The sequence below is a fragment of the Glycomyces sp. TRM65418 genome (genome assembly GCF_019710475.1).
Lineage (GTDB): Bacteria > Actinomycetota > Actinomycetes > Mycobacteriales > Micromonosporaceae > Glycomyces.
Window position 1 is genome coordinate 623,137 of the sequence record NZ_JAJFAX010000001.1, and the last position, 55,864, is coordinate 679,000.

Annotated in this window: 54 protein-coding genes (2 of these 54 running past the window's edge); 17 read left to right on the plus strand and 37 right to left on the minus strand. The window is 71.3% G+C overall.

All coding sequences use genetic code 11. The features are described from left to right. A protein-coding gene (locus K3N28_RS02850) for a TetR/AcrR family transcriptional regulator (protein ID WP_228090958.1) crosses the window boundary here: on the plus strand, positions 1–221 show its final stretch. It extends 499 nt beyond the left edge of the window; 221 of the gene's 720 nt are visible here — the last part of the coding sequence; its start codon lies beyond the left edge, outside the window; its stop codon occupies positions 219–221. Positions 222–294: 73 nt separating this feature from the next. On the opposite strand, the gene K3N28_RS02855 is transcribed toward K3N28_RS02850, so the two are convergent. The 6 genes from K3N28_RS02855 to K3N28_RS02880 form a co-directional block, all read right to left on the minus strand. Next, entirely contained in the window at positions 295–705 is a 411-nt protein-coding gene (locus K3N28_RS02855) for an SCO5389 family protein (RefSeq protein WP_228090959.1), read from the minus strand. A 130-nt stretch (positions 706–835) separates the two neighbouring features. Further along, positions 836–1,804, minus strand: a complete 969-nt coding sequence (locus K3N28_RS02860) for an ATP-binding protein (protein ID WP_228090960.1) — start codon at positions 1,802–1,804, stop codon at positions 836–838. 163 nt (positions 1,805–1,967) lie between these two features. Further along, complete coding sequence (locus tag K3N28_RS02865; RefSeq protein ID WP_228090961.1) at positions 1,968–2,864, minus strand: amino acid ABC transporter permease; 897 nt, start codon at positions 2,862–2,864, stop codon at positions 1,968–1,970. A 13-nt stretch (positions 2,865–2,877) separates the two neighbouring features. Further along, entirely contained in the window at positions 2,878–3,534 is a 657-nt protein-coding gene (locus K3N28_RS02870) for an amino acid ABC transporter permease (protein ID WP_228090962.1), read from the minus strand. 74 nt (positions 3,535–3,608) lie between these two features. Continuing rightward, positions 3,609–4,553 (minus strand): glutamate ABC transporter substrate-binding protein, encoded by a 945-nt coding sequence (locus K3N28_RS02875; RefSeq protein ID WP_228090963.1) that lies wholly within the window; start codon positions 4,551–4,553, stop codon positions 3,609–3,611. 47 nt (positions 4,554–4,600) lie between these two features. Next, a complete protein-coding gene (locus K3N28_RS02880; protein WP_304608672.1) occupies positions 4,601–5,356 on the minus strand; it encodes an amino acid ABC transporter ATP-binding protein in 756 nt (251 codons plus the stop codon). Between the two features lie 249 nt (positions 5,357–5,605). On the opposite strand from K3N28_RS02880, the gene lipB reads away from it, so the two are divergent. Next, positions 5,606–6,277, plus strand: a complete 672-nt coding sequence (gene lipB, locus K3N28_RS02885) for a lipoyl(octanoyl) transferase LipB (protein WP_228090964.1) — start codon at positions 5,606–5,608, stop codon at positions 6,275–6,277. Between the two features lie 51 nt (positions 6,278–6,328). On the opposite strand, the gene K3N28_RS02890 is transcribed toward lipB, so the two are convergent. Next, positions 6,329–7,708, minus strand: coding sequence for an alpha/beta hydrolase (locus K3N28_RS02890; RefSeq protein ID WP_228090965.1), 1,380 nt, complete (start codon positions 7,706–7,708; stop codon positions 6,329–6,331). A 189-nt stretch (positions 7,709–7,897) separates the two neighbouring features. After that, the gene (locus tag K3N28_RS02895) at positions 7,898–8,689 is read right to left on the minus strand and encodes an ABC transporter ATP-binding protein (RefSeq protein ID WP_228090966.1); all 792 of its coding nucleotides are present in this window, start codon (positions 8,687–8,689) and stop codon (positions 7,898–7,900) included. A gap of 276 nt (positions 8,690–8,965) precedes the next feature. Between K3N28_RS02895 and K3N28_RS02900 the strand changes: the two genes are divergently transcribed. Both K3N28_RS02900 and K3N28_RS02905 read left to right on the plus strand, forming a co-directional pair. Then, complete coding sequence (locus K3N28_RS02900) at positions 8,966–10,018, plus strand: ABC transporter ATP-binding protein (RefSeq protein WP_228090967.1); 1,053 nt, start codon at positions 8,966–8,968, stop codon at positions 10,016–10,018. Next, the gene (locus tag K3N28_RS02905) at positions 10,015–11,034 is read left to right on the plus strand and encodes an ABC transporter permease subunit (protein ID WP_228090968.1); all 1,020 of its coding nucleotides are present in this window, start codon (positions 10,015–10,017) and stop codon (positions 11,032–11,034) included. Before K3N28_RS02900 ends, K3N28_RS02905 begins: the two co-directional genes overlap by 4 nt. 99 nt (positions 11,035–11,133) lie before the next feature. Here the strand turns inward: K3N28_RS02905 and K3N28_RS02910 are convergent, their stop codons facing one another. Beyond that, positions 11,134–12,303, minus strand: a complete 1,170-nt coding sequence (locus K3N28_RS02910) for an ROK family transcriptional regulator (protein ID WP_228090969.1) — start codon at positions 12,301–12,303, stop codon at positions 11,134–11,136. Positions 12,304–12,802: 499 nt separating this feature from the next. Continuing rightward, a complete protein-coding gene (locus tag K3N28_RS02915) occupies positions 12,803–17,692 on the minus strand; it encodes an NAD-glutamate dehydrogenase (RefSeq protein WP_228090970.1) in 4,890 nt (1,629 codons plus the stop codon). A gap of 187 nt (positions 17,693–17,879) precedes the next feature. Between K3N28_RS02915 and K3N28_RS02920 the strand changes: the two genes are divergently transcribed. The 6 genes from K3N28_RS02920 to K3N28_RS02945 are packed head-to-tail and all read left to right on the plus strand — an operon-like array spanning position 17,880 to position 22,131. Beyond that, positions 17,880–18,485: a DUF4178 domain-containing protein gene (locus K3N28_RS02920; RefSeq protein WP_228090971.1), complete on the plus strand. Its 606-nt coding sequence runs from the start codon at positions 17,880–17,882 to the stop codon at positions 18,483–18,485. 53 nt (positions 18,486–18,538) lie between these two features. Next, a complete protein-coding gene (locus K3N28_RS02925) occupies positions 18,539–19,072 on the plus strand; it encodes a DUF2617 family protein (RefSeq protein WP_228090972.1) in 534 nt (177 codons plus the stop codon). Positions 19,073–19,129: 57 nt separating this feature from the next. Beyond that, entirely contained in the window at positions 19,130–19,594 is a 465-nt protein-coding gene (locus K3N28_RS02930; RefSeq protein ID WP_228090973.1) for a DUF4247 domain-containing protein, read from the plus strand. A gap of 36 nt (positions 19,595–19,630) precedes the next feature. Then, a complete protein-coding gene (locus K3N28_RS02935) occupies positions 19,631–20,086 on the plus strand; it encodes a DUF350 domain-containing protein (RefSeq protein ID WP_228090974.1) in 456 nt (151 codons plus the stop codon). Continuing rightward, on the plus strand, positions 20,083–21,663 hold the full coding sequence (locus K3N28_RS02940) for a polyamine aminopropyltransferase (protein ID WP_228090975.1): 1,581 nt from the start codon (positions 20,083–20,085) through the stop codon (positions 21,661–21,663). The genes K3N28_RS02935 and K3N28_RS02940 overlap by 4 nt, the downstream gene beginning before the upstream one ends. Before the next feature lie 51 nt (positions 21,664–21,714). Further along, positions 21,715–22,131 (plus strand): hypothetical protein, encoded by a 417-nt coding sequence (locus tag K3N28_RS02945; protein ID WP_228090976.1) that lies wholly within the window; start codon positions 21,715–21,717, stop codon positions 22,129–22,131. A gap of 141 nt (positions 22,132–22,272) precedes the next feature. Here the strand turns inward: K3N28_RS02945 and K3N28_RS02950 are convergent, their stop codons facing one another. Further along, positions 22,273–22,923 carry a hypothetical protein gene (locus K3N28_RS02950; RefSeq protein ID WP_228090977.1) on the minus strand — a complete coding sequence of 217 codons (651 nt, stop codon included), beginning with the start codon at positions 22,921–22,923 and terminating at the stop codon, positions 22,273–22,275. A gap of 369 nt (positions 22,924–23,292) precedes the next feature. Here K3N28_RS02950 and K3N28_RS02955 point away from each other — a divergent pair, with 369 nt between their 5' ends. Then, entirely contained in the window at positions 23,293–24,138 is an 846-nt protein-coding gene (locus K3N28_RS02955) for an SDR family oxidoreductase (protein ID WP_228090978.1), read from the plus strand. A 156-nt stretch (positions 24,139–24,294) separates the two neighbouring features. On the opposite strand, the gene K3N28_RS02960 is transcribed toward K3N28_RS02955, so the two are convergent. The 6 genes from K3N28_RS02960 to K3N28_RS02985 all read right to left on the minus strand — a co-directional run bounded on the left by K3N28_RS02960 (position 24,295) and on the right by K3N28_RS02985 (position 30,193). Next, complete coding sequence (locus K3N28_RS02960) at positions 24,295–25,482, minus strand: RtcB family protein (protein WP_228090979.1); 1,188 nt, start codon at positions 25,480–25,482, stop codon at positions 24,295–24,297. A gap of 155 nt (positions 25,483–25,637) precedes the next feature. Beyond that, positions 25,638–26,552 (minus strand): arginase family protein, encoded by a 915-nt coding sequence (locus K3N28_RS02965; RefSeq protein WP_228090980.1) that lies wholly within the window; start codon positions 26,550–26,552, stop codon positions 25,638–25,640. A 150-nt stretch (positions 26,553–26,702) separates the two neighbouring features. Further along, on the minus strand, positions 26,703–27,599 hold the full coding sequence (locus K3N28_RS02970; RefSeq protein WP_228090981.1) for a co-chaperone YbbN: 897 nt from the start codon (positions 27,597–27,599) through the stop codon (positions 26,703–26,705). Positions 27,600–27,671: 72 nt separating this feature from the next. Beyond that, on the minus strand, positions 27,672–28,136 hold the full coding sequence (gene rnhA / locus K3N28_RS02975) for a ribonuclease HI (RefSeq protein WP_228090982.1): 465 nt from the start codon (positions 28,134–28,136) through the stop codon (positions 27,672–27,674). A gap of 10 nt (positions 28,137–28,146) precedes the next feature. After that, the gene (locus K3N28_RS02980; protein WP_228090983.1) at positions 28,147–28,731 is read right to left on the minus strand and encodes a TMEM165/GDT1 family protein; all 585 of its coding nucleotides are present in this window, start codon (positions 28,729–28,731) and stop codon (positions 28,147–28,149) included. Between the two features lie 223 nt (positions 28,732–28,954). After that, positions 28,955–30,193, minus strand: coding sequence for an MFS transporter (locus K3N28_RS02985; protein WP_228090984.1), 1,239 nt, complete (start codon positions 30,191–30,193; stop codon positions 28,955–28,957). A gap of 123 nt (positions 30,194–30,316) precedes the next feature. Here K3N28_RS02985 and K3N28_RS02990 point away from each other — a divergent pair, with 123 nt between their 5' ends. Continuing rightward, on the plus strand, positions 30,317–31,483 hold the full coding sequence (locus K3N28_RS02990) for an ROK family protein (protein WP_228090985.1): 1,167 nt from the start codon (positions 30,317–30,319) through the stop codon (positions 31,481–31,483). Positions 31,484–31,762: 279 nt separating this feature from the next. Here the strand turns inward: K3N28_RS02990 and araA are convergent, their stop codons facing one another. From araA to araB, 3 genes are read right to left on the minus strand one after another with little or no spacing between them, the layout of a single operon-like run. After that, positions 31,763–33,259 (minus strand): L-arabinose isomerase, encoded by a 1,497-nt coding sequence (gene araA / locus K3N28_RS02995; RefSeq protein WP_228090986.1) that lies wholly within the window; start codon positions 33,257–33,259, stop codon positions 31,763–31,765. A 3-nt stretch (positions 33,260–33,262) separates the two neighbouring features. Next, positions 33,263–33,952, minus strand: coding sequence for an L-ribulose-5-phosphate 4-epimerase (locus tag K3N28_RS03000; protein ID WP_228090987.1), 690 nt, complete (start codon positions 33,950–33,952; stop codon positions 33,263–33,265). 49 nt (positions 33,953–34,001) lie between these two features. Next, on the minus strand, positions 34,002–35,666 hold the full coding sequence (gene araB / locus K3N28_RS03005) for a ribulokinase (protein WP_228090988.1): 1,665 nt from the start codon (positions 35,664–35,666) through the stop codon (positions 34,002–34,004). Between the two features lie 360 nt (positions 35,667–36,026). Between araB and K3N28_RS03010 the strand changes: the two genes are divergently transcribed. After that, entirely contained in the window at positions 36,027–36,872 is an 846-nt protein-coding gene (locus tag K3N28_RS03010) for an SDR family oxidoreductase (RefSeq protein WP_228090989.1), read from the plus strand. A gap of 295 nt (positions 36,873–37,167) precedes the next feature. Here the strand turns inward: K3N28_RS03010 and K3N28_RS03015 are convergent, their stop codons facing one another. Genes K3N28_RS03015 through K3N28_RS03025 form a run of 3 tightly spaced genes read right to left on the minus strand, consistent with a single transcriptional unit; the run spans position 37,168 to position 38,659 of the window. After that, entirely contained in the window at positions 37,168–37,764 is a 597-nt protein-coding gene (locus K3N28_RS03015) for a hypothetical protein (RefSeq protein WP_228090990.1), read from the minus strand. Beyond that, a complete protein-coding gene (locus K3N28_RS03020) occupies positions 37,761–38,303 on the minus strand; it encodes a phage holin family protein (RefSeq protein ID WP_228090991.1) in 543 nt (180 codons plus the stop codon). Before K3N28_RS03020 ends, K3N28_RS03015 begins: the two co-directional genes overlap by 4 nt. 23 nt (positions 38,304–38,326) lie before the next feature. After that, positions 38,327–38,659: a plasmid stabilization protein gene (locus tag K3N28_RS03025; protein ID WP_228090992.1), complete on the minus strand. Its 333-nt coding sequence runs from the start codon at positions 38,657–38,659 to the stop codon at positions 38,327–38,329. 150 nt (positions 38,660–38,809) lie between these two features. Between K3N28_RS03025 and K3N28_RS03030 the strand changes: the two genes are divergently transcribed. After that, on the plus strand, positions 38,810–40,228 hold the full coding sequence (locus K3N28_RS03030; RefSeq protein ID WP_228090993.1) for a cytochrome P450: 1,419 nt from the start codon (positions 38,810–38,812) through the stop codon (positions 40,226–40,228). 144 nt (positions 40,229–40,372) lie between these two features. On the opposite strand, the gene K3N28_RS03035 is transcribed toward K3N28_RS03030, so the two are convergent. Next, positions 40,373–40,900, minus strand: a complete 528-nt coding sequence (locus K3N28_RS03035) for a DUF4383 domain-containing protein (protein ID WP_228090994.1) — start codon at positions 40,898–40,900, stop codon at positions 40,373–40,375. A gap of 209 nt (positions 40,901–41,109) precedes the next feature. Here K3N28_RS03035 and K3N28_RS03040 point away from each other — a divergent pair, with 209 nt between their 5' ends. Both K3N28_RS03040 and K3N28_RS03045 read left to right on the plus strand, forming a co-directional pair. Further along, on the plus strand, positions 41,110–42,951 hold the full coding sequence (locus tag K3N28_RS03040; protein WP_228090995.1) for a transketolase: 1,842 nt from the start codon (positions 41,110–41,112) through the stop codon (positions 42,949–42,951). Between the two features lie 96 nt (positions 42,952–43,047). Continuing rightward, a complete protein-coding gene (locus K3N28_RS03045) occupies positions 43,048–43,464 on the plus strand; it encodes a CBS domain-containing protein (protein ID WP_228090996.1) in 417 nt (138 codons plus the stop codon). A gap of 129 nt (positions 43,465–43,593) precedes the next feature. On the opposite strand, the gene K3N28_RS03050 is transcribed toward K3N28_RS03045, so the two are convergent. Further along, a complete protein-coding gene (locus K3N28_RS03050) occupies positions 43,594–44,274 on the minus strand; it encodes a uracil-DNA glycosylase family protein (protein WP_228090997.1) in 681 nt (226 codons plus the stop codon). A 107-nt stretch (positions 44,275–44,381) separates the two neighbouring features. On the opposite strand from K3N28_RS03050, the gene K3N28_RS03055 reads away from it, so the two are divergent. Then, positions 44,382–44,948, plus strand: coding sequence for a hemerythrin domain-containing protein (locus tag K3N28_RS03055; RefSeq protein WP_228090998.1), 567 nt, complete (start codon positions 44,382–44,384; stop codon positions 44,946–44,948). A gap of 140 nt (positions 44,949–45,088) precedes the next feature. Here the strand turns inward: K3N28_RS03055 and K3N28_RS03060 are convergent, their stop codons facing one another. The 12 genes from K3N28_RS03060 to K3N28_RS03115 all read right to left on the minus strand — a co-directional run. Next, entirely contained in the window at positions 45,089–45,886 is a 798-nt protein-coding gene (locus K3N28_RS03060; RefSeq protein WP_228090999.1) for a SigB/SigF/SigG family RNA polymerase sigma factor, read from the minus strand. A 273-nt stretch (positions 45,887–46,159) separates the two neighbouring features. Continuing rightward, positions 46,160–47,908, minus strand: coding sequence for a methylmalonyl-CoA mutase (locus tag K3N28_RS03065; protein WP_228091000.1), 1,749 nt, complete (start codon positions 47,906–47,908; stop codon positions 46,160–46,162). 284 nt (positions 47,909–48,192) lie between these two features. Further along, positions 48,193–48,588: a Rid family hydrolase gene (locus K3N28_RS03070; RefSeq protein ID WP_228091001.1), complete on the minus strand. Its 396-nt coding sequence runs from the start codon at positions 48,586–48,588 to the stop codon at positions 48,193–48,195. Between the two features lie 16 nt (positions 48,589–48,604). Next, positions 48,605–49,333 (minus strand): bifunctional 1-(5-phosphoribosyl)-5-((5-phosphoribosylamino)methylideneamino)imidazole-4-carboxamide isomerase/phosphoribosylanthranilate isomerase PriA, encoded by a 729-nt coding sequence (gene priA, locus K3N28_RS03075; protein ID WP_228091002.1) that lies wholly within the window; start codon positions 49,331–49,333, stop codon positions 48,605–48,607. Continuing rightward, positions 49,330–49,986 (minus strand): imidazole glycerol phosphate synthase subunit HisH, encoded by a 657-nt coding sequence (hisH, locus tag K3N28_RS03080; protein ID WP_228091003.1) that lies wholly within the window; start codon positions 49,984–49,986, stop codon positions 49,330–49,332. The genes priA and hisH overlap by 4 nt, the downstream gene beginning before the upstream one ends. Before the next feature lie 9 nt (positions 49,987–49,995). Beyond that, positions 49,996–50,154, minus strand: coding sequence for a hypothetical protein (locus K3N28_RS03085; RefSeq protein WP_228091004.1), 159 nt, complete (start codon positions 50,152–50,154; stop codon positions 49,996–49,998). Further along, on the minus strand, positions 50,151–50,759 hold the full coding sequence (gene hisB / locus K3N28_RS03090; RefSeq protein WP_228091005.1) for an imidazoleglycerol-phosphate dehydratase HisB: 609 nt from the start codon (positions 50,757–50,759) through the stop codon (positions 50,151–50,153). Before hisB ends, K3N28_RS03085 begins: the two co-directional genes overlap by 4 nt. Beyond that, positions 50,756–51,910: a histidinol-phosphate transaminase gene (locus K3N28_RS03095; protein WP_228091006.1), complete on the minus strand. Its 1,155-nt coding sequence runs from the start codon at positions 51,908–51,910 to the stop codon at positions 50,756–50,758. Before K3N28_RS03095 ends, hisB begins: the two co-directional genes overlap by 4 nt. Next, positions 51,907–53,217: a histidinol dehydrogenase gene (gene hisD / locus K3N28_RS03100; RefSeq protein ID WP_228091007.1), complete on the minus strand. Its 1,311-nt coding sequence runs from the start codon at positions 53,215–53,217 to the stop codon at positions 51,907–51,909. The genes K3N28_RS03095 and hisD overlap by 4 nt, the downstream gene beginning before the upstream one ends. A gap of 45 nt (positions 53,218–53,262) precedes the next feature. Next, positions 53,263–54,042: a DUF2567 domain-containing protein gene (locus tag K3N28_RS03105; protein ID WP_228091008.1), complete on the minus strand. Its 780-nt coding sequence runs from the start codon at positions 54,040–54,042 to the stop codon at positions 53,263–53,265. Between the two features lie 73 nt (positions 54,043–54,115). Next, positions 54,116–55,213: a chromosome partitioning ATPase gene (locus tag K3N28_RS03110; RefSeq protein ID WP_228091009.1), complete on the minus strand. Its 1,098-nt coding sequence runs from the start codon at positions 55,211–55,213 to the stop codon at positions 54,116–54,118. Between the two features lie 274 nt (positions 55,214–55,487). Continuing rightward, positions 55,488–55,864 carry the 3' portion of an RluA family pseudouridine synthase gene (locus K3N28_RS03115; protein WP_228091010.1) on the minus strand. It continues 574 nt past the right edge of the window, so 377 of the gene's 951 nt are visible here — the last part of the coding sequence; its start codon lies off the right edge, out of view; its stop codon occupies positions 55,488–55,490.

Sequence of the window (55,864 nt, forward strand, 5' to 3'; positions counted from 1 at the left end):
ACATCCTGCCCGAGATGCTGTGGCTGCACCAGATGGTGGTGGTCCTCTACTGGGTCTACGACGCCTCGCCCGGTCAGGAGAAGTCGCGCGAACTGGCTCGGCGCACCGCGCCGCTGGCCGCCCGCGTCGTGGCGCTCTCGCGTTTGAAGATCTTGCGGCCCTTGGTGAAGCAGGGCGAAGAGCTGGTCAGGGACTTCCTCATCACCCGCAAGCCCGAGTAGGGCGGAAGCCGGTCGGGCCGACGGGACGTGACGGTCCCGCCGGCCCGACCGGCTGGTGCTTCCCGGGGGGCGGTCAGCAGTCGCGCAGTTCCGGCGACTGGTTGAGCAGCTGCCCGCGCGGGGAGATGAACTTGCGGTAGGTGTCCGAGTCGACCTCCGACAGCGGGAACGCCGCGATCCGGTGGCAGTTCTGGAACGCGAGCTTCACGCCGTAGTGGCGTTCGAGCGCGCCGCGCATCGAGTCCGACGCGAGGACCCGCAGCAGCTGCCCGCGGGCCTGCTCGTCCGGCGGCGGCGTGGTGTTGTCGGCGAACTGCGTCGAGCCGCTCGACGAGACGACCCCGTTCTTCAGGTCGTTCACGACCTTCGCGATGAGCTCCCACGCGTAGGGCAGCGACTGCTTCACGCAGTCGACGAAGTCGGCGTCGCCGACCTCTCCCGCCTCGGCCTTGTGGAGCAGGTCCGCAGAGACGTCAAGGGACATGCGTTCTCCTCTCGATTCGAATCGGTTCATTGTGCTCGGTTGCGGTGACCCTCCGCTGTCGGGAAATCGACGCAGAGGAGTCTCGGTTGCGCGAAGCGTCCGGCAGGGCCGCACGGCGCTGGGCGGCGCTTCAGACGGTCTGCGCGCGGAGCAGGTGCTCCCCGAGGACGTAGTCGGGCACGATCTGGTCGGCGAGGTCCATCCCGGCGCGGTCGTTCCCCCAGGCCAGGGCGGCCTTGCGGTGGAAGTCGTGCGCTTGGCGGGTGAACTTGGCCCAGTCCTTGCCGCTGCCGACGGCCCGTTCGCGGGCGGCGTCGACGACGGCGAGGTTCTCGGGTTCGAGCGCGTCGACGGGGCCGACGCTGCCGCGTTCGGCGGCCTTGACGTATTTGGAGCGCGAGCACCAGCCGATGAGCGCGTCGCCGACGTGCTCGCGCAGGAACGCGACGTCGTCCTCGTCGTCGATCTTGTTGCCGATCACGGCGATGTCGACGTCGTAGTCCTCGGCGTAGCCGACGTACTGCTTGTAGACGCCGACGCTGCGGAGGGTCGGTTCGCAGACGAGGAAGGTGTGGTCGAAGCGGGTGAACATGCCGGAGGCGAAGGCTTCGGCGCCGGCCACCATGTCGACGACGACGAATTCGTCGGCGCCGTCGACGAGGTGGTTGAGCAGGAGTTCGACCGCGCCGACTTTGGAGTGGTAGCAGGCGACGCCGAGGTCGTCGTCGACGAAGCCGCCGGTGGCGGCGAAGCGGATGCCCTCGTGTTCGGTGAAGAGCGCGTCGAAGACGGGGTTCGATTCGCGGACGGTGAGCAGGCGCGAGCCGGGTCCGGGCGGCGTGGTCTTGAGCATGAGGTCGGCGGACGGGATGAGCGGGTTGGTGCCGCGCAGGTAGTCCTTGATGAGTCCCAGGTGCTCGCCGAGGACGGGGCCCATGGCGGCGGCTTCGGGGTCGAGGCCGAGCGCGGCGGCCAGGTGCTGGTTGATGTCGGCGTCGACGGCCATGACCGGGTGGCCGAGGGCCGCGGCGCGGCGTGCGAACAGCGAGGCCATCGTGGTCTTGCCGGAGCCGCCCTTGCCGACGAAGGCGAGTTTCATTGCTGTGGTCCCCCACCAATTGAAAATGGTTGCTGATTTCAAATGGAGGGTAGCAGAGCCCGAATGTGACTGCGTCTCATACAAGCCGCCTCGTGCGGGACGCCGCGCGCAGCGCGAAGGGCCCCGCCGCGTCGCCGCGGCGGGGCCCTGGTGTCCCGTGGGGCTAGTCGGTGACGGCTGCGGCCTCGACCTGCTGGACGCGCGCCAGCGGGGCCGCGGTCTTCTTGCGCAGCCGCCGCTCGGCGACGACCACCAGCTTCGAGAGGACGTACGCCAGCACGAAGTAGATGAACGCGGCGATGACGAGCGCCTGCAGGAACGAGTTGCCGTAGTCGCGGCCGACGATGCTGGCCGAGTGGAGCAGCTCGGGATAGGTGATGACGTAGCCCAGCGAAGTGTCCTTGAGGAGGATCACCAGCTGCGCCAGCACCGCCGGGAGCATGTTCCGCACCACCTGCGGCAGTACGACCAGGCGCTGCACCTGGCCGTGGCGCAGGCCGATCGCGTATCCGGCCATCGCCTGGCCCGGCGGCAGCGCCGCCACGCCCGCGCGCAGGATCTCGGCCAGGATGGCGCCGTTGTAGATCCCCAGGCCCAGCACCAGGAACGTCAGCCGGCGCGCGTCGTTGCTCCAGCCGAGCACGTCGGTGGTGAAGCCGAAGCGCCCGTCGATGGTGAAGGTGATCCAGATGAGGAGCACCAGCGGCACCGCGCGGAAGAACTGCACGTAGCCGGCGGACAGCCACCGGGTCGGCGCGAACTGCGAGATCCGGCCGAAGCCGATGATCACGCCGAGGAGCAGCGCGAGGACCGAGCCGAGCGCGAACGCCAGGAGGGTGTCGAGGATCGCCGGGACCCAGGTGGTCTGGACGACGAGGATGTCCAGCGGGTTGGCCCACCGGGACTGCTCGAAGAAGCCCTCGGCGGCCAGTTGGACGCCGGCCAGGGCCAGGAGGCCCAGCAGGACGACCGCGGAGACGACGGAGGCGATGTTCGAGTTGCGCCGGCCCTTGGGGCCGAGCGCGTCGAACAGGACGGTGCTTTCGTTCGGTCTGCTCATGAGTCGCCTGCTCTCATCGGACGAACGCGGCGCGCTTTTCAGCGAGCCGCACCAGGTAGCTGAGGACGAGGGCGATCAGCAGGTAGCTGACCGTGACGCCGATGATGACGCCCCAGAGGTCGAACTTGCTCTCCGGGTCCTCGATGAGGCGTCGCGCCCGGGCGGTCAGTTCCGCCACGCCGATCGCGAGCACCAGCGCGCTGTTCTTGACCAGCGCGATCAGGAGCGAGCCGAGCGGGGGGATGACGGCGCGGATGGCCTGCGGCATGATGACGGTGCCGAGGGACTGGCTGAAGGTCAGCCCGATCGAGCGGGCGGCCTCGGCCTGGCCCAGGGGGATCGAGTTGATGCCCGAGCGCATGGTCTCGCCGACGAACGCGCCGGTGTACATGCCGAGGCCGAGCAGGGCCCAGACCCAGTTCTCGGCCTTGATGCCGATCTGGGGCAGGCCGAAGAACATGATGATCAGGACGGCCAGGAGCGGCACGTTCCGGAACAGCTGCGTGTAGGCGTTGGCGGCCCAGCGCGCCGGGAGAGCGGGGCTCACGTGCATGACCACGAGGACCACGCCGATCACCAGGGCGATCGTGTAGCTGGCGAGGGTGACCCACACCGTGGTCCACATGCCCTTGAGCAGGGCGTCGGCCATGAGGTCGAAATTCTCGAACAAGCGGACTCCTCCATAAGGCGGGCGGTGGCGGCCGCGTGCAGCGGCCGCCACCGCCCGACCGAACGGTTGCGGACCTAGTAGCGGTTCGGGGCCGGGAGCTCGGCGGGCATGGGCATGCCGGCCGCGCCGAAGGTGAGGTTGAAGGCCTTCTCCCAGTCGCCGTTGGCGGTGGCCTCTTCGATCATGTCGTTGACGAACATGCGCGCGTCGGTCTCACCGAGCTTCATGCCGACGCCGTAGGGCTCGTCGGTGAAGATGTTCGCCGAGTCCAGGACGCGGAAGGCGTCCGGCTTGTCGACGGTGAAGCCGTAGAGGATGGTCTCGTCGGTGCTGACCGCGTCGGTCTGGCCGTTCTCCAGGGCCTGGGCGCAGGCGGCGTAGTCGGCGAGCGGCGTGATGTTCGCCTCGGGGTTCTCGGCCTCGAGGTTCGCGATCGAGCCGGAGCCTTCGGCGATGCAGACGTCCTTGCCGGCGAGGTCGGCGACCGAGTTGATGTCGGTGTTGTCGGCGGCGACCATGACGTTCTGGCCGGTCTCGAAGTACGGGCCGGCGAAGTCGAAGGACTCCAGGCGCTCGGGGTACATCGAGTAGGACGCGATGACCACGTCGACGGTGCCGTCGTTGATGTAGGTCTCGCGGTTCTGGGAGGTGGTCTCCACGAACTTCAGGTTCGCGTCGTCGCCCTCCTCGTCCACGGTGCCGAAGATGCGCTGCGCGAGCAGGCGCCCCATCTCGGCGTCGAAGCCCTCGATCTTGCCCGTGGCGGTGTTCTTCTGGCCGATGAGCGGCTGGTCGAACTTGGAGCCGACGACGAGCACGCCCTTGTCCTCGATCTCCTTGATCAGGCCTTCGGGGATCTCCGAGGCCTGCTCCATCGAGTAGTCGCCGACGGACTCCTGCAGGCTCTCCTGCTCCTCGGCGTCCTGGCTGGCTTCACCGGAGCAGGCGGCGGCCAGGGCCATCGCCGCGGCGGCGACGGCCGCGGCGGCGACCCTGCGGCTTCTCTTGAAAGTGCGCATGGTGTTTCCTTTCCTCAAGGGGGCGGTCATCGTGGTGGTACGGGTGCTCAGTGGGACATGACCTTGGACAGGAAGTCCTGCGCGCGTTCGGTCTTCGGGTCGTCGAAGAACTCGTCCGGCGTGGCGGTCTCGACGATCTGGCCCTCGGCCATGAACACGACCCGGTTGGCCGCGCGGCGGGCGAAGCCCATCTCGTGCGTGACCACGACCATCGTCATGCCCTCGCGGGCGAGGTCCTGCATGACGTCGAGGACCTCGTTGATCATCTCGGGGTCGAGCGCGGAGGTCGGCTCGTCGAACATCATCAGCTTGGGGTCCATGGCCAGGCCGCGGGCGATCGCGACGCGCTGCTGCTGGCCGCCCGACAGCTGCGACGGGAACGCGTCGGCCTTCTCCGACATGCCCACGCGCTCCAGGAGCTGGCGGCCGCGGGCCTCGGCCTTGGCCTTGGACATGCGGCGCACCTTGATCGGGCCGAGCGTGATGTTCTGCAGCACGGTGAGGTGCGCGAACAGGTTGAAGTGCTGGAAGACCATGCCGACGTCGGCGCGGAGGTTCGCGAGCGCGCGGCCCTCGGCCGGAAGCGGCTTGCCGTTGACCTCGATCGATCCTGAGTCGACGGTCTCGAGCCGGTTGATCGTGCGGCAGAGCGTCGACTTGCCGGAGCCGGAGGGTCCGATGAGGACCACCACCTCGCCGTCCTCCACGGTCAGGTCGATGTCCTTGAGCGCGTGCAGGTCGCCGAAGTACTTGTTGACGCCGGAGATGCTGACCATCGGTGCCTTCGGCTGCGTTGCTTCCATTCGTGTCCCTGTTGTCGTGTAACCCTCGACTGGCGCGGGGCGAGCGGATCGGGCGTTGCGTACCTGGAAATAGTAGTGCGACAGGTCACGCAGGGTCCCCAGGGGCGGCCACAGCCGCAACTCGTCGGCAGTTGGGCAACATTTTCATAAAGAACGACTCGGGCGAAACGGGTGGGCGTCCCACCGGGAGAAGGTGACGCTCGCGGCGTCCGCTGGGCGCGGAGGCCCGGGGAGGATTATCGTCGATCCATGAGCGCACCTGTGGGAACCGCGAGCGCCGACGCCGCGGGCATCACCGTCGAGAAGCGGGGCCTGGTCGACTACCAGGAGGCCTGGGACTACCAGAAGGAACTCCAGCAGCGGCGGATCGACGACGAGATCGGCGACACCGTCCTGCTCCTCCAGCATCCGAGCGTGTACACCGCCGGGCGGCGGACCGAGACGTGGGCGCTGCCGCAGGATGGCACCCCCGTCGTCACGGTCGACCGCGGCGGCCAGATCACCTGGCACGGGCCGGGCCAGATCGTGGGTTATCCGATCATCAAGCTGCGCAAGAAGAACGACATCGTCGGCTACGTGCGGCGGGTCGAGGACGCCGTCACGGCGGTCTGCCACGAGCTCGGGGTGACCTCGGCGCGGGGCCGGATGCGCGACCGCACGGGCGTGTGGCTCCCCGCCGACGACCAGGGGCCCGAGCGGAAGATCTGCGCGATCGGCGTGCGGGTCCGCTGGGCGACGACCATGCACGGGTTCGCGCTCAACTGCAACCCGGACATGAGCCATTGGGAGCGGATCGCGCCGTGCGCGATCACCGACGCGGACGTGACGAGTCTCTCGCGCGAGCTCGGGCGCGAGGTCACCGTGGAGGAGGTCCTCCCGGTGGTCGAGAAGCACTTGGGGCTCCTGCTCGAACGGGACTAGGGCGAAGGGGACGGGCGCGGTCGGCGGGGCGGCCGCGCCCGTTGCGCGTCCTCAGCAGGCGTCGTAGGCCTCGGGCTGCTCGTCGGCGAACTCGGGCGTCTGGTGGAGCAGGACCTTGAGGATGTTGTTCCAGGCGTCGGACTCGGGGTAGAAGATCTCCGAGTGGGAGTGGACGCCCTCGACCGGTTTCCCGGCGATGCCCTGTTCGGCGAGGCTGATCCCGTAGTCGTCCACGGCGTCGGGCGCGTCGGAGAGGCGGCCGGTGGCGAGGTTGCGGTTGCCGGGGAAGTCGTCGGGGTCGGCGCCGTGGCCGAGGAGCGGCACGTACGGCATGCCCTGGACGTACGAGATCGGGTCGCCGGGGCCGGTGATCGAGTAGCGGGGGCGGCACGGCTCGGTGTAGTCCTCGGGGCTGTAGACGTCGTTGCCCATGCCGGCCGAGGCGATGTGGAGGACCTGGTCGGCCGCGACGTCGTAGGTCTCGGCGTAGCCGATGACCGCGCCGCCGTAGGAGTGGCCGGCGAGGGTGAGCGGGGTGTCCGGGCCGATCTGGTTGCGCAGGTCGAACGTGAAGGCGGCGAGGCTCTCGGCGGCGACCTGGGACCAGGACGCCCAGGACTCCTCGATCCAGCCGGAGGGCCAGGAGGCGGCGGCCCAGACGACCACCGCGAGCTCGCCCTCGGAGGCGTCCACGAAGGACTTGGCGCGGTTGTAGTAGAGCTGGAAGTTCTCGCTGGAGAGGACCGCGGAGCCGCCGGGGACGAGGATCGCGACCTTCTCGGCGGTGTCGAGGTCGCCGACGACCTCGATCCAGGAGCCGTCGCCGTTGTTGTTGTACGGGTCGAGGTACAGGAAGTCGCGGTCGGCGCCGATGAGCGAGGCGAGCTCCTCGCGGGCGGGGCGTTCGGCGTCGTCGGTCCAGGGGCGGTCCGGGCTGTCGTAGGCGGTGGAGGCCGCGGTGGTGGCCTCGAGGACGAGCCGGTTCGCGGTGATGCGGGCGTCGAAGGGCGCGCCGGGCATCTCGGCGACGACCGAGGGGTAGAGGACGGCGAGCCAGGCGGTGGCCTCCTCGCCGAGGTGCTCGAAGAACGCGTTGACCTCGACCGGGTCGAGGTCGCCGTCGGCGTCGCGGAGGGCCGCGAGGGCGGCGCCGAGCTCGCCGGAGTCGGCGGTGGGCTCGGCGGCGACGAGGGCGGCGGCGAGCGCGGGGTCGGCGAGGGCGGTGTTGAGGACGGTAGCCGGGTCGTCGCCGGTGACGGGGGCGTCGGCGCGCATGGCGACGAGTTCCTCGGCGGGCGCCGCGGGGAGGGCGGGGACGGGGTGCAGTTGGTCGGCTTCGGCCTCGCCCAGGCGGGCGAGGCCGGCGAAGTACACGAGCGCCAAAGCGGCGACGGCCGTGAGGACCGTCGCACGCCACCACCGGAATCTCACCGGGTCAGCCTAACCGAGGAGCGCCCCACGCGGCGACCGCTGCACCGTGTGAGGACAGCCTCCGGGGCGTGCAAGCGGGGGGCACGGGGCGAGCCGCTGAGCGCCGTGGCGCCGGCCCCCGTGCGGACGCTGACGGGTGGTGCCGGTCGGGCCCGGGGTGCTCGGTGCCGCGGTTCGCGCCTGGGCCGTTCAGGCGGCGGTGGCGGTGTAGCGGTCGCCGTTGGCGGTGAGGGTCAGCGGGAGGCCGAAGGCCTTCGAGAGCGTCTCGGAGGTGAGCGCCGTCTCGATCGGGCCCGCGGCGATCACGCCGCCGCCGGAGAGGACCATCGCGTGCGTGAAGCCCGGCGGGATCTCCTCCACGTGGTGCGTCACCAGCACCAGCGCCGGAGCGGCCTCGTCCTTCGCGAGCCCGGCGAGCGTGGCCACCAGTGCCTCGCGGGCCCCCAGGTCGAGCCCGGCCGCGGGCTCGTCCAGCAGCAGCAGCTCCGGGTCGGTCATGAGCGCCCGGGCGATGAGCACCCGCTTGCGCTCGCCTTCGGAGAGGGTGCCGAACCGGCGGTCGGCGAGCTGCGCGACGCCGAGCCAGCGCAGCAGCGAGGCCGCGCGGTCGTCGTCCTCCGGGTCGTACTGCTCGCGCCAGCGGCCCATCATGCCCCAGGCGGCGGTGCGCACGACGTCGAAGGCCCGCTCGTCGTTGGGGATCGCGTCGGCGACCTGCGTCGTGGTCAGGCCGATGCGGGGGCGCAGCTCGAACACGTCGACGCGTCCGAGGCGCTCGCCGAGGATCTCCACGACGCCGGAGGTCGGGTGGTTGCGGGCGGCCGCTAGGTTGAGCAGCGTCGTCTTCCCCGCACCGTTGGGGCCGAGGACGACCCACCGCTGGTCGGCGTCGACTTGCCAGTCGACGCCGTCGAGGAGCTGGTTGCCGCCGCGCCGGACGGTGACGCCGGACAGGTCGAGGACGCGTTCAGACTGAGCCACGGGTCAATGAAACCACGGGGCTCGGACAGCCGGACGAGGGCGGGCCCGGCGGTGCGAGTACGACACACGGACGGAACGGGGTCCCCGCGCGGCCGGCGCGGCGCCGCCGGACCGCGCGGTCCGGCGGCGGCCCCGGGCGATGCCCGCGCCGTGCAACGACGACGCGTGTCGCGGCGTCTGAAGAGAGGAAGGCCGAACGCGTCCCGCCGCCGGGAAGCGCTTCGGCGCCGCCCTGGCGGCCACCAGACCGTTGTCCCTGCGAACCGGAATGAGCACATGCCCCCCATCATCGAGATATCGGGGTTGAGGAAGACCTATTCGAGGGCCTTCCGTCAACCGCACCACGCGCTCGACGGCCTCGACCTCGAGGTGGCCCAAGGCCAGGTCCACGGTTTCCTGGGCCCGAACGGCTCCGGGAAGACCACGACCCTGCGGGCCCTGCTCGGCCTCATCGGCGTCGACGGCGGGACCATGCGGATCTTCGGCGAGGAGGTCCCGCACCGCCTGCCGGCCGTCATCCCCAGGATCGGGGCCGTGGTCGAGTCGCCGCAGTTCTTCAAGCACTGCTCCGGTCGGCTGACGCTGCAGCTGCTCGCCGAGAGCGCGGGCCTCCCGAAGACCCGCGTCGAGGAGGTCCTGGAGCAGGTCGGGCTGCGCGACGCGGCCAAAGCCGCCGTCAAGGGCTACTCGCTGGGCATGCGCCAGCGCCTCGCCGTCGCGCAGGCGCTGCTGAAGCAGCCGCAGCTGCTGATCCTGGACGAGCCCGCGAACGGCCTGGACCCGGCCGGGATCCACCACATGCGCGAGCTGCTGCAGTGGCTCGCGCACTCGCAGGGCGTGACGGTCGTGGTCAGCTCGCACCTGCTCTCCGAGGTGCAGCAGCTGTGCGACTCGATGACGATCGTCTCCAGGGGGCGGCGCATCGTGGACGGCAGCGTCGCCGAGATCATCGCCGGGCACGGCGGGACGAGCCTGACCGTGCGCTTCCCGGACGCGGCCTCGCTGCCGCAGGCCGCCGAGGCCCTCGAAGCCGCCGAGGAGGCCCCGCCGGGCCTGGCGGCGTCGATCGACCAGGACCGGCTCGTGGTCACGGGCGCGCCCGAGGCCGCGTGGGTCACGCGGGCCCTCGCCGACGCGGGGATCTACCTGTCAGAGCTGCGCGCCGAGACGAAGAACCTGGAATCGGTGTTCCTGGAGCTGACCGGTACCGCGCCGGTCCCGGGCCAGACCGTCCAGATCGGGCAGTCGGTCGAGGTGCCGGCCGCGCCGGCGCCCGTCACGGCGCCGACCGAACCGGTGACCGCCACGACGGAAGGCGACCAGCAGTGAACCTGTACCGAGCCGAACTGCGGCGCATCGTCCGCCGCCGCTTGACGATGGTGTTCGGGATCCTGGCCGCCGCGGGCGTGCTGGTCCTGACCGTGGCCATGTGGATCGCCTCCTCCCCCGGGCCGACGGAGGCCGACCTGGCCGCCGCGCAGGCGGAGGCCGACGCGCTGAACGCCGAGCACACCGACTTCAACGACTGCCTGGAAGACGAGCGGTACTTCGAGGAGAACGGCTACGACTGGGTCGAGTCGGACCCCGTCTACCAGGACATGACGCACGAGGAGCAGTGCGCCGCCATCACCGGCGCCTGGACCGCCGAAGACGTCATCTACACCTACTCGTTCGACTTCGCCGCCGAGGGCCGCGTGATGCTGTTCGGCGTCGCCATCGTCGGCGGACTGCTCATGATGATGCTGGCCTCCTCGGCCATCGGCGCCGAATGGTCGAGCGGCAGCATGTCGAACCTGCTGGTGTGGCACCCGAACCGGTTGAAGGTCTGGGGCGCGAAGCTCGCCGCGGCGCTGACGCTCGGCGCGGTCGCCGTGGTCGCGCTCGTGATACTGGCCTTCGGGCTGCTGTACCTGACCTCGTCCGTGCGCGGCGAGCCCGGCGACCTGAACGCGGCCTGGTGGGGCGACACGCTCCCGCAACTGGCCAGGACCGTGGTCCTGACGCTCGGCATGACCGCGCTCGGCGCGTCGATGGCGATGCTGGGGCGGCACACCGCGATCGCGGGCGGCGTCATCGCCGGGTACCTCATCGTGGGCGAGATGCTGGTCCAGCTCATCTCGATCTGGCTGCCGATGGCGTTCCCCGAGCGGCTGTCGCTGTACACGTGGATCGGGGCGTGGATCATCGGGAGGACCGAGTTGTACGACTATCCCGAGAACGGCTACGCGTCGACGCCGGAGGTCATGGTCATCACCGCTACCGAGGCCGGGCTGCTGCTGGGCGCGATCGTCCTCGTGTTCGGCGCGCTGGCGACCTGGGCGTTCCAGAAGCGCGACGTGGCGTGAGGGCACGTCACGCCGCCGCGTGACGGAGCAGCGCGACGCCGCCCGCCCAGTTCGCGGGCGGCGTTTCGCGTCGGCGGCGAAGGACGGCCCGAACGGCGCTCAGTCGAAGAGGCTCTCGCGCACGGCGTCGAGGCCGTGGAGGATCGCGCCGCGCATGACCGGCTCGTCCTGGACCGCGCCCGCGACCACGCTCGGGTTCACCGGGGCGAGCTGGGAGGTCTGGGCGGCCACGCGTCCGGCGAGCACCAGCCCGCCCGCGTAGCCGACCGGCCCGCCGAGGACGACCACGGTGGGGTCGAGGAGGACGCAGACGGCGACGATGCCGAGGGCGATGCCGCGCGCGATCTCGTCGAGGCAGGCCTCCCCGGCTTCGCCGGCGGCGATGGCGGCGGTGAGGACGTCCTCGGGTTCGGCGGCCGCGAAGCCGTGCTTCGCGCCGATCTCGATCACCGCGTCGCCGCCGATGACGCGCTGGTAGGAGCCCTTGGACAGGCGGGTGACGACGCCGCCGGTGGGCAGTTCGCCGCCGGGCACCGGCAGGAAGCCGATCTCCCCGGCCGCGCCGCTGGCGCCGCGGTAGAGCCGGCCGTTGAGGATGACGCCGAGGCCGAGGCCGCCGCCGAACCACGCGTACACGAAGTCCGTGGCCCCGCCCGCGCCGCCGGAGCGCTGCTCGGCGAGGCACGCGAGGTTGACGTCGTTCTCGATCGCGACCGGGGGCGCGAACTCCTCGTTGAGGGCGGTGCGCAGGCCCCGGTGCCAGGCCGGGAGGTTCCAGGAGAAGCCGATCTCGCCGCTGCCGGGGTCGATGACGCCGGGCGTGCCGAGCACGATCCGCCGCACCTTGCCCATCTCGACGCCGGCGTCGGCCACGGAGTCGGTGACGACGCGGCGGACCACGGCCACCGGGTCGGCGGAGTTCTCGACGTCGATCTCGGCGCGGCCGACGATGCGGCCGGTGAAGTCGGCGCAGGCGCCCTTGGTGGTCACGGGCCCGACCTCGACGCCGACGACGTAGGTGAAGGTCGGGACGGCGGCGTACAGCGAGGCGTTGGGGCCGCGCCCGCCGGACTTGGAGCCGACGACCTCGACCAGGCCGCGGCTCTGGAGCCGCTCCATCATCTGGGAGGCGGTGACCTTGGACATCGAGGTGCGCTCGGCGAGCTGGGCGCGGGTCTGGGGGCCGTCCTCGAGCAGGAGCTGCAGCGCCGCCTGGTCGTTGAGGACGCGCAGCAGCTTGGGCACCCCGGGGGTGTGGCTCTTCGGCATTCGCACTTCCTTCTCCTCCGAGCCCACATTATCCACGGGGGCCCAGGGTCCACGGCCTCCGCTGGCGCGCGAGCGCCGCGCAGGTGAGCGATAACCCCCCTGAACGGCCGCGACGCCCCTGACGACCGCCGCCGCGGGCGCGCCGTCGCCGAACCCCCGGGTCAGGGTGCCGACCGCGGGCCTGCGGTACGGCGCGCAGCGGCCCGGCCCCTGTCCGCGACCCGCGCGGCGTCATCGGCCCTCGGGCCGCTCGGCCCGGCGGCGCCCCCGAGACCGGGACGTACTCGATGGCGACGTGGCCGACCGGGGCGCCGCACACGGTCGCCTGCGGCGGCCCCGCCCGCGGACCGGCCCGTCGGGCCGCCCTCGCGGGCGGCCCGCTCATGCGGTCGCGCCGCTCAGTCGCCGTCGGTCTCGACCAGGCTCCTGATCTGGCGCAGCGAGACCGAGAGGACCGCGAGCTTCTCGTCGGAGCGGCCCGCTCATGCGGTCGCGCCGCTCAGTCGCCGTCGGTCTCGACCAGGCTCCTGATCTGGCGCAGCGAGACCGAGAGGACCGCGAGCTTCTCGTCGGAGCGGCCCGCCTCGGCCAGCGCCTCGTGGATGCGCACCAGGTCGGCGGCGTTCCGCTCGGCCCACGAGTCGACCGCCTCGGCCGGGTCGGTGCCCGGTTTCGCCTGCAGCACACTGGTGGTCAGGCCCGCCATCGCGCCGTAGAGGTCGTAGCGCAGCGCCGAGCGCGCGAGGGTCTGCCACCGGTTCGTCCGCGGCAGCGCCGAGATCTGGTTGAGGAGCTCGTCGAGGTGCACGCGCGCGGCGATCCCGTAGTAGACCTCGGCGGTCTGCCCGAGGTCGGTCTCCATGAGCCGCGCGCACTCCACGACGTCGACCAGGCCGAACCCGAAGATCGGCGCCGACGCGTCGCGTGCGAGCTCGGCGGGCATGCCCTGCTCCTCCAGCTCGTCGCAGAACCGCTCGAACCCGACCGCCTCGGAGTCGGTGAGCAGCTGCGGCAGCCGCGGCTGGAGCACGGCCAGGCCCGGGCGCAGCCGCTCGATCTCGGCGGCCACGTCGAGGTGGCCGCGCCGGTGCTGCACGAGCCAGCGCACGCCCCGGTCGAGGAGCCTGCGGATCACGAGCATCCCCGAGACCTGCGCCTCCTGCGGGGCCTGGTTGTCGAGCGCCTCGATGCGCTGCCACAGGCGGGGCAGGCCGAAGGCGTCGCGGATGATGACGTACGCGCGGATGACGTCGACGACGTCGGCGCCGGTCTCGTCGGCGATGCGGAACAGGAAGGTCGTGCCGGCGCGGTTGACCGCTTCGCCCACGACCGCGGTCGTGATGATCTCGCGGCGCAGCGGGTGCTCGGCCATGAGGTCGGCGTAGGGGTCGCGCAGCGGCGCCGGGAAGTACTCGCGCAGGACCGGCGCGGTCCAGTCCTCGTCGGGGAGCGCGGAGTCGAGCACGGCCCGCTTGGCCCAGATCTTCACGTACGACAGGAGCACCGCGAGCTCGGGTTCGGTGAGCGCGCCCTTGGCGGCGATGCGTTCCTTGAGCTGCTTGTCGCTGGGCAGGCCTTCGATCTCGCGGTCGAGGGCGACGGTCTTCTCCAGGTGCTTCATGAGTCTGATGTGGACGGGCAGGAGGCGGGTGTTGAGGCGCCGGGCGTTGGCGAGGGCCATGTTCTGCCCGTAGTTGTCGGCGAGCACCGCGTCGGCGACGGCGTCGGCCATGTCCATGAACAGCCGGTTGCGGCTGGCCGGGTCGATCCGGCCGGTGAGCGCGGCCGAGCGCAGCAGGATCTTGATGTTCACCTCGTGGTCGGAGGTGTCCACGCCCGCGGAGTTGTCGATGAAGTCGGTGGTGCAGCGCCCGCCGCGCCCGTCGGGGCCGCCCGACTGGGCGTACTCGATGCGCCCGAGCTGGGTGAAGCCGAGGTTGCCGCCCTCGCCCACGACCCGGCAGCGCAGCTGGTCGCCGTTGACGCGCACCGCGTCGTTGGCCTTGTCCCCCGCGTCGGCGTGGCTCTGGGCCGCGGACTTGACGTAGGTGCCGATGCCGCCGTTCCAGAGCAGGTCCACCGGGGCGGTGAGGATCGCGCGGATGAGCTCGGGCGGGGTCATGTCCTTGACGTCGGCGTCGATGCCGAGGGCGGTGCGAGCCTCGTCGGAGACCGGGATCGACTTGGCCGAGCGTTCCCACACGCCGCCGCCGGCGGAGATGAGCGCCGGGTCGTAGTCGGCCCAGGTCGAGCGCGGCAGGTCGAACAGGCGGCGGCGCTCGGCGTAGGAGGCGGCGGCGACCGGGTTGGGGTCGATGAAGATGTGCATGTGGTTGAACGCGGCCACGAGCCGGATGTGCTCGGAGAGCAGCATGCCGTTGCCGAAGACGTCGCCGGCCATGTCGCCGATGCCGACGACGGTGAAGTCCTGCGACTGCGTGTCGAGCCGCTCGGCCCTGAAGTGGCGCTTCACCGATTCCCAGGCGCCGCGGGCGGTGATGCCCATCTTCTTGTGGTCGTAGCCGACCGAGCCGCCGGAGGCGAACGCGTCGCCGAGCCAGAAGCCGTACTCGGCGGCGACGGCGTTGGCGATGTCGGAGAACGTCGCGGTGCCCTTGTCGGCGGCGACCACGAGGTACGGGTCGTCGGCGTCGTGGCGGACCACGTCCGGCGGGGGCACGACGGTGTTGTCGGCGTCGCGGTTGTCGGTGATGTCGAGCAGCGCCGAGATGAACTCGCGGTAGCGGGCCACGCCCTCGGCCTGGAAGGCCGCCCGGTCGGCGAAGGCGGTGCGTTTGAGCACGAAGCCTCCCTTGGCGCCCACGGGCGTGATGACGGTGTTCTTGACCTCCTGGGCCTTGACCAGGCCGAGGATCTCGGTGCGGAAGTCCTCCTTGCGGTCCGACCAGCGCAGGCCGCCGCGCGCGACGCGGCCGTAGCGCATGTGGACGCCCTCGAAGTTCGGGGAGTACACGAACACCTCGAACATGGGGCGGGGCCGGGGCAGGAAGTCGATGGACCGGGCGTCGAACTTGAACGCCACGTACTCCTTGGGGCGGCCCGAGGCGGCGCGCTGGAAGTAGGAGGTGCGCAGCGTCGAGCGGATCAGCGTGAGGAAGGCGCGGAGGATCCGGTCGGCGTCGAGGTTCGGCACCTCGGCGAGGCCCTCCGCGAGGGTCGCGTCGATGCGGGCGACGGCGGCGTCCCGGTCGGCGCCCACACGCGGGTCGAAGCGGGCCTCGAAGAGCCGCACCAGGTTCCCCGCGATCTCGGGGTACGCGCCCAGGGTGGAGGCGATGAAGTCCTGGGAGAACACGAACCCGCACTGGCGCAGGTACTTCGCGAGCGCGCGGAGCACCACGACCTGCCGCCAGGTGAGCGCGGCGGTGATCACCAGCTCGTTGAACCGGTCCGATTCGGCCTCGCCGGTCCAGGCGGCGCGGAAGGCGTTCTCGAAGCGGATGCGCTGCTGCGGGATCGGCTCGGCGGTCGCGACGGGCAGTTCGAGCTTGAAGTCGTGCAGGTGGATCGTGCCGTCGGCGCGTTCGATGTGGTACGGGCGCTCCTCGGAGACCTTGACGCCGAGGTGGCCCAGCACCGGCAGGGCCTCCGAGAGGCCGACGGGCTGGTCGAAGGCGTAGATCTTGAAGTGGACGTCGGCGTCGTCGCCGCCGCGGCGGAACAGCTGGAGCTCCATGTCGCCGGACTCGCGGAGCATCTCGAGTTTCGCGATGTCCTTGGCGGCGTCGATCGGCGAGTGCTCGGCCTTGTACGCGGCCGGGTAGGCGCCGGAGTAGGTCTGGTAGAGGTGGCGGGCCTGGCCCTCGCCGACGTGGTGGTCGAGCTGGAGGGCGAGGTCGGCGTCCCAGGAGCGGGTGGCGTCGGCGAGTTCGGCCTGGATCGCCTCGACGTCGACCGGCGGGTGGTCGGCGAACGGGTCGATGCGGACGACGAAGTGGAGGCGGGCGAGCACCGACTCGGTGACGCGGGCGTCGTAGTCGACGGCCGCGCCGTGGAGGCGGCGGCGCAGGATCTCCTCGATCTTCATCCGGTTCTCGGTGTTGTACCGGTCCCGGGGCAGGTAGACCAGGCAGGAGTAGAAGCGGCCGTAGACGTCCCGGCGGGCGAACAGGCGCAGGCGGCGGCGTCCGGCCAGGCGCAGCACGCCCATCGCGGTCGAGTACAGGTCGTCGGTGCGGGCCTGGAACAGCTCGTCGCGCGGGTAGGTCTCCAGGGCGGTGACCAGGTCTTTCCCGGAGTGGGAGGAGAGGGTGACGCCCGAGCGGGCGAGCACGTCCTGGACCTTGCGCCTGACGACGGGCAGCTCGGTGACCGAGGAGAGGTACGCGGCGGAGGTGAACAGGCCGAGGAAGCGCAGCTCGCCGTCGGGTTCGCCGTTCGCGTCGAAGGTCTTGACGCCGATGTAGTCCATGAAGGACGTGCGGTGGACGGTGGAGCGGGCGTTGGACTTGGTGATGACCAGCAGGCGCTTCGCGCCGATCTGCGAGCGCGCGTCGGCGTTGAACGAGGCGATCGGCCGCGGCGCGGCCGGGGCCTTGCGCAGCAGGCCCAGGCCGGTCTCGGCGAGGGGCGTGAGCGCCTGGTCCTCGCCTTCGCCGGTGAGCTTGTATCGACGGAAGCCGAGGAACGTGAACTTGTCGTCGGCGAGCCAGCGCAGGAGTTCCACGGTGTCGTCGAGGTCCTTGGGGGGCACCGGCAGCGGGGCGGCGCCCTTGCCGCCCGAGGAGGCCTGGTCGAGTTCGTCGGCGATGGCGAGGGCCTTGGCGCGCATGGCCTGCCAGTCGGCGACGCACGCGCTCACGTCGGCGAGGACCGCGATGATCTCGGATTCGAGGGTCGCGAGGAACTCCGGGTCGGCGACCCGCTGCGTCTCGATGTGCATCCATGATTCGGCGTGGCCGCCGTCGGCGGGGGCCTCGAGCAGGGCGCCGTCCGCGTCGCGGCGGACCGGGACGATCGGGTGGACGAACACGGAGATGTCGATGCCGTGCTTGTTGAACATGCCGGTGAGGGAGTCCACGAGGAACGGGGAGTCGTCGCAGACGATGTCGACGCGGGTCGAGGAGGCGGCGTCGGGGCCTTCGGCGTCCTCGGGGCAGTCGAGTTCGAGGGCCACTTCGCCGGGCTTGCGGATCTCGGCCATGCGGCGGTGGTGGGCGGTGGTCTCGAGCAGCTGCTGGGCGCTGCGCCCGACGAGGTCGTCGTCGGCCACGAGGCTCCAGTAGAGCTCGACCAGTCTCGCCAGCGACTCGTCGGATCCGGCCAGGTCGGCCGCCTCGGTCAGGAGTTCCTCCCGGTCGGGGAGGGTCTCGCGGAACTCTTCGTCGCCGATGAACGCCAGCACGTCTCGATCTCCAGTCCGATTCACGTTCGGGCTCACCTCGTCGTGAGCCCTCTCCAGGCTAGATCCTAGGGGGCCGCCGGCGGTGTCGGCCGGGACCACCGTCCACCCCTCAGGGTGCTCAGACGAGGACGCGGATACACCACTGTTGCCAGATTGGCGGTAGAGTGACGTCAAGGAACCACCGAGACTCCCCGATTGCGAAGGCACCACCATGGAACTGGTCGTCCTGCTCCTCATCATCGCAGCCGCGGTCGTCGGCTGGTGGCTGTGGCGCAAGAACTCCCGCAAGAACGAGCCGCGTCCCGCCCCCGCCCCGGTCGACCCGTTCGCCGACGCCGACACGGACGTGCTGCGCGGCGACCCGATGCGCCTCAAGGCCGCCGACCTGGTCGAGCTGTACGGCAAGACCCTCGCCGTGCGCGGCACCCTGCGCCTGTCGGAGGGCGACTACCACTGGTCGGAGCATTTCCTCGACACCGGCACGGGCGTCAAGCGCTGGCTGTCGGTCGAGGCCGACCCGGACCTCGAGCTGGTGCTGTGGGAGGAGATCGCCGACACCGAGCTCCAGCCCGGTCCGCGTGAACTCAGTCACGAGGGCGTGTCGTTCAAGTCGAACGAGAAGGGCAAGGCCCGGTACGTCAGCGAGGCCACGACGGGCCTGGCCCCCACCGGTACCCTGCGCTACCACGACTACGAGGGGCCGAACGGCCAGAAGCTCTCGTTCGAGGCCTTCGGCGACGACGCCAAGTGGGAGGTGGCGAAGGGGCTTACCCTGGACCGCAACCAGGTCACGATCTACCATCAGAGCGAGGCCTGACCCCCGCCGCCCGATCCGATCCCACGGAGCCCACGCTGATCGCTCACATCGAGGTGCCGTTCGTCGACGTCTCGGCCGCCTCGCTCACCTTCCGCCCCGACGCCCCCTCGATGCCGGTCCTCGACCACATGGAGCGCGACGCCGGGCCGCTGCGGCTGTCGCTGCGGCTGCTCGGCGCGAGCCACCAGGCGGTCGTCGCGACCCCTGACGGGCTCATCGCCGAGACCCTCGCCTACCGCTCCGACTTCGCCCCGGACCTGCCGGCGTCGTTCAGTCAGCGCGTCGGCTCCTGGCGCCACCGCTACGAGTGCGCCGTCGAGCGGCTCACGGTCCCCGAACTGCGCGACCGGGTCCGGGCCCTGCGCGACCGCGCGGTCATGCGCACGGCCTCCCCGGACCTGCTGGTCGGCGTGTTCGGCGAGGACCCCGACGCGCTCACGGCCCTGGAGGTCACCGGCGCCGCGCCGCTGTCGTGGCGGACCACCCACACGTACCCGCAGTACGGGGAGGTCGTGACGACCACCGGGACCGTGGTGCCGGTCGGCGCCGACACGCCCGGCGGCGGCGCGTCCGGCGGCCCCCTGTAGGGGCGGGCCGACCGTAAGCTGTACCGAATCCCCCGACAGACGACCCGAGGACCACCGATGAGCTACGAGCAGCAGCCCCCTCCGACGCCGGCGTCGCGCGGCCTGAACTGGAAGCACGTGACGGCGATCGTCGTCGTGCTCGCGCTGTGCTGCGGCGGCGTGTTCCTGATGAACACGAACTTCTCGAACCCGAGCGACACCATCCGCAGCCACTACACGCGAGCGGCGAACCTGGACGAGGGCGGCGGCAGGGCCTACACCTCCAGCGCCTCCCCGGCCACGGTGGCCGACCAGATCGACGACGACGCCGAAGCCCGCTCGGAGCGCTCCTCGAACGGCGTGTACTACCTCCAGTACTCCAAGCACATCGTCGCGGTCTCGCCGTACAACGGCGGCTCGAAGATCCTGCTGCACGACTACCGCAGCGGCTACAACCACTACTCGTCCGTGTTCATCCTCTGGGGCTGGAGCTCCTCACCGCCCTCGCCGTTCCGCGGCGGCGGCCCCGGTTCCGGCAAATAACGCGATCCCGTCCCAGAGAAGGAAAGGCAGCCCATCATGCTCGCACAGGTCCACAGTCAAGCCGAGGTCTTCGGAGGATTCGGCGGCGACGTCGTCGGCGCGCTCGCCTACAGCGTCATCGGCATCCTGCTGATGGCGCTCGGGTTCTTCATCGTCGACTGGCTCACCCCCGGGAAGCTCGGCGAGCTCATCTGGACCCTCCGCAACCGCAACGCCGCACTCCTGTTGTCCTCCAACCTCCTCGGCGTCGGCCTCATCGTGGTCGGCGCGATCTGGGCCTCCGAGGGGAACCTCGTCCAAGGCGTGGTCTCGACGTTCGTGTTCGGCGTCATCGGCCTCGGGGCCATGGCGGTGGCGTTCCTCCTGCTCGACCTGATCACCCCCGGGAAGCTGGGCGAGCTCGTCGTCCACGAGGAGCCGCACCCGGCCGTGTGGGTCAGCTCCGCGATGCACCTCGCACTGGGCGGGGTCATCGCGATGGCCTTGTCGTGACCGCTGCGGTCACCCCGCGGCGAGACGAAGGCAGTCGGCGACGGGTCCGCTTGGCCCGAACCGGGCTGCTCGCCACCGCGTTCGCGGTCTCGGCGTGCGGCCTGGTGTACGAACTGGCGCTGATCACGTTGGGCGCCTACCTGGTCGGGAACACCGCCACGCAGGCGGCGATCGTGCTGAGCGTCATGGTGTTCGCGATGGGGCTGGGGGCGCTCGCGGCGAAGCCGCTGCGCCGCCGCCCGGCGGTGGCGTTCGCGGCGGTCGAGCTCTGCCTGGCGCTGCTGGGCGGGTTCAGCGTGATGCTGCTGTACGCGGCGTTCGCGTTCACGGACCTGTACAACCTGCCGCTGGTGGCCGTCGCGTTCGCGATCGGACTGCTCATCGGAGCCGAGATCCCGCTGCTCATGGAACTGCTCCAGCGCATCCGGGAGCAGGCGGCGGGCGCGGCGGTGGCCGATCTCAACGCGGCCGACTACCTGGGCGGCCTGCTCGGCGGCCTGGCGTTCCCGTTCCTGCTGCTGCCGGTCTTCGGGCAGATCCAGGGCGCCCTCCTGGTCGGCGCGGTCAACGCCGTCACCGGCGTGCTGCTGGTGTTCTGGCTGTTCCGCGACGACATGTCGACGATGACCAAGCAGCTCCTGGCCCTCGCCGCCGGGGCGACGGCGGTGCTGCTGGTGGCGGCGTTCCTCTACACCGACCGGTTCGAGACCTCGGCCCGCCAGGCCCTGTACTCGGCGCCGATCGTGTACTCCGAGGACTCGCAGTACCAGCAGATCGTGATGACCGAGGCGGCCTCGCCGTTCGGCGAGCAGGACCTGCGGCTGTACCTCAACGGCGACCTCCAGTTCTCCTCAGTGGACGAATACCGGTACCACGAGGCGCTCGTGCACCCGGCCATGGACGGCCCGCGCGAGCACGTCCTCGTCCTCGGCGGCGGCGACGGCCTCGCGGTGCGGGAGATCCTCCGCTACCCCGACGTCGAGACCGTCACCCTCGTCGACCTCGACGGCGCGGTGACCGACCTGGCGCGCGAGTTCGACGACCTCGTGGCCCTCAACGAGGACGCGCTCGACGACCCGCGCGTGACCGTGGTCAACGAGGACGCCTTCACGTGGCTGCGGCAGCAGACCGGGACGTGGGACGCGATCGTCGTCGACATGCCCGACCCCGACGCCACCGAGACCGCGAAGCTCTACTCGGTCGAGTTCTACGGGCTGGCGACCGGCCACCTCGGCGCGGGCGGCCGGATGGTCGTCCAGAGCGGCTCCCCGTACTTCGCCCCCAAGACGTTCTGGACCGTGGCGGCGACGCTCGAAGCGGCCGGATACGCGCCGAGCCCGTACTGGGTGTCGGTGCCGAGCTTCGGCGACTGGGGCTACCACCTCGTGCAGGCCGGCGGCGAAGCGCCGGACCTGAGCCTGGACACCTCGGTCGGGCCGTTCCGGTCGCTCACCCCCGAGCTGATCGAGGCGGCGCAGGTCTTCCCGCCCGACCGGGCCCGGAGGGAGATGGAGCCGTCGACGCTCATGCGCCCGGTGATCCTGGAGATGGTCGAATCCGAGTGGAAGCACTACTGACCCGCCGGACTATCCTGGCGGTCCCCGCCCCGCACACCTCGAGGAACGACATTGAGCACCCGGCAGCACCCCTATCTGATCCCCGTCCGACTGGGCACCGGCTTCTCGGTGCTGTACCTCGTCGCCGGCGGCCTCTTCCTCATCATCGCCCTGCTGACCATGCTCGCCGGAGCCGTCAGCTTCCACCTCGTCCTCGGGCCGCTGTTCCTGCTCATGGGCATCCTGTCGTTCTTCCGGCCCTATTGCGTGTACGACGCCGCCACCGGGGCGCTGCACCTGTACTCCCCGCTCGGGTTCCAGCTGCGCACGTACGGAGCCCCGAGGAACGAGCGCATCTACTTCGACCCCGCGAACGCGAAGGTCATGCGGGCGCTCCCGAACGGCAGGCAGCGCAAGGTGACCATGGTCGGCGTGAACCGCGACGAGCTGGCCCGCATGCTCGCCGCGCTCCCGCAGCACCGGGCCTGAGACCGGGCCGGCGACTCGGACCTCACGCCGCACTGCTTCCCGACGAGTGGCCGCCCGGCGCCGCAGCAGGTGATCGACGAGCCCCTCGACCCGATCGTGAGGCCCTCGCCGCCGAACGACCGGAGCCGATGCGGCCCCGTTTCAGGCGATCGAGGCGACCGCCGCCCGCAACGCGGTGATCTCCTCCGGGTCGGAGTAGCGGGCGACGGCGGCGATCTCGCCGATGTGGACCCGCTGCTCGGGCGGGAAGGCCGCGGCGACCGCCGCGGGGTCCTGCAGGAGCACCTTGTAGATCTCCAGGCCGGCCGCATAGAAGAGGTCGAGGAGCACGAGATCGCCGGAGGCCCGCCGCATCACGTTGCCCGGATTGCGGTCGAGCCCGCCCCAGAACGGCACCTCGGCGCGCGCCTCGGCGTCCAACCGCTCCGCCTCCAGCCGCACCGCGGTGACCGGATCGGCCGGCAGGGCCGCGTCCCACCGCGCAACGACCCGCTCCGCGTCAGGACCGGCGGCGGGCAGCAGGAACTCCATGACCGTGAGACGGCCCCCGCCGGGGAGCGCCGCGTCGAAGTCGATCCGCGGCAGCATCGGATGGTCGGCGAGGTTGCGGCACAAGCGCACGAAGACCCCGTACGCGGGCTCGAACGCGCACACGCGGGCCACGCGGGCGCCGTCCGGCGATCGCCAGACCACGGCCCAGTCCCCCACTCCGCACACGTCCCACCCGGCGGCGAGCAGCCGACCGGCGGCCTCCCGATGCGTCGCACCGCGGAGTTCCTCGAGATTCACCATGCCCGGGAGCATAGGCGGCCCGGGCGGCATCGCGACACTCCATTTCCGGCCGTCCTCATCGCCCGCCGCCTCGGGGCCCCGGCCGAGAACGACCGGATCGCCGAACTGCTCGCGTCCCGTCCGTTCGCGACGACCGACGGCCTGCGGGCCATGGCCCTGCGCACCCTCGACCGGCTCCGCGAGCCCGAGAGCGGCGAGTGGCACGAACGCCGGCTCGGAGTCGACGCGCTCGACCGGGTCCCGGCACTCCTGCCGCGACGTGCTCGCCGGCACCGCGACGGGACCGGCGAAGACCGACTGGCACGGAATGCCCCGCCGTGCGACGCCGTTGTGCGAAAGGCAGGGTTTCGAGACGTTCAGGAGGCGACCATGCCTATTCTGGTCACCGGAGCGACGGGGAACGTCGGCCGCCACCTGGTCGGGCAATTGGCCGCGGCCGGCCACCGCGTGCGGGCGCTGACCCGCGATCCGGACGCCGCCGCGTTCCCCGACGGCGTCGAGGCCGTCGGCGGCGACCTGGCCGACCCGTCGAGCCTGAAGGCGGCCTTCGACGGCGCCACCGCCGTGCATCTCCTGTCGAGCCACCAGCCGGCGAACGAACCGCCCGGGGCGGGGGAAGTGGCGTTGGCGCACGCCGGCGAACTCCTGGCGATGGCCGAGCAGGCCGGGGTGCGGCGCGTGAGCGTGCTGTGGACCGGCGCCCAAGGACCGGTCGAGGAGGCCGCGAAGCAGAGCGGTCTGGAGTGGACGATCGTCCAGCCGGGCAACTTCATGGCGAACGCCCGGCTCTGGGCCGAGGACGTCCGCACCGAGGGCGTGGTGCGCGAACCGTTCGCGCAGGTGGCGCACTACGTGGTCCACGAGGCCGACATCGCCGCCGTCGCCGCCGCGGCGCTCACCGGCGAAGGCCACGCGGGCAAGGAGTACACCCTGGTCGGCCCGGAGGGGCTGACCGTCCCGCAGCAGGTCGCGATCCTGTCGCAGGCCGTGGGCCGCGAGATCCGCTACGAGGAGCTCACGGAGGAGCAGGCCGAGGACCGGATGCGCGAGCTGGGCATGGGCGACGAGGACATCGACTTCATCGTCGGCTGGAACGCCGACCAGGCCAACGAGGACCGGCTCGCGGCCGAGGCGGCCGACATCGCCGCGATCACGGGCCGCCCGCCCCGCGCCTTCGCGCAGTGGGCCGCCGAGCACGCCGACGCATTCCGTTGACCCGCATGGACGTCGTCGCGCTGCTGCGCCCGCTCGGGCGGCGGCTTCGGCGCCGGGCCGCCGCCCGATCGTGCGCAGCGGTCGTCGCGGGTCCGCGGCCAGGGGTGCACGGCCGCCCGGTCCCTGAGGGTCCGGACGGCCGCTCGGGTCCGCCGGTCAGCCCTTGACGCAGACGACCTGGCGCAGGCGGGCGACGATCTCGACGAGGTCGGACTGGGCGGCCATGACCGCGTCGATGTCCTTGTAAGCGCCGGGGATCTCGTCGATGACGCCGGGGTCCTTGCGGCACTCGACGCCTTCGGTCTGGGCGATGAGGTCCTCGGCCGTGAAGCGCTTGCGCGCCGCGTTCCGGCTCATCTTCCGGCCCGCGCCGTGCGAGGCCGACTCGTAGGCCTCGCCCTTGCCGAGGCCGCGCACGATGAAGCTCGACGCGCCCATCGAGCCCGGGATGATCCCCATGTCCCCCAGCCCGGCGCGGATCGCCCCCTTGCGGGTGACGAGCAGGTCCTGGCCGTCATGGGTCTCCTCCGCCACGTAGTTGTGGTGGACGGAGACCTCGGTCTCGAAGCGGGCCTTGGGGAACCGCTTCTTGACGACCTGCCGGAGCAGCGCCATCATGACGGCCCGGTTGCGTCGGGCGTACTCCTGGGCCCAGAACAGGTCGCGCCGGTAGGCCTCCATCTGGGGCGTGTCGGCCACGAACACCGCCAGGTCCGGGTCGGGGAGGTCCGCGTTGTGCGGCAGTCCTTTCGCCTTCTCGATGTGGTGCTGCGCGAGGGCGTTGCCGACGTACCGGGAACCGGAGTGCAGCATCAGCCACACGCGCCCATCGTCAGATAGGCATACTTCTATGAAGTGGTTGCCTCCGCCCAGGGTCCCCAGCTGCTTCATCGTCTTCGCCTCGGTCCGGCGGGCCACCGGCTGCGCCAGTTCGTCGAAACCGGACCAGAACTCGTGCCAGCCGTGCAGGCCGGTCTTGAGGTGGCGGACGTCGACCGAGTTCTTGTGCATGGCCTGGCCGACCGGAATGGCGACCTCGATGGCCGAACGGAGCCGCCCGAGGTCGTCGGGCAGGTCTTCGGCGGTCAGCGAGGTCCGCTGCGCGGTCATGCCGCAGCCGATGTCGACGCCGACCGCGGCGGGCGACACCGCGCCGCGCATGGCGATCACCGAGCCGACCGTCGCGCCGATGCCGTAGTGGACGTCGGGCATGACGGCCACGCCGTGCACCCACGGCAGCTTCGCGATGTTGTAGAGCTGTCCGAGCGCCTGCGGCTCGACCGTGTCGACGTCGCCCCACAGGCGGATCGGGGCCGCTTTCGATTGGAGGTCGGTGAAGGACATGGAGGGACTCCCCTCAGAGGGTTCATTGTGGACAACCGGCCGAGTTGCGGGGTCAATGTTCCTACACCGAGTACCGAACGATCAACACCTTTAGCGGGGCCGTTCGGGAGTCCGGCGCAGTCGCCGCCGCATGCGACGCCCGACGACGGGGGTTCCTATTGGAGCGCTTCTACGAGGAGGTCGGTGAGGGCCTTCGCGTACTCGCCGTCGGGGTCGTAGTCGGGGTCGAAGACCGTCAGGTCCATGCCGACGCAGCGGTCGTCGGCCGCGCACGTGGTGATGATCTGGCTCAGCTCGCCGAAGGAGATCCCGCCCGGGGCCGGGCCGTCGACCGCCGGCATCACCGAGGGGTCGAGCACGTCGGCGTCCACGTGGAGCCAGAAGGTCGCCACCTCGCCGAGCGCGTCCAGCGCCCACTCGGCGCTGCGGCCGACACCGTTGGCGCGCAGGTCGGGGACGGTGCGCATCGCGACCCCGGTGGCCCCGAGCTCGACCCGGTGCGGGTCGTCGGCGCGCAGGCCGAGCAGGACCAGGTGATCGGTGTCCACATAGGGCCGCAGGCCGCCGATGTCGGTGAGGTCGGGCTGGCCGCGTCCCGTGGCGAGCGCGAGCTCCTCGGCCGCGGCGGCGCCGACGTACTGGGAGTTGCCGGGGTGGCGGAAGTCGGAGTGGGCGTCGATGAAGACGAGGCCGCGGTCTTGCCGGTCGCGTTCGGTGCGGCGGCGGGCGGCGAGGGCCGGGCCGAGAAGGATCGAGCAGTCGCCGCCGAGGACGAGCGGGAAGCGCCGCTCCTGCCACAGGCGCTCCACGCGGTCGGCGAGGCGGCGGGTGTACTCGGCGATGGCCTTCGCCTGGCCCACGCCGTCGCCGGGACGCCACGAGGACGCATCGAAGCGCGGCGGGGTGAGGCACCCGGCGTCGACGGCGTTCAGCCGGGAGAGGAGCCGGTGGTCGCGCAGCGCGCCGGGGGCCTTGGCGCAGCCGGGCACGGTGCTGGGAGTGGGCGGCCGGAGGCCGAGGTTCGAGGGCGCGTCGAGGATCGCGATGCGCCTCGATCGAGTCGCTGGCAACGCTCACCTCCTCCCACCGCCGGACAGGCCCTAGCTTGTCACAGGGAGCCGCTCCGGCACCAGGCTTGGAAAGCGGATCTCCTCTCCACCGAACGGCCGAACCTCCACGTCACGGGGTGTGACGCGGAGGTTCGGATTCGTCGTATCCGCTTAGAAGAGGACGGCGCTGAGCTTGCGGCGGGCCTTCGCCACCGCCGGGTCGTCGACCCCTGCCACGGTGAACAGCTCGACGAGGCGCTTGCGCACCCGCTCCCGGTCGTCGCCGAAGTTCTTGGCGACCAAGGCGATGAGCCGGTCGTAGGCGGCCTCGGCCTGGCCCGAGAGGAGCTGGAGGTCGGCCGCGGCGAGCGCCTTGTCGATGTCGTCGGGGTTGGCGTCGGCGACGGCGACGGCGTCCTCCGGCAGGGCCCCGACGCGCCGCAGCATCCGCACCTGCGCGAGCCCGGCCTCGGCCTCGGCGGAGGCCGGGTGGTTCTTGAGGTACTTGTCGTAGGCGGCCTCGGCCGCGTCGAGGTTGCCCTCGACCATGTGGTTCTCGGCGGCGGCCAGCTCGGGGTCGACCGGCTGGGCCACGTCGAGCCCCGCGGCCTGGGTGATGCGGCCGATCCACTGGCGCAGGGCCTGCTCGGTCTGCGGGCCCTGGAGCAGGTCGAGCGGGCGGCCCTCGGCGAGCGCGACGACGGCCGGGAGCGCCTGGAGCTGGAGCGCGGCGGCGAGCTGCTGGTTCTGGAGGACGTCGGCCTTGGCGAGGACCCACGCGCCGTTCGCCTCGGCGGCGAGGCGCTGGAGGACGTCGCGGACCTGGAGGCTCTCGGGGACCTGGTCGGCCCAGAAGGCGACGACGACGAGCGTCTGGAGGGAGCGTTCGAGCACCTCGCTCTGGACGGTCCCATCGGTGACGTCGATGACGACGACGCCGGCGCCGCCGCCCGGCGCAGGGTGCTGGTGCGCCGGTGCGGCCTGCTGCTGTTGTTGCTGCTGCGCGGCGGCGGCGAGGGTGCTGAGGTCGACGCCTCCGGAGAATCGTGACGGTACCTGGTCGCTCATGGTGGTGATTCTTCCATTCTCATCGGGGTTCCGAGCCGGGGGCCGGTGGCGGTGTGGGCCGGGCGGCGCGCCTCAGCGGCGTCCGGCGGCCTCGTCGCGGCCCTTGCAGGCGAGCCGGTCGGCCCGCTCGTTGCCGGGGTCGCCGGCGTGGCCCTTGACCCAGCGCCAGTCGACCTGGTGGCGGGCGGCGGCCTCGTCGAGCCGCCGCCACAGGTCGGCGTTCTTGACCGGTTCCTTCTTGGCGTTGATCCAGCCGTTGCGCTTCCAGCCGTTCATCCAGGTCATGATGCCGTTGCGGACGTACGAGGAGTCGGTGTAGAGCACGACGTCCATGGGGCGCTTGAGGGTCTCGAGGGCCTGGATGGCGGCCATGAGCTCCATGCGGTTGTTGGTGGTGGCCTTCTCCGCGCCGTACAGCTCCTTCTCGTGCTCGCCCCACTTCAGGTACACGCCCCAGCCCCCGGGGCCGGGGTTGCCGGAGCACGCCCCGTCGGTGTAGATGACGGCGGTGTCCTCGTTCGCGTCCGGTTTCGGCATGACCGCCAGCTTAGTCCGCCAGCGCGGTCACGGCTTCGACGCCCAGCAGGACGCCGATCACGAGGAAGAGTCCGGAGGAGACGTAGCGGATGACCTTCTCGGGGATGCGCCTGGCGACCCAGGCGCCGGCGAACACGGCGAGGAGGTCGGCGGCGAGCATCCCGGCGGTGCCGCCGAGCCAGACGGCCCAGGGGTTGTAGCTGGATCCCAGGCCCATGGCGACGATCATGGTCTTGTCGCCGAACTCGGCGAGGAACATGGCGGCGATGACGGTGAGCAGGCCGGAGCGGCGTTCTTTGACGTGGAGGTCGTCGTCCTCTTCCCGGCCGCCGCGCAGGCCCCAGAGGCCGAAGCCGATGAAGAGGATCGCGGCCGCGAGGCGGATCCAGTCGGTGGGGAGCAGGTTGCCGGCGACGGCGCCGACGCCGACGGAGAGGCCGATGAGGGCGCCGATGGCGATGACGAGGCCGAGGATGACCGATCGCAGTCGGTACTTGGTGGCGAAGGTGAGGGCCATGAGCTGGCTCTTGTCGCCCATCTCGCCGACGAAGACCAAGCCGAAGCTGATCGCGGCTGCGCCCAGGAATGCGTCCATGTGAGGGTGGTCCTCCCAGTGTCGGGGCCGGGAGGAGGGAAGACGGCGCCCTCGACCCGGCCGTACGGCCTTGGTCGAAGGTCTCGCTCGCCTCAACGTTCTGAGGCCGTGCGGCCGGGTCTCCGAGGAGGCCAGTGTGTCGACCGCAGCGTTGGGAGCTACTCCCCTTCTGCGGTGGCAACTATACGCCGGGACGGCCCGCGGGCCGTCCCGGCGTGGTGGGTCACACAGTCGCGGTGGCGGGCGGCTTCGTTTCGGCGGGAGCCGCGGTGGGTCGGTTCAGCAAGCGGCGCATGGTGGTCGGTCCGGCCAGGGCGATGACGACCGCGAGGGCGGCCGGGACGGCGAGGCCGCCGGTGAGGCCGGTGGCCTCGCCGATGTAGCCGATGGCGGCGGGGCCCAGGAGGAGTCCGGTGGAGCCGGACATGGAGATGAGGGCGATGTTGGACGGTGAGCCGCCGGCGGCGCCGACGGCGCTGAAGAGGACCGGGACGATGACGGCGATGCCGCTGCCGGCGAGGAGCCATCCCGTCCAGGCGAGGGGAAGGCCGCCGGCTGCGCCGTTGAACGAGACGGCGCTGACGAGGACGAGGGCGTAGCCGGCGGCGGCCAGGGCGCCCGCGGCGAGGAGGGTGCGGGCGGGGCCGAGCTTCGCGCGGATGGGGTCGCCGAAGAGCCGGAACACGGTCATGGCGCAGGCGAAGACGGTGTAGGAGAGCGGCGCGAGGGCGTCGTCGGCGCCGAGGACGTTGGCGGCGTGGAGGTTGGCCCAGTCGATGGCGCCGGACTCGACGAGGTGGCCGCCGAGGCCGAGCACGAACAGCGCGGTGAGGAGCACGAAGCCGATGCGGCGCCCGGGGGCGCCGCTGCTGCCGCCGGAGTTGTCTCGACCCGGGGGCGGCAGCAGCGGACGTGTGGACACGGCCATCGCGACGGTGCCGATGATCGCGACGGCGATGAGGATGGCCTGGTTGCCGAGGCCCAGGCCGAGGCCGAGGGAGGTGAGGGCGCCGGCGGCGGCGCCGCCGAGGCTCCAGAGGCCGTGGAAGGCCGAGATGATGGGCCGTCCGTAGCGCTGTTCGAGTTCGACCGAGTGGGCGTTGATGCCGACTTCGATGACGCCGACGCCGACGCCGTAGAGGGCGGCGGCCGCGAGGAGCGTGCCGTAGTCGGCGGCGAACGCGGGCGCGAGGAGGACGAGCTGGGTGGCCGGGCCGGCCCACAGGAGGAGTTTGCGGGTGGTGACGCGGTCGGCGATGCGGCCGGTGACGGCCATGGTGGCGAGGCCGACGAGCTGGATGAGGAGGAGGGCGGTGCCGAGCCGCGCTTCGCCGAGGCCGAGGCGGGCGTCGACGCCGGGGAGGGCGGCGGCCCAGGCGCCCATGACGAAGCCGGAGGTGGCGAACGCGCCGTGGAGGCCGATGCGGGCGCGGCGAAGGGCGAGCGGTTCCAGGGAGTGCAAGTGACGGTCCTTATGAGCGCGGGAAGTTTTTGTTCTCGATAAGAACATAACAAGGCGGCAGCTCCTCGTCAATGATTTTGTTCCGAGTGAATACATAAATCTTCCGGCTGGCATAATCCGTCCATGCCCCAGACGATGACCAGCGCCGATCTCCGGGTCCACAACCAGATCCGGCTGCTGCGCGCCGTGCACGACGCCGCCGAGCCGTTCACCAGGGCCGAGGCCGCCCGGCTGCTCGGCATCGGGCGCAACACCGCCGCCGCGCTGGTCGGCGAGCTGGAGCGGGCGCGGCTGCTGCACGAGGTCCCGGCCGAGTCGGGCGCACGCGGACGGCCGACGACGATGCTGGTCCCCCATCCCGAAGGGCCCGTGGCGTTCGCGGTCGACTTCAGGGAGGACTCGTGGACGCTCGCGTCGGTGGAGCTGGGCGGCGCGATCACCGAATTGGAGGCGGCCGAGCACGACCGGACCCCCGCGGTGTTCGCGGCGATCCGCGCGGCCGTCGCCCGCCACGAGACCCCGCGGCTCGCCGTGCTCGGCTTCGCCACGTCGGGACCGATCCGCGACGGGCACCGACTGCACATCTCGCACCTGGGATGGGACGAGGTCGAACTGAACGAGCTCGTCGGCGACGACTGGCCGGCGACGGTGATCGACAACGACGCGCGCCTCGCCGGGCTGGCCGAGTCGCGCCGTGGCGCGTTGCGGGGCATGGGAACCGCGATGCACTTCCACATCGACTTCGACATCGGCGGGACCCTGCTGCTGGACGGCGACGCCCAGAGAGGGGCCCATCGCATCGCCGGGGAGTTCGGCCACATGCCGCTCACCGGCTCCCCGCTGGCGTGCATGTGCGGGGTTCGGGGCTGCTGGAGCCTGGACGTGGGCGCGAACGCGCTGGTACGCCGGTTCGGCGGGGAACCGGGCTACGGCACGGGGCGGGAGCTGGCGCAGGAGGTCCTGCGGCGAGCCGAAGCCGGCGACCCCGAGGCGGTGTCCGCTCTGGACGACAACGCGGCGGCGCTCGGCAGGGGCCTGGGAGCGCTGGCGAACGCCCTGGACCCGGAGGCGATCAGCCTGTCGGGCATGGGCGTCGACCTGATCCGGTTGCGTCGCCCCCTGATCGAAGCGCAGTGCGCCGAGGGCCTGATGGCCTTCAGAAGAGACGAACCACCGACGATCATGGCCGGAACGGTCGGCGAGCAGGGGCCCCTGCGAGGCGCGGCGGAAATGGCCTGGGACGCGATCCTCGACCCCGATCGACTCCGGGAGCGCCTGCATTCGGGATGACGGCGGCCGGTCGGCCGCGCTCCTCCAGCGTCGTGTCCGACCGGTCAGCGCTCCTCGGGGATCGGAAGGGCCCCGGCGAAGTCGGGGCTTCGCCCGACCCAGGTGCCGAGCGAGGCGGCGGAGGCCGGCGCGCGGGCGTCCAGGGGGTCCCTCCGCCGAAGCCTCGGGGAGGCGCGGGCAGCGGACTCGCCTGCCCGACCCCATGCCCCTGGGGCGCGCGACGGCGGGCGGGGAGGAGCCTCTTCGCCCCTCCCCGCCCGTGTCGCCTTGCGGTGCCCGCTAGATGCCGCCCTCGAGGTGGTGGTAGACCTGGTTCCAGCGGAGCTGCTGCTTGAACTCGTTCGCGGTGGTGCCTTCGCCGATGGTCACCAGTTCGATGCCGGCGATCTCGGCGAAGTCCTCCATGACCTCGCGACCGAAGGCCTGCGTGAACGCGGTGTGGTGCGGGCCGCCCGCGGTCAGCCAGGCCTCGGCCGAGGTCTGGAGGTCCGGGCGGGGCTCCCACACGGCGCGCGCCACCGGCAGGTTCGGCAGGTCCTGCTCGGGCTCGACCGTGTCGACCTCGTTGGCCACCAGGCGCAGGCGCGTCCCGAGGTCCATCAGGCCCACGGTGATCGCCGGGCCGGGCGGGGCGGTGAAGACCAGGCGCACCGGGTCCTCCTTGCCGCCGATCCCCAGCGGGTGGATCTCGCACTTGGGCTTCTCCGACGCGATCGTCGGGCACACCTCGAGCATGTGCGCGCCGAGGATCTGCGGGGACTCCGCCCCCAGGTTGTAGGTGTAGTCCTCCATGAAGGACGTGCCGCCCGGAAGGCCTTGGGCCATGACCTTCATGAGCCGCACCAGGACCGAGGTCTTCCAGTCGCCCTCGCCGCCGAAGCCGTAGCCGTCGGCCATGAGGCGCTGCACCGCGATGCCCGGGAGCTGCTTGAGCGCGCCCAGGTCCTCGAAGGTGTCCGTGAACGCCTTCGCGCCGTGCTCCTCCAGAATGGACCGCAGGCCCAGCTCGATGCGGGCGGCGTCGCGCAGCGACTCGTGCCGCTCACCGCCGGCGCGCAGCTCGGGCACGACGTCGTAGGCGTCCTCGTACTCGGCGACCAGGCCGTCGACGGCCTTGTCCTCGATCTCGGCGACGCGCTCGGCGAGCTCGTTGATCCCGTACGTGTTCACCTCGACACCGAGGCGGATCTGCGCCTCGACCTTGTCGCCCTCGGTCACGCCGACATGGCGCATGTTGTCGCCGAAGCGGACCAGCTTGAGGTTCTGGACCTCGTTCCAGCCCAAGGCGGCGCGCGACCAGGCGCCGACGCGCCGCTGGACCTTCTCGTCGGCCCAGTGGCCCACGATGGTCTTGCGGCGGTGGCGCATCCGCGTGAGCATGTAGCCGAACTCGCGGTCGCCGTGGGCGGCCTGGTTCAGGTTCATGAAGTCCATGTCGATGTCGGCCCACGGCAGGTCGCGGTTGTGCTGGGTGTGCAGGTGCAGCAGCGGCTTCTGCAGCACCCCGAGCCCGGCGATCCACATCTTCGAGGGCGAGAACGTGTGCATCCAGGCGATCACGCCGATGCACTCGTCAGCGGCGTTGGCCTCCAGCATCACCCGCTTGATCTCGTCCGGCGTGGTGAGCACCGGCTTGGCGACCACCGTCACCGGGATCGAGGCGGCGCCGTCGAGCCCGGCGACGATCTCGGCCGAGTTCCGGGCGACCTGGTCGATCGCCTCGGGGCCGTAGAGGTGCTGGCTGCCGGTGACGAACCACAGTTCCTTGGTTTCCATTGCTTACTGCTCCTTGGGGGACGGCTGCTGGCCGTAGACGTTCTGGTAGCGGTCGTAGAGCTTGTCGATGTCCGCTTGAGGGATCGGCACCGGCTCGCCGAGCTGGCGGGAGATGTGGACGGTGCGCGCCACGTCCTCGGCCATCACCGCGGCCTTGACGGCGGCCTTCGGGTCCTTGCCGATCGTGAACACGCCGTGGTTCTGCATGATCACCGCCGGGGAGCGGTGCCCCGCGAGGGTCTCCACGATGCCCTTGCCGATGGCGTCGGACCCGATGAGCGCGAACGGGCCCAACGGGATCTCGCCGCCGAACTCGTCGGCCATCGCCGTGAGGACGCACGGGATCGGCTCGGCGCGCGCGGCCCAAGCGGTCGCGTAGGGGCTGTGCGTGTGGACCACGCCGCCGACCTCGGGCATCCGCTGGTAGACCTCGTTGTGGCTCTCGGCGTCCGAAGAGGGCGCCAGGTCGCCGGCGAGGACCTCGCCTTCGAGGTCGGTGACGACCATCAGATCGGGCGTGAGGTCGTCGTAGGAGACGCCGCTGGGCTTGATGACGATGAGGTCGGTGCCCGGGACGCGGCCTGAGACGTTCCCGCTGGTCCAGGTGACCAGGCCCCAGCGCAGGAGCTCGGCGTGGAGCGAGCAGACCCGCTCCTTCATCTCCTCGACGGCGGGAGTCGTTCGGAAGGTCATGCGGTTGCTCCTGTTCGGGGAAGCGGGCGGGTCGGAACGGACGGGAGCCTCACTTGGCGGCCTCCGTGGCGATCCGGTGCAGGGTGTGCAGGGCCTTGGAGCCGCCGCGGCCGAAGTGGTCGTGCACTTCCTCGTAGACGGCGTACAGCTCGTCGTAGGCGTCGGCGCGGGCCTGGTCGGGGACGTAGGCGTTGCGTTCGATCTTGCCCATGGCCTCCGAGGCCGCGTAGATGTCCGGGTAGACCCCGGCGGCGACGGCGGCGTGGATGGCCGAGCCGAGGGCCGGGCCCTGCTCGGAGGTGAGCACGGTGATCGGCATGCGCAGCACGTCCGCGTAGGTCTGCATGAGCCACCGGTTCTTCAGCAGGCCGCCGGCGGCGACGAACTCCTCGATCGGGACGCCCGACTTCGTGAGCGTCTCGACGATCATGCGGGTGCCGAAGGCCGTGGCCTCCACCAGCGCGCGGTAGATCTCCTCCGGCTTGGTCTGGAGGCCCAGGCCGAGGATGACACCGTGCAGGTCGTGGTCGACCAGGACCGAGCGGTTGCCCGAGTGCCAGTCGAGCGCGACCAGGCCGTGCGCGCCGACCGGCTGCTCGGCGGCGAGCTCGGTCAGGTACTGGTGGATCGAGACGCCGCGCTTGTCGGCCTCCTCGGCGTAGGAGCCGGGGACGCCGTTCTTGGTGAACCACGCGAAGATGTCGCCCACGCCGGACTGCCCGGCCTCGTAGCCCCACAGGCCCGGGGTGATCCCGTCGCGGACCACGCCGCACATGCCGGGGGCCTCGGTCAGGTGCTCACCGTTGACGACGTGGCAGGTGCTCGTGCCCATGATGGCGACGAGCTTGCCAGGGCCGACGGCCTTGCCGGAGGCGGCCGTGACGTGCGCGTCGACGTTGCCGACGGCGACGACGGTGCCGACGTTCAGGCCCGTCCAGGCGGCGGCCTGCTCGGTGATCTCGCCGGCCTTGTCCCCCAGGCCCGACAGCGGGTGCTCCATCTTGGCGTTGAAGTCGGCGAACTCGGGGTTGAGCGCGGCCAGGTACTCGCGCGAGGGGCGCTTGCCGTCCTGGACGATGCCCTTGTAGCCGGCGGTGCAGACGTTGCGCGTCTCCTGGCCGCACAGCTGCCACACGATCCAGTCGGCGGCTTCGATCCAGCGGTCGGCGCGGGCGTAGACCTCCGGGTCCTCCTCGAGGACCTGCAGGCCCTTGGCGTAGGCCCACTCCGAGGAGATCTTGCCGCCGTAGCGCGGCAGCCACGTCTCGCCGCGCTCGGCCGCGACCGCGTTGATGCGGTCGGCCTGGCCCTGGGCGGCGTGGTGCTTCCACAGCTTCGGCCACGCGTGGGGGCGCTCGGCGAGGTCGTCGAGCTCGCACAGCGGGGTGCCGTCGGCGGTGGTCGGGAGGATCGTGCACGCGGTGAAGTCGGTGGCCACGCCGACCACCTGGTCCGGGCTCACGCCGGATGCCGCCAGCGCGGCGGGGACGGCGTTGCGGAGCACGTCGACCCAGTCCTGGGGCGACTGGAGCGCCCAGCTGCGCGGCAGGCGGACGCCGGAGCCGGGGAGGGTCTCCTCGATGGCGCCGTGGGCGTACACGTGCTCGGCGCTGGCCAGCTCGCGCCCGTCGGCTACGGAAGCGACGACGACCCGTCCGGAGAGGGTGCCGAAGTCGATCCCGATCGCAACGGCATCGTTGTCGCTGCCAGTCATAGCGGCCTCCTAGGGGATGCTCGTTCAACAGAAGTGACCGTTCACATACGCGTGGTCCACCCGCGCGGAACGGCCGTAGGCACACTGGTGGATCCCCCACAACCTAACGCATTCGCAGGTCCGGCACCACCTGCGGTCAGGCGTTCGCCGGAATATTCCGGACATGACGCCCCGTTGCGACCGCCTCCGCGCCTTGGTGAAGGGACCCAGTGTGACGGAAGCGACTCTCCGGGCCGCGGACCAGTGGCCTCACCCCGGGCGGCCGTCCGCGAGGACGGCGGTTACACGGGAAGCCGGCCGGGGTATCCGGCGGTCGGGCCCGGCCGAAGGGCGGCCGGGTGGAGCAGGAAGGACGAGCCAATGGGCAAGCCGGGACAGCAGCAGGAACGACCGGGCTACACCGAGGCGATGACTCCGGAGCCCAAGGACTCCATGGAGGGTTACGAGGGTCGCGGCCTCCTCAAGGACCGCCGGGCGCTCATCACGGGCGGCGACTCCGGGATCGGCCGGGCGGTCGCCGTCGCGTTCGCGAAGGAGGGCGCCGACGTCGCCATCGCCTACCTGGAGGAGCAGGAGGACGCCGAGCGCACCGCCGAACTGGTCGAGGCCGAGCGCCGCCAGTGCGTCCTGCTGCCGGGCGACCTCGGGAACCGCGAGCACTGCCGAGAGGTCGTGGACCAGACGGTCAAGGGCCTCGGCGGGCTCGACGTGCTGGTGAACAACATCGCCTATCAGAAGCCGGCCGAGCGGCCCGAGGACATCAGCGACGAGCAGTGGGAGCACACGTTCAACATCAACATGCACAGCTTCCACCGGGTGACCAACGCCGCGCTCCCGCACATGGGCGAGGGCAGTGCGATCGTCAACTGCGCGTCGGTGAACGGCCTGCGGGGCAACAAGACCCTCATCGACTACTCGGCGACCAAGGGCGCGATCATCGCCTGGACGTACTCGATGGCGCAGGCGCTCGCGCCGCGCGGCATCCGCGTCAACTGCGTCGCCCCGGGTCCGGTGTGGACGCCGCTGATCCCGTCGACGCTCCCGGAGGACCATGTCGAGGGCTTCGGCGAGCAGGTGCCGATGGGCCGCCCGGCCGAGCCGGACGAACTGGCGCCCTCGTTCGTGTTCCTGGCCGCGAACCGGATGTCGTCGTACATCACCGGCGAGGTCATCGCCGCCCTCGGCGGCGAGACCATGCCGGACTGAGCGTCCCGCGCGTTCGCGCCGCAGCCCGTGTCGGCTGCGGCGCGAAGTCGTGCGGCGTGCGGCGTCCGGCGTCCGGCGTCCGGCGTCCGGCGTCCGGCGTCCGGCGTCCGGCGTCCGGCGTCCGGCGTCCGGCGTCCGGCGTCCGAAGACTGTCGCACCCCTGTGTCGGGGTTGCGACCGGGGGCCGGCGATGTCCGATTCGCCGGGACCCTCCGTTCACCTTCAAGCAGAGGCCGATCCGGACAGGGGCGGACCGGCGGGCCATGGCCCGCCGGTCCGCCCTCGCCGCGTCGCCTCAGCGGTGCATGAAGCGACGCACGCCCTTCTTGCGTCTCCCGCCCACGGCCGAAGAGGCGGAGCCGAGGAGGTCCTTCACCTCGCCCCAGCGGCGGTGGGCGGCCTTCCGCATGGCCTTGCGGCGCTTCGCGGCGGCCTTGGCCGTCGCTCTGCGGCGGCGCTCGCTCGCCTTGATGGCGTCCATCGCGGCCTGCCGGGCGGCGTCCTTCGTGGACTGGCGGTGCCCGCGGGCGATGCCCATCCCCACGATCGCCGCCGTCGCCGCGCCCACCGTCGCGACCGCGACCGTGAACGGGTGGCGGCGCACCGGGGCGAAGGGGCCGTGCGCGTGCGCGGCGTCCGGGTCGATCCCCAGGCGCTCGCGCAGCTGGATCACCGAGGCGTTGACCCGCTCACGGGTCCGCTCGGCGTCCTGGCGGAGGTCGTCCGTGGACTTGCGCTGGTCCGCCTCCGCGTCCTCGATCGCCCAGTCGTGCTGGCGAACGAGGTTCTCCTCCTCCCGAGTCCGGTAATCCGGCGCCATCGGGGGAGAGGGCGCGAATCCGGCGCCCGGCGGAGCCGCCATCGGCGGCGGGACCGTCCAGCCACTGGTCATCGGTCCATCCTCCCTTGCAGGGCCCGGGCGTCGTCCCGGGCGTGTTCCATCGTCTCCTCGGGGACCGGCGGCATGGCTCGACGCAGCATCGACCGGCCGATCAGCGCCATGATGCCCGCGATGATGAACAGCGCGGCACCGACGATGAGGGCCGAAGCCCACGCCGGCATCATGAGCGCCAGCGCCAGGAGCGCCGCCCCCGCGAACGCGGCCCCGCCGTAGACCGCCATCACGCCGGCGACGGCGAACATGCCGCCGCCCGCGGCGCCCTTCTTGGCCTTGTCCGCGACCTCGCGGGCGGCCAGCTGGGCTTCCACGCGGGCCAGGTGCGCCACCTGCGACGTCAGGTCGCCGACGATCGCGCCGACGGAGCGGTCCTGGTCGTCCCAGTCGTGGCGGCCGCGGCCGCCGGTCCAGCCGCGCTTACGGCCCCGATCGGACCATTCTCGTGTGTCGTGGTCGGCATCGGCCCATTCGCCGCGGTGCTCGCGTTCGGCCTCGCGCATCGCCCGGGCCTCGGGGTCGTGTCGAACCTCCATGTCCTCACCTCTCTCCACCGGGCTCAAGAGCGCCGCTTCAGGGCGCGCTCGAGCTCGGCCTTGTTCATCTTGGAACGGCCTTCGATGTTCTTTCGGCGGGCTTCCTCGTAAAGCTGGTCTTTGGTGCGGCCTTTGGGGCCGGAGTGGGACCGCTTGCCGCCTCGCTTCGAGGACGACATGTCCTTCGTCGAAGTGCGGCTCGCCGTCTTGGTCTCGCCCTTGCGGGCGCGTTCCTTGTTGACGGTGCGAGCGGCGATCTCCTCGGCTCGGTCCTCCTCGGTGCCGCGCTCCTTCGCCTGATCTCGGATGTGCCGGTATTGGCGTTCTTCCTTGTCAGTCCAGTGCTGCTGTGGCATGGCCCCTCACCTCCACGGTGTCCGTTTTCGGCCAGGTCCGATGGGGATCGGGTTCCCCGCCCGGCTCGGCGGAAACCTCGCGTACGGGCGCGGCGGCCGTTTCCGGTGGCAGACGGCGGGTACCCGGTCGCGAGCCGAGGGAGGGGACCCATGGAAGACGCCGCACCGGTCGCGAGCAGGCACGAGACGATCCAGATCGGACTGCGGGCGATCCTGCCCGCGTTCGCGGGCGGGGCGGTCAAGCGACGCCGCGTGCCGATGGCGCTGGCCGAGCGCTTCCAGGCCGATCGGGCGGCCATCAGGCTGCTCACGCGCCTGCGGGAGCGGCACGGCCCCGGGCCGCTGCGGCTGCGCGTCCCCAAGCGCTCGGTGGCCGTGGTGCTCGCGCCCGGAGACGTGGGACGGCTGCTGCGGGAATCGCCCGAGCCGTTCACGCCCGACAGCGTGGAGAAGCACGCCGCGTTGGGCAAGTTCCAGCCGCACGGGGTGCTCATCTCGCGCGGGCCCGAGCGGGCCGCGCGCCGCAACTGGAACGAGGCCGTGCTCGAACAGCACCGGCCCTTGCACCACCTCGCCCCGGCACTGCTGCCGGTGCTGAACGAGGAGGTCGACCGGCTCACCGAGACCGTGGACCGGCGGCGCGAACTCGACTGGCGCCGGTTCGATCAGGCGTGGCAGCGGACCGTGCGGCTGCTCGTGTTCGGCGAGCCCGCTCGCGAGGACCGGGAGCTGATCGCCGCCCTCGACTCGCTGCGCCGCAGCGGCAACTGGGCGTATCTCGGCCGCCCGAGGACCCGCGCGCGTGCGGCCTTCGCGGCGCGGCTGCGCCGGGCCCTCGCGGAGGCCGGGCCGGGCACCCTGGCCGAGGCCATCCGCGACGAGGCGTCGAACGGCGCGGTGCATCCCGAAGACCAGGTGGCGCACTGGCTGTTCGCGTTCGACGCGGCCGGGATCGCCGTCGCGCGCACCCTCGCGGTCCTCGCCGTCCACCCCGGACACCGGCTGGCGGCGCTGAACGAGCTGGCCGCCGAGGACCCCGCCGAGCCGGCCGAGCTGCCGTTCCTGCGCGCCTGCGTGCTCGAGTCGCTCCGGCTCTGGCCGACCACGCCGCTGATCCTGCGCGACAGCACCGCCGAGACCCGCTGGGGCGCGACACGCCTCCCCGCGGGCACCTCGTTCGTCGTCTACACGCCGCTGTTCCACCGGGACCCGGCGCGCCCGTACGCCGACCGGTTCGCCCCGGACATCTGGCTCGATGGCACGGCGCGGGAGGACCCCTCGCTCGTCCCGTTCAGCGGCGGGCCCGCGCGCTGCCCCGGCCGGAACCTGGCGCTCTTCTGCGCCACCGGCGCGCTCGCGCGGCTGCTGCGCGAACGCGAGTGGCGCCTGACCTCGCCGAGCCCGCTGTACACCGGCAGGCCGGCCCCGGCGACGTTGGACCACTTCGGCCTGGCGTTCCGTCCCGAGCCGGCCCGGCAGCCGCTGCTCGGCGCCGCCCCGCACGGGGATGCCAACCGGCACAGCACTTCCCGTGCAACAGGCACGCATACTTCCGCGGCCTCCGGGTAGCCACTTTCGGCAAGCGAGGCTTGCGAGGGAATTCCTCCGGTGCGGCGCGGTCGGTAGTAGAGGGCTACCGCGTCGAGTCGGCGGGAAACACACGAGAACGGCGCTCCGGAGAATCCGTCCCGGAGCGCCGTTCCACGTCTCCCCTCAGCGCGCCGCGCCTCGGTTCGTCTCGCCGAAGTCGCCTTCGCCGCGGGCCTCGCTCTCCTTGGGGAGCGTGCGCGGCATCAACAGGCCGAGCAGGAGCACCAGGATGCCCAAGCCCAGGTGCAGCAGTGCGATCGGCCAGTTCGAGGGCAGGAAGTCCGCGGTGGAGGAGTCCGGGACGATGAGGCCGTACAGGCCCAGGAGGGCGAAGAACACCCCGCCGGTGATCAGGTACCGCACCGAGGCGCCCACCATCCAGCCCATGATCAGACCGGTCACGCCGTAGACGAGGTGGAGGAGGTTGGTGAGGACCGAGACTTCGAAGACCCCGAAGAGCTCGGCGGTCGTGTCGTTCCCCGCGAAGCTGATCCCCGAGAAGCCCGGGGTGAACAGCGGGATGAAGCCCATCACGCCGAGGAGGAGGAAGAGCCATCCCGCCGCGGTCGCGCCCTGCTGGACGGCGGTGGTGCGGCGGCGCTCGGGTTCCCACCAATGGTGGCCGGTGGTGGATCTCGGTTGCTCCTTCATCGTTCCCTCCCGTGGTTCGCCGGAGTAGAAGCGCACCGCCGCGCCCGCGTATGGGCATCCAATCGGGCGAGACGGCGCGCCGCGAGCCACTCGGACCCGCAGCGGAGGGATACCCCTCAGGACCGCCGCGACACCCGGTTTCGCGCCCCTGCCCGGGGGTAGCCCACGCATTCAGGAGCCTGAACCCGTGAACCCCAGCAGGAGGAGCCGTGAGCGTCATCGAGGCACGCACCAGCGAGATCGCCGAACTCGGGCAGCAGTTGCGGGTGGACGCGGTGCGGGCGTCGGCCCGGGCCGGCTCGGGGCACCCCACCTCGTCCATGTCCGCCGCCGACCTCATGGCCGCACTGCTGGCCGGACACCTGCACTACGACTTCGAGCACCCGCACCTGCCGGGGAACGACCGGCTCGTGTTCTCCAAGGGACACGCCTCGCCGCTGCTGTACGCGATGCTGCACGCGGCGGGCGTCATCGACGAGGAGCATCTGCTCACCTACCGCCGGCTCGGTTCGGACCTGGAAGGGCACCCCACGCCGCGACTGCCGTGGGTCGACGTCGCCACGGGCTCCCTCGGGCAGGGGCTCCCGATCGGCGTCGGCATGGCGCTCGGGGCCCGCCTCACCGGCTCGCCCGCCCGGGTGTGGGTACTGTGCGGGGACGGCGAGATCGCCGAGGGCTCCGTGTGGGAGGCCTTCGCGGCCGCCGACGACTTCGGCCTCGGGAACCTGTGCGCGATCATCGACGTCAACCGGCTCGGCCAGACCGGGCCCACCCGCTACGGATGGGACACCACCAAGTACGCCGCCCAGATCGGCTCCTTCGGCTGGCAGGTCATCGAGATCGACGGCCACGACCCGGCTCAGATCGACCGGGCGTACGCCCAGGCCGAGGCCGAGAACTCCCGGCCGACCGCGATCCTGGCGCGCACCAAGAAGGGCAAGGGCGTCGCCGCCGCCGAGGACAAGGAGGGCCTGCACGGCAAGCCGCTCGACGAGGCCGAGAAGGCCGTCGTCGAGCTGGGGGGCGTCCGCGACGCCCGCGTCCAGGTCAAGGGACCGCGGTCGAGCGAGCCGCTGCCGGCGCGCCCCGCGCAGCCCGTCACCCTGCCGTCGTTCCCGGTCGGCACCAGCGCGGCCACCAGGGACGGCTTCGGCGCGGCCCTGGAAGCGCTCGGCGAGGCCAACCCGAACGTGGTGGTCGTCGACGGCGAGGTCGCCGACTCCACCCGGACGGCCGAGTTCGCGAAGGCCTTCCCGAACCGCTTCTTCGAGTGCTACATCGCCGAGCAGCAGATGATCGGCACGGCCGTGGGGCTGCAGACGCAGGGGTGGATCCCCTACGCCTCCACGTTCGCCGCGTTCCTCACCCGAGCGCAGGACTTCCTGCGCATGGCCGCCATCAGCGGCGCGGACCTGCGCGTCGTGGGCTCGCACGCGGGCGTCTCGATCGGCCAGGACGGGCCGAGCCAGATGGGCCTCGAAGACCTCGCCATGATGCGCCTGCTGTGGCGCAGCGTGGTGCTGTACCCGTGCGACGCCAACCAGTGCGCGCAGCTGACGGCCACCATGGCCGAGCTGCCGGGCATCAGCTACCTGCGGACGACGCGCGCCGAGACGCCGGTGATCTACCGGTCCGACGAGCAGTTCCCCGTGGGCGGCAGCCGCACGCTCGTCAGCTCGCCGCACGACAAGGTCACGATCGTCGCCGCCGGGATCACCGTCTCGGAGAGCCTGACCGCCGCCGAGCGCCTCGCGGACGAGGGCATCCCGGTGCGCGTCATCGACGCCTACTCGGTCAAGCCGCTCGACGCCGCGACGATCCGCCAGGCCGCCGCCGACACCGGCCGCCTGCTCACCGTCGAGGACCACTGGCCCGTCGGCGGGCTCGGCGACGCCGTCCTCGAAGCCGTCGCCGGGCAGGTCCCCGACATGCGGTACACGAAGCTCGCCGTCCGCGGCATGCCCGGCTCCGCCGGGACGAAGGAGCAGCTCGCCAACGCCGGCATCGACGCGGCCGCGATCATTCGGGCCGCGCAGCGCCTGGTCCCGTGAGAAGTGGCGTAATCCCTGCGAACGCTGGGTACCCGAACGATACTCATGGGGACGGCGCGATGAAGGAGCAGTGACGCGATGAAGGAGAGGAACAGCATGGCGACCGCACGCGATCTGATGCACCCGGGCGTGACCTGCGTGCAGAGCAACGACACCGCCGGGAACGCGGCGCGGCTCATGGCCGAGCTGGACGTCGGCGCGCTGCCGATCTGCGGCGCCGAGGACAACAAGATCAAGGGCATGGTCACCGACAGGGACCTCGTGCTCGAGGTCATGGCCACCGGCCAGGACCCGGAGACGTTCACCGTCGACCGGCTCCCTCAAGGCCACCTGATCCTCGCGGACGCGAACGAGGACGCCGAGAACGTCATCGCCAAGATGAAGGAGCACCAGATCAACCGGGTGCCCGTCATCGACGAGGGCAGGCTCGTCGGCATCATCTCGATCAGGGACGTCTCGCTCCGGATGCCGCAGTCGGTCACCGGGGACGTCGTGGACTCGATCAAGTCCTGACATCGGCCCCAGGGCCCGAAGACCACCGGGGGGTGGAGCGCCGTCGCGGCATCGCCGCGGCGGCGCTGTCTTCGTGCGCACCGCCTGGCCGACCGCTCCCCGATGGACGCCTGCTCGTGGAGGACCGCTTCACGCGGCCGTGCCGTGCCGCAGCATCTCGGCGGCGTGGCGCAGGTCCACGAGGAACTCCGCGAACGCGTCCCTGCGGTCGGATTCGCGCAGCCGCGCCACCGATTCCGGCCGCATGGTCACCATGACCCGCAGGTTCCGGCGCAGCTCGGGCGCGGCCAGGAGGTGGACCACGCCGCGGTGGGCGCTCACCTGGAACTCGGCCCCGAGCAGCGAGTGCGCCGCCGTCCCGCCCAGGCAGATCACGAGTTCCGGGTCGATCGTGTTCAACTCGGCGAGCAGCCACGGCCGGCAGGCCTCCCGCTCGCCGCGGGAGGGCTTGAGCCGCACCCGACGCCCGACCGACGCACCGTGCGTCGTGGTCCCGACCCGCACGAACTTGTAATGCTTGACCGCATAGGTCCGGTACACCTGGGCGGGGTCGATCCCGGCCTGTTCGAGCGCGCCGTCGAGCAGCTCCCCCGCCTCGTCGGCGTACGGCCTGCCCTCGTGGTCCTCGACCGAGCCGGGCTGCTCCCCCACGACGACGACCCGGGACCGCTCGTCGCCCGCCCCGAACACGGTCCGCTCGGCGGCCTGGAACAGGGGGCAGCCCTCGCAGTCCGAGGCGGCCTCCCGCAGTCGTTCCAGGCCGCCCGCCGGCGGCACGAAGCGCTGGGCGCCCGTGGTCCGCGTCGTCATGTCGGTCCTCCTCGGTCTCACGTGGAGAGACGAGTACCCGCGTTTGCCCAGCACTACCCCGGGTACGCCCCACCGACCGCACCGAGCCGATCACATCTGGAGGACCGATGGCGGCTGCCGAGCAGAACACCGACCTGATCGAAGTGATCCTCAAGGACCACCGCGAAGTCGAGGCGGCCTTCGTGGAACTGGAAGAGCGCACCGGAGATCCCCGGGCCCGCAAGGACCTCGTCGACCACGTGATCGCCGAGCTGGTCCGCCACTCCGTGGCCGAGGAGCAGTTCATGTACCCCGCGGCGAGGTCGCGCCTGCCCGACGGCGACGACATCGTCGACCACGAGCTCCAGGAGCACGCCGAGGCCGAAGAGGTCATGAAGCGGCTCGAAGGGCTCGGCCCCGACGACCCGCAGTTCGAGCCGCTCCTCAAGCAGCTCATGGACGACATCCGCCACCACATCTCCGAGGAGGAGGGCGATCTGCTGCCGCGGCTCAAGGCGGCCTGTGACCGCAAGGAACTCCAAGAGCTCGGGCACAAGGTCGCGGTGGCCAAGGAGTTCGCGCCGACCCGGCCCCACCCGCACGCCCCCGACACGCCGCCGGGGAACCTCATCCTCGGCCCCGGCGTGGGCTTCATCGACAAGATCCGCGACACTCTGAGCCATCGCGAAGTCTGATACGCGAACCGGAGCGGCGGGCCCTTCGGCCCGCCGCTCCGGCGTGGTGCTCCGTATGTGTCGTCAATGTGCTCCGCCGGTTCCCCGCGGGCCGCGTGAACGGCGTCAGCGGAGGATCGGCACCGGGCAATCGGTCCTCATCAGACGGATGACTGTTCCAGTCCGTCCCGCAGGTCCTCCAAGGTGCGGTGGAGGAGCCGGGAGACGTGCATCTGGGAGATGCCCACTTCCTCGGCGATCTGCGTCTGCGTCATGTCGCCGTAGTACCGCAGCGCCAGAATCTTGCGCTCCCGCTGCGGCAGCTCCTGAATGAGCGGCACCAGCGACTCGTGGTTCTCCACGAGTTCGAGCGCGGCGTCCTCCTCGCCCACGGACTCGGCGAGCGTCGTGCGCTCCTCGTCCGCGAACGGCGGCTCGTCGAGGGAGACCGCACGGTAGGCCTGCCGGGCCTCGTAGCCCTCCTGCACCTCCTCGACGGTGATGCCGAGGTGCTCGGCCATCTCCTCGTCGGTCGGCGGCCGACCCAGCCGCTGCGAGAGCTCGCCGCCTGCCTGGTTCAGCGAGATGCGCAGTTCTTGGAGGCGACGCGGCACGCGCATCGGCCAGCTCGTGTCGCGGAAGTGCCGGCGCACTTCGCCCATGACCGTCGGAACCGCATAGGAGAGGAACTCCGCCCCCTGGTCGGGGTCGAAGCGGTCGACCGCGTGGATGAGGCCCACCGAAGCGACCTGCACGAGGTCGTCCTTGGCGATGCCCTTGCCGGCGAATCGCTGCGCGATGTGCTCGGCCAGCGGGAGGTGCCCGGTGACCAGTCGTTCTCGGATCTCCGCTCGTCGCGGATCGCCCTCGTCGTACGAGGCCATCTCGCGGAACAGCGGGGCCAAGTGGCCGTATTCGTCCGAACCTTGGCGCTTGCCTTCTGATCTTTTGTCTGCCATGCGATCGCCCTCCTGCCCTAGTGGACATCGGTTGAAGCATGTTGCCCCTTTCGGAGCCTGACGCTTCTCATTGTAGGACTGTTTGCGGGCTGCGGGCAAGAATGAAGAGGTAAATTCCGGGAGGCAAAGGGGACATCGTAACTTTGCGGGACACATACCCCGATATGTTGTTATAACAGGTCATGAGGATGCCCATTCGAGGCCATACCTAAACCTCCAGCTGTGCCGCCCGTCACTGTTATCTGCAACATCGTTGGGGCGCAAGGCCAACGATCAGATGCCGGTCGTCTCGCGGTACTCGCCCCACTCCTCGCGCAGGGTGCCGCAGATCTCCCCCAGCGTCGCCTCGGCGCGCGCCGCCGCCAGGATCGGCTCCACGAGGTTCGCGGTGCCCCGCGAAGCGTCGCGGATGTCGGCCAGCGCGCGCTCGACGGCGGCGTTGTCGCGGGTCGAGCGCCGTTCGGCGAGCACGGCCCGCTGCCCCTGCTCGATGTCGCCGGAGATGCGGAGGATCTCCAGTTCGGGCGTGACGGTGTCGTGGAGCTCGGTGACGCCGACGATGTGCTTGGTGCCGTCCTCCAGCTGCCGCTGGTAGGTGAAGGCGGCCTCGGCGATCTCGGCGTTGAACCAGCCCTCCTCGATGCCGCGGAGGATGCCGGAGGTGACGGGGCCGATCTCGTGGCGGCGCTCGCCGGCGGCCTCGGCGCTCATCACCTCGCGCGCGACGGCGGCGGGGTCGTCCCCCGACTCGCCGCCGAGGGCGAGGATCTGGAGGAAGAGCTGTTCGGCCTCGGCCTCGACGCGGTCGGTGAGGGCCTCGACGTACCAGGAGCCGCCGAGCGGGTCGGCGACGTTGACGACGCCGGTCTCGTCGCGCAGCACCGCCTGGGTGCGCAGGGCGATCTCGGCGGCCTGGTCGGTCGGGAGGGCGAGGGTCTCGTCGAGTGCGTTGGTGTGCAAGGAGTTCGTGCCGCCGAGGATCGCGGCGAGCGCTTCGACGGCGGTGCGCACGACGTTGTTGTAGGGCTGCTGCGCGGTGAGGGAGACGCCGGCGGTCTGGGTGTGGAAGCGGAGCCACTGGGCGCGGTCGGTCTGGGCGCCGTAGACGTCGCGCATCCACTTGGCCCAGATCCGGCGGGCGGCGCGGAACTTGGCGATCTCCTCGAAGAAGTCGAGGTGCGCGTCGAAGAAGAACGAGAGGCCGGGCGCGAAGCGGTCGACGTCGAGCCCGCGCGAGAGACCGAGCTCCACATAGGAGAAGCCGTCGGCGAGGGTGAACGCGAGTTCCTGCGCGGCGGTGGACCCGGCCTCACGGATGTGGTAGCCGGAGACCGAGAGCGGCTTGTAGCGCGGGAGGTGCTCGGCGCAGTAGGCCATGAGGTCGCCGATGAGGCGCAAGTGCGGCTCGGGCGGGAACAGCCACTCCTTCTGGGCGATGTACTCCTTGTGGATGTCCGTCTGGAGCGTGCCGTCGAGCTTGCCGATGTCGACGCCCTGGCGTTCGGCCGCGGCGAGGTACATGCAGAAGATGGGCACCGCGGGACCGGAGATGGTCATCGACGTGGTGACGGCGCCGAGGTCGATGCCGTCGAAGAGGCGGTCCATGTCGGCCGTGGAGTCGATGGCGACGCCGCAGTGGCCGACCTCGCCGAGCGCGGCGGGCTCGTCGGAGTCACGGCCCATGAGGGTGGGCATGTCGAAGGCGACGGAGAGGCCGCCGCCGCCCGCGCCGAGGAGCATCTTGTAGCGGGCGTTGGTCTGCTCGGCGTTGCCGAAGCCGGAGAACTGGCGGATGGTCCAGGCCCGGCCGCGGTAGCCGGTCGGGTAGAGCCCGCGGGTGAAGGGGTACTCGCCGGGCCAGCCGATGCGGTCCATGCGGGGGTCGGCGACGCCTTCGGGCGGACCGTAGACCGGTTCGGTCTCCAGTCCCGAGAGCGTCGTGAAGTCGGCTTCGCGTTTGGCGGCCGACGCGTAGCGCTTGGCCCAACGCTCACGTCCTTGGGCGATCGACTCAGCGTCCACGGTGACACCTCACTTTTGGCTCGGCTGGTTTACGGCTCGCAAGCAGTGCCATGACTGCTCGGTGGAAGCCACGGTCCGACTCACGCCCCATACTACTGAACGATCGTTCAGGCGCACAGGATCGCAAGCGCCTTCCGCGCGGTCTTGTGCCTCCGGGAGCGCGACCTCGGGGCCGGGGCCCGGCAGGGCCGTGTTCGGGAGCCCCGAGCCGTCGATCGGCGAAGCCGACGCTGCGTCGGCTTCGCGCGCGGTGCCGCAGGGCATCGGCGGATGCCTGCGGGCCGTCAGTCCCGCCAGGCGCGGAAGGCCTCCAACTCCACGGCCACCATCTGGCCGGGGTGGAACAGGCCGTTCACGATGACGACCGTGGCGGTCGGCTTGACGACGCCGAAGAACTCGCCGTGGACGCGGCCCACCGGGTCGGCGTGGACCGGGTCGGTGACATAGAGGCGGGAGCGCACCACGTCCGAGACTCCGGCTCCGGCGTGGACCATCGCGTCCAGCGCGGTCCGGAAGGCCTCGCGCGCCTGACCGGCGGCGTCGCCCGCCAGATGCGGCCGCGCCTCCACGTCGGCCGTGCAGGCGCTGGTCACGACCAGCGGCCCCACCGCGACGGCGCGCGAGTAGCCGTAGAGCTGCGCCCATGGCCCGGTCTCCGGTACCCGTTCGACCAACGCCATGCGCGCCTCCCCGTGGTTACAGTCCCTGCAACAGGTTCAACGCCTCAGCGACCGTGAAGTTACGCTCGTACAGCGCGGTTCCCACGATCGCGCCTTCCACGCCCATCCCCGTCAGGCCCGCCAGCGCGCGGAGGTCTGCAAGCGAGGACACCCCGCCCGAGGCGATCACGGGCTTGTCGGTGGCCTCGCAGACCGAACGCAGCAGGTCGAGGTTCGGGCCCGAGAGCATCCCGTCGCTGTTCACGTCGGTCACGACGTACCGCTCGCATCCCGCGCGCTCCAGGCGCTCGAGGGTCTCGAAGAGCTCCCCGCCCTCGCGGGTCCAGCCGCGTGCGGCGAGGCGCCCGCCCTTGACGTCGAGGCCGATGGCGACGCGGTCGCCGTATTCGCCGCAGACGCGGTCGCACCACTCGGGGTGCTCGAGCGCGGCGGTGCCGATGTTGACGCGGCGGGCCCCGGAGTCCAAGGCCCGCTTGAGGGTCTCGTCGTCGCGGATGCCGCCGGAGACCTCCACCTGCATGTCGACCTTGGACACGACCTCGGCGAGCAGCTCGTGGTTGGTGCCGCGCCCGAAGGCCGCGTCGAGGTCCACGAGGTGCAGCCATTCGGCGCCCTGGCGCTGCCATTCGAGGGCCGCTTCGAGCGGGTCCCCGTACTGCTTGCCGGAGCCCGCGACGCCCTGGACGAGTTGGACGGCCTTGCCGCCGGTGACGTCGACGGCGGGCAGAAGTTGGAGTCGGCTCATTTCAATCCCTTGATCCAGTTGGACAGCAGCGCGTACCCGGCGTCGCCGGACTTCTCGGGGTGGAACTGGGTCGCGGCCACGGAGCCGCGTTCCACGGCGGCGACGAACGGCTCGTCGTGGGAGCAGATCGCGGCCAGCGCGCCCGGCGGCACGGTCTTGGCGGCGTAGGAGTGCACGAAGTAGAAGCGCTCGGCGGGGTCGACGCCCGCGAACAGGCGCATCCCCTCGGCGGCCTCGACGGTGTTCCAGCCCATGTGCGGGATGCGCTGGGCCGCGAGGAGTTCCACGCGGCCTTCGAAGACGCCGACGCCGCGCGTGCGCACGCCGTGCTCGATGCCCTCTTCGAAGAGCACCTGCTCGCCGACGCAGATGCCGAGCACGGGCGCCTCGGCGGCGGCGCGTTCGCGGATCACGGTGTCGAGGCCGTGCTCGAGGACGCCCTCCATGCAGGCGGCGTAGGCGCCCACGCCGGGCACGACGAGGCCGTCGGCGCGGCGGGCGGCGTCGAGGTCGCCGGTGAGCGTCACGTCGCCGCCGGCGCGCTGCAGGGCGCGGAAGGCGGAGCGGAGGTTCCCCGAGCCGTAGTCGAACAGGGCCACCGTAGGTCGGCGGGAGCTCCGCTGGGCGGGGCGACGGGCGTGGGCCTGGGTCACGACGGTCTCCTACCCGTAGATCATGTAGACGCCGCCGAGGAAGGCGGCGAGCGCCACCACCGCGACGGCGATCGAGGCGGCGTACTTCTCGCTCTTGCGCAGGCTCAGGGAGCCGCCGAGGAGGATCCCGGCGACCGCCATGAGCAGGATCGGCCCGGCGTAGCTCACAGCACGCCCTTGGTCGAGGGGATGTCGGTGCCGTCGACGCGGGTGGCGTACTTCAGCGCCCGGGCGAGGGCCTTGAACTGGGCCTCGATCACGTGGTGCGCGTCGGGCTTCTGGCCCGGGTTCGCGGCGCGGAGCACGGTGACGTGCAGGCAGATCCGCGCGTGGTACGCGAAGGACTCGAGGATGTGGCGGGTCATCGAGGTCGGGTAGTCGGTGTTGATCATCGGCGCGATGTCCATCGGCTCCTCGTGGACCATGTACGGGCGGCCCGAGAGGTCCACGACGGCGCGCGCGAGCACCTCGTCGAGCGGCACGGAGGCGTCCGCGAAGCGGACGATGCCGGCCTTGTCCCCCATGGCCTCGGCGAAGGCCTGGCCCAGGGCGATCGCGGTGTCCTCCATGGTGTGGTGGGCGTCGATGTGCAGGTCGCCCTTGACGGCGATCTTGAGGTCGAAGCCGCCGTGCTTGCCGAGCTGGTGGAGCATGTGGTCGTAGAAGCCGACGCCGGTGGCGATGTCGACGACCTTCTCGGCGCCGTCGAGGTCGACGTAGACGTCGACGCTGGTCTCGCCGGTGGTGCGGACGATGTGCGCGGTGCGGCTCACGGTTGTTGCTCCTGTTGCAGTTCGGTGGCGCTGTCGAACAGTTCGGGTCGTTGCTCCATCGCGGTGTCGAACGCGTCGAGGACCGCGGTGGTCTCCTCCTCGGTCCCGGCGGTGATCCGCAGCCGGCCGGGGAGGCCGACGTCGCGGATGAGGACGCCCTGGTCGAGGATCGCGCGCCATACGGCCGCCGCGTCGCGCAGGCCGCCGACGAGCACGAAGTTCGCGTCGGAGTCGGCGACGGGCAGTCCCTTGGCGCGCAGGTTCTTCACGATGCGGTCGCGCTGGTGCTTGAGTTCGTCCACCTCGGCCTGGAGCTGCGGCGCGCAGGCGAGCGCGCCGCGGGCGGCGGCCTGGGTGATGCTCGAGAGGTGGTACGGCAGGCGGACCAGGAGCAGCTTCTCGACCAGTTCGGGGTCGGCGGCGAGGTAGCCGACGCGGGCGCCGGCGAACGCGAAGGCCTTGCTCATGGTGCGGGTGACCACGAGGCGCCGTCGGCCCTCCAGGCGGTTCAGGGCGGTCGAGCGCGGGTCGCGGGCGAACTCGGCGTAGGCCTCGTCGACGATCACGATGCCGCGGGCGGCCTCGTAGGCGGCGTCGATGACGTCGGCGTCGAGCGCGGTCCCGGTCGGGTTGTTCGGCGAGACCAGGAAGACCAGGTCGGGGTCGTGCTCGACGACGGCCTCGCGCACGTAGGCGGGGCTGAGCGTGTAGTCGGCCTCGCGCCCGGCGTCCACGAACGCGGTGCCGGTGCCGCGGGCGAGCAGCGGGTGCATCGAGTACGAGGGCATGAAGCCCAGCACGGTGCGGCCCGGTCCGCCGAAGGCCTGGAGCAGCTGCTGCAGGATCTCGTTGGAGCCGTTGGCGGCCCACACGTGGTCGGCGGTGAGGCCGTGGCCCAGATACGACGCCAGATCCGTTCGCAGCGCCACGGCGTCGCGGTCGGGGTAGCGGTTGAGGCCACGCAGCTCTCGCCCGATGAACTCGGCCACGACGGCGGCCACGTCCTCGGGGATCGCGTAGGCGTTCTCGTTGGTGTTCAGCTGGACCGGGACGTCGAGTTGCGGTGCCCCGTAAGGCGACTGGCCGCGAAGGTCGTCGCGGAGCAGGGACTCGATCTCGCTCTCCCGGCCGCGAGTGGACTCGGTGCTCATTTCGCCTCGAATCGGGCCGCGACGGCTTCGCCGTGGGAAGGGAGGTCCTCGGAGTTCGCGAACGCGACGACGTCCGCCGCGACGACTTCGAGGGCCTCGCGCGAGTAGTCGATGATGTGGACGCCGCGAAGGAACGTGTGCACGCTGAGCCCGGCCGAGTGGCGGGCGCACCCGCCGGTCGGGAGGACGTGGTTGGACCCGGCGCAGTAGTCGCCGAGGGAGACCGGCGAGTACGCGCCGACGAAGATCGCCCCCGCGTTGCGGATGCGCAGGGCCACCTCGCGGGCGTTCGCGGTCTGGATCTCCAGGTGCTCGGCAGCGTAGGCGTCCGCGACGACGACGGCCTCGTCGATCCCGGAGACGAGGATCGTTCCGGACTGCTCCCCCGCCAGGGCGGTCAGGATGCGCTCGGCGTGCCGCGTCTCGGGCGCACGGCGCTCGAGCTCGGCGTCGACGGCGTCGGCCAGCTCGGGCGAGTCGGTGATGAGCACCGAGGCGGCGGCCGGGTCGTGCTCGGCCTGGCTGATGAGGTCGACCGCGACGTGGGCCGGGTCGGCGGTCGCGTCGGCGATGACGGCGATCTCGGTGGTCCCCGCCTCGGCGTCGATGCCGACGAGGCCGCGCACGGCCCGCTTGGCGGCGGTGACGTAGATGTTCCCCGGGCCCGTGATCATGTCCACGGGCTCGCACTCCTCGGTCCCGTAGGTGAACATGCCGATGGCGGCGGGGCCGCCGACGGCGTACACCTCGTCGATGCCGAGCAGCCCGGCGACCGCGAGGATGCCCTGGTCGGGCAGGCCGCCGTTGGTCTTCTGCGCCGGGGAGGCGAGCGCGATCGAGCCGACGCCGGCGATCTGGGCCGGGACGGCGTTCATGATCACGGAGGAGGCGAGCACGGCGAGACCGCCGGGCGCGTACAGGCCGACGCGGCCCACGGGCAGGTACCGCTCGGTGACGGTGCCGCCGGGGGCGACCTCGGTGACGACCTCGGGGAGGCGCTGGGCCTCGTGAGCGAGGCGCACCCGGTCGATCGCGGTCCGGTAGGCGCGGCGCAGGTCCGGGTCGAGTTCGTCGACGGCGGTCTTGATCGCGGCGTCGGGTACGCGCAGGTGCTCCAGGCGCACGCCGTCGAAGCGCTCGACGATCTCCACGACCGCGGCGGTCCCGCGATGGGCGATGTCGTCGATGAGCGGTTGGACCGAGCGCAGGGCTTCGGTGACGTCGAAGGCCGCGCGCGGCATCAGTTCCCGCAGCGCGCGGGACTGGTAGCCGGCTACTTCTCCTGAAAGGTCGATGCGTCTGAGCACGGTCCAAGCGTAGTCACCCGCTTGTCCAGCTCAAAAGGCATACCGCTATTCGGGAGCGTCCGTTCGAAGACTGGGCCGACGTGACCAACCTGCGCAGACGGTGTAAGTGAAGGTCGCGGCGAGCGCCATGACGGCGAGGGCCCCGAGCTGGAGGAATCCGAGGGCCTCTGTGAAGTTGCCGACCTGTATGGCGCGCCACGCGGCGGCGGGGTCGAGCTCGACGAACAGCACCGACGGCGGCCGCCACATGTGCGAGCCCACGGGGGCGCGCTCCACGGCGTCCCAGAACTGCTGCCACTCGTGCGCGCCGATCTTCCAGGCCACGACCTGGCATGCGATCGAGCCGATGACCAGGCCGAGGAGGACGATCGGGCCGCGGCTGCGGCTCATGGCGCCCCAGGCGAGGGCCGCGGCGACGATGCCGAAGACCAGGCCGATCGCGGCGAAGATGAGATCGCCCTCGACGAACTGGCGGGGATAGGTCTCCACGGAGGCCCAGCCGCCGTCGAGGACCACGTACTCGACGCGGGGCGTGACGATCTGCCAGAGCATCGCGAACGGCAACCCCAGGGCGGTGAGGATCACGGCGAGGATTCCCGAGGCGAGCAGATCGCGCCCGACGGTCCGTTCGGAGCGGCCGCGGCGGCCGGAGACGTGCGAATCGTAAGTGGTGCCCCGGCGCGGCGCCACGGCCGCGCCGGACCGGTCCGCGCGGTCGTCCGGGCGGAGGTCCACGGTGCCCTCCGCGTCGTCGGCACGGAGATCGACGGTGTGATCCCCGTCCTCCGGACGGAGGTTCACGGTGCGCTCGGCGTCGTCTGTCACGCCTGGAATCCTGCCACAGCGGTGCACGCCTCCGATAGGGATGTGCACGGGCGGTCGGTGCGTACGGCGCTCGTTACAGCCCGTCGACGATCGTCGCGGCGGCCTCGAACCAGGCCGCGCGGGTCTCCGGACGCAGCGCCGAGAACTCGATCTTCGCTCCCGGCTCCAGTGACGGGTCGTACGGGACGACCGCGCAGGCGCGGGTGCGCTGCGCGAAATGCCGCTGGAGGTCGTTCAGGAGCGGCCCCGGATTCGGCGTCGGCATCGACAGCAGCGTCACCGCGTTCTTGACGAGCTCGCCGTAACCGCCCTCTTCGAGGTGGTCGAGCATCCAGTCCGCGGAGAACGCCGCGTCCTCGCGCGGCACCGTGGTGACCACGAGCCGGTCGACCGAGGAGACCACGGTGCGCCAGTTCGGCGACTCGACGTTGTTGCCGGTGTCGATGCAGACGAGGTTGTGCGTGCGGGTGAGGATGTCGAGCACCCGCAGCACGGTGGTCGGGTCGAGGCGGCGCTGCAGCTTCGGGTCCTCGTCGCCGGCGAGCACGTCGAAGGAGCCGTCGGAGGAGTGGCGCAGGAACTCGTCGAGGTGCTCGGGCAGGTGGACGCCGGCGGCCTCGACCTGGTCGAGGTGCTCCACGAGGTGGCGGATGGTGCGGCCGTGGCGGGCCGACCCGGCCCGCAGGCCGAGGGTGCCGCGCAGTTCGTTGTCGTCCCAGGCGATCACGCCGCCGCCGCGGGCGGTGCCCATCGCGGCCGCGGACAGCACCGTGGCGGTGGTCTTGTGGACGCCGCCTTTCGGGTTGATGAAGGCGATGACGCGGCTGCGGCCCAGGTCGCGGCGGAGGCGCTGGAGCGCGACCGGACTGGGCTCGGCGTACTGCGGCCGCTGCCGCGGCTGCGGCGGGAGGCCCTGCTGCACCGGCGCGCGCAGCTGCGCCGGGCTCGGCGGGGTCTGCGTGGCGACGGGAGGACGGCGGCCGGCGGTGGGCACCGAATAGTGCGCCTGGCCCGGCGGCGGCCCGACGGGCGGCGAGGGCGGATAGGACTCGCGCGGCGGAGGCGTCGGGGTCTGCTGGGCACCGCCGGCGCGGCCGCGGCCGCGACCCAGGAGCTTCTGCCACCTCGACCCGTCGGATCGGTCGTTGTTCCAAGCTTCGGGCGTGTTCATGCGCAACCTCCTCTCGGGCGGACCAATCTGCGGCTCGCGCCATCGCGACTTCCGCGAGCCATGAGCCGGACTCGGTCACCCCGAGTCGACTCGATCTTCGCCACCCCGACCGGAATCCATTACCACCCGCGACTATTAGAACACAACGATCCCTCAAGGCCCGTTGCGAATCGCGGGCCGAGACGACCCGGGGGTGAGGTGTGCGTTACGCCCGCCGCGACAGTGCCGCGGACGCTGCATCGAAGTCTAGTGGAAGTTCCAGCCTAGTGCCTTCTCAAGCGTCCGACCGCAGCCGCGCCAAGGCCGTGTCGAGGTCTTCGGGGTAATCACTCGTGAAGGTGACCGGCCGGCCCGTCGCCGGGTGCGCGAACTCGAGCCGGTACGCGTGCAGCCACTGCCTGGTCAATCCGAGCCGCTCGGCCAGGGTAGGGTCCGCGCCGTACGTCAGGTCGCCCGCGAGCGGGTGGCCGAGAGCGGCCATGTGGACTCGGATCTGGTGGGTCCGGCCGGTCTCCAGGCCGATGTCCAAGAGGGACGCGCCCGGGAAGACCTCGATCGTGTCGTAGTGGGTGACGCTGGGCTTGCCGTCGGCCACGACCGCCCACTTGTAGTCGTGGCGCGGATGCCGCCCGATCGGCGCGTCCACCGTCC

Bases quoted from the DNA above. Each gene is read 5' to 3' on its own strand.
- K3N28_RS03025 (WP_228090992.1), bottom strand. From the start codon at position 38,659: ATGCCACAGCAGCACTGGACTGACAAGGAAGAACGCCAATACCGGCAC.
- K3N28_RS03060 (WP_228090999.1), bottom strand. From the start codon at position 45,886: ATGGCAGACAAAAGATCAGAAGGCAAGCGCCAAGGTTCGGACGAATAC.
- K3N28_RS02980 (WP_228090983.1), bottom strand. From the start codon at position 28,731: ATGGACGCATTCCTGGGCGCAGCCGCGATCAGCTTCGGCTTGGTCTTC.
- araB (WP_228090988.1), bottom strand. From the start codon at position 35,666: ATGACTGGCAGCGACAACGATGCCGTTGCGATCGGGATCGACTTCGGC.
- K3N28_RS02950 (WP_228090977.1), bottom strand. From the start codon at position 22,923: ATGGTGAATCTCGAGGAACTCCGCGGTGCGACGCATCGGGAGGCCGCC.
- K3N28_RS02860 (WP_228090960.1), bottom strand. From the start codon at position 1,804: ATGAAACTCGCCTTCGTCGGCAAGGGCGGCTCCGGCAAGACCACGATG.
- K3N28_RS02875 (WP_228090963.1), bottom strand. From the start codon at position 4,553: ATGCGCACTTTCAAGAGAAGCCGCAGGGTCGCCGCCGCGGCCGTCGCC.
- K3N28_RS03000 (WP_228090987.1), bottom strand. From the start codon at position 33,952: ATGACCTTCCGAACGACTCCCGCCGTCGAGGAGATGAAGGAGCGGGTC.
- K3N28_RS02955 (WP_228090978.1), top strand. From the start codon at position 23,293: ATGCCTATTCTGGTCACCGGAGCGACGGGGAACGTCGGCCGCCACCTG.
- K3N28_RS02970 (WP_228090981.1), bottom strand. From the start codon at position 27,599: ATGAGCGACCAGGTACCGTCACGATTCTCCGGAGGCGTCGACCTCAGC.
- K3N28_RS03070 (WP_228091001.1), bottom strand. From the start codon at position 48,588: ATGGCGTTGGTCGAACGGGTACCGGAGACCGGGCCATGGGCGCAGCTC.
- K3N28_RS03015 (WP_228090990.1), bottom strand. From the start codon at position 37,764: ATGACCAGTGGCTGGACGGTCCCGCCGCCGATGGCGGCTCCGCCGGGC.
- K3N28_RS03045 (WP_228090996.1), top strand. From the start codon at position 43,048: ATGGCGACCGCACGCGATCTGATGCACCCGGGCGTGACCTGCGTGCAG.
- K3N28_RS02880 (WP_304608672.1), bottom strand. From the start codon at position 5,356: ATGGAAGCAACGCAGCCGAAGGCACCGATGGTCAGCATCTCCGGCGTC.
- K3N28_RS02900 (WP_228090967.1), top strand. From the start codon at position 8,966: ATGCCCCCCATCATCGAGATATCGGGGTTGAGGAAGACCTATTCGAGG.
- K3N28_RS03095 (WP_228091006.1), bottom strand. From the start codon at position 51,910: ATGAGCACCGAGTCCACTCGCGGCCGGGAGAGCGAGATCGAGTCCCTG.
- K3N28_RS03035 (WP_228090994.1), bottom strand. From the start codon at position 40,900: ATGAAGGAGCAACCGAGATCCACCACCGGCCACCATTGGTGGGAACCC.
- araA (WP_228090986.1), bottom strand. From the start codon at position 33,259: ATGGAAACCAAGGAACTGTGGTTCGTCACCGGCAGCCAGCACCTCTAC.
- K3N28_RS03050 (WP_228090997.1), bottom strand. From the start codon at position 44,274: ATGACGACGCGGACCACGGGCGCCCAGCGCTTCGTGCCGCCGGCGGGC.
- K3N28_RS02990 (WP_228090985.1), top strand. From the start codon at position 30,317: ATGCCCCAGACGATGACCAGCGCCGATCTCCGGGTCCACAACCAGATC.
- K3N28_RS02920 (WP_228090971.1), top strand. From the start codon at position 17,880: ATGGAACTGGTCGTCCTGCTCCTCATCATCGCAGCCGCGGTCGTCGGC.
- priA (WP_228091002.1), bottom strand. From the start codon at position 49,333: ATGAGCCGACTCCAACTTCTGCCCGCCGTCGACGTCACCGGCGGCAAG.
- K3N28_RS02855 (WP_228090959.1), bottom strand. From the start codon at position 705: ATGTCCCTTGACGTCTCTGCGGACCTGCTCCACAAGGCCGAGGCGGGA.
- K3N28_RS03055 (WP_228090998.1), top strand. From the start codon at position 44,382: ATGGCGGCTGCCGAGCAGAACACCGACCTGATCGAAGTGATCCTCAAG.
- K3N28_RS03030 (WP_228090993.1), top strand. From the start codon at position 38,810: ATGGAAGACGCCGCACCGGTCGCGAGCAGGCACGAGACGATCCAGATC.
- K3N28_RS03010 (WP_228090989.1), top strand. From the start codon at position 36,027: ATGGGCAAGCCGGGACAGCAGCAGGAACGACCGGGCTACACCGAGGCG.
- K3N28_RS02930 (WP_228090973.1), top strand. From the start codon at position 19,130: ATGAGCTACGAGCAGCAGCCCCCTCCGACGCCGGCGTCGCGCGGCCTG.
- K3N28_RS02935 (WP_228090974.1), top strand. From the start codon at position 19,631: ATGCTCGCACAGGTCCACAGTCAAGCCGAGGTCTTCGGAGGATTCGGC.
- rnhA (WP_228090982.1), bottom strand. From the start codon at position 28,136: ATGCCGAAACCGGACGCGAACGAGGACACCGCCGTCATCTACACCGAC.
- lipB (WP_228090964.1), top strand. From the start codon at position 5,606: ATGAGCGCACCTGTGGGAACCGCGAGCGCCGACGCCGCGGGCATCACC.
- K3N28_RS03110 (WP_228091009.1), bottom strand. From the start codon at position 55,213: ATGAACACGCCCGAAGCTTGGAACAACGACCGATCCGACGGGTCGAGG.
- K3N28_RS02910 (WP_228090969.1), bottom strand. From the start codon at position 12,303: ATGCCGAAGAGCCACACCCCCGGGGTGCCCAAGCTGCTGCGCGTCCTC.
- K3N28_RS03020 (WP_228090991.1), bottom strand. From the start codon at position 38,303: ATGGAGGTTCGACACGACCCCGAGGCCCGGGCGATGCGCGAGGCCGAA.
- K3N28_RS02960 (WP_228090979.1), bottom strand. From the start codon at position 25,482: ATGTCCTTCACCGACCTCCAATCGAAAGCGGCCCCGATCCGCCTGTGG.
- K3N28_RS02865 (WP_228090961.1), bottom strand. From the start codon at position 2,864: ATGAGCAGACCGAACGAAAGCACCGTCCTGTTCGACGCGCTCGGCCCC.